Here is a 57,671-nt window from a genome sequence, read left to right as displayed (position 1 = left end):
TACAACGATGAGGAGCGTAATAAAAAATGGTAATAGAAAAAGGTGAATCGAAAAAACAAATGGCGTTATATCTGTTGCGATTAGTGGCTTAATCATCTTCATTCCGTATTCGCTCCACCCAGGTGAAACCGATAGAAAAAAGATGGAGAATAAAAAAGTTATTATTGCCATAATTAAATACATTGATATGACAACTGCAATAGCGAAAAATAATTTACTCATCCATATAGATAAACGCTGCTTCGCTCGGACAAACAAAAAGGAAGATTGGTCAAACAAATCGTCCCTTACATAACCACCGATAATAAAAGGACCCATCAATTGAATAATTAACCATAAAAATGGGAATTTGAAATTTAGATCATCTGGTGTAGGATACTCTTTTCCTCTAAAAACATTAAACAACAAGTCTGTATAAGTTAAAGTTGAACTATCAATTCCTTCTATTTCTCCTAACCCTTTTAATTGATAGAAAGAGACAATGAGAATAATAACAAATAAACTCATTGAGGTTATCCAGCGAAAACGGACAGAAGAAAAACCTAGAAATAAATCTCGTTTAAATAAAGATAGCGTTTCTTTCCCCAATTTCATTCAGTCTCCTCTACGCTAGGGATAAAATCTCTTTTCCTTGAAGCCATATGAATACCAATAATTAATACAACGATTAACCCTGAAAAATAGATTAAATTACCGATGAAATACGTGACATTTCCCCAGTTATTCAAGCTTACCTCTGCTTGTGTTATAAATATTGTGAAGTTTAAGACAGACTGAATCGTTATATCAAGAATAAGAAATCCCTCCACAATAAAAAAGACAAGGATATATCGCGGAATAAGTAAATAAAGAAAAGAAGCCAATAAACCAATGACCATAAAAGCAAAAAACTCTGTAATAGTATAACGAAGAAACATATATCCTGTTTTAAACAGCGATAAATCTACTTTTCCTTTAGACAGTATAAAAGGAGTCCCCTCTTCCGTAACCCACGGATTGCTTAATGAACCACTCTTCCACCATCCATAAAGAAAACCAATAATAAAATATACAGCTAAAAAAACAATGGTGACTAAGCATACTGTGAATAGAATTGTAGCCCCCAGCTTTTTCCTTTCCTTAAATCGTGTCAACCTAAGTGGATCCATCATAAAAGGTAAGAAGAAAGATAGAAAAAATAAAAATAATGGAATGGTCAGTGTAAAGAAGCTAGTCTTTATAAATAAATAGTTAAATACATCAGGAATCGAGTCAGTACCATAGAAGGTAGAATAACTCGCAAAAGTAATCACTCCCAATAAAAGGACCACTATACAAATGCCTATCTTCCAAATGGATTTTGTAAAATCTAAGATAAGTAGCTTCGTATAATTAAGTAATAACACGTTTTTTCACTCCTAGAATATAGATGAGTGTACTAAGCATCATCCCACAACAAAAAATAAAAACAGTAACTACTAAGGAGACAGAGGGTTGTGATTGTTCCAATAAAAAGGACGATGGAATCCACCCATAATTCTCTGTAAATTGAAATACCAACGACAGAATCATTTGTAATAAAAATCCAGATACTAAAATAAAAAACCTATTTTTTACAAAAAATGAAATACTTAAACTAATAGTAGCGAACATTCCACTAAACAAAAACGCTAAAACTACGTAAAACAACATATGTATAAGCGGGTGACTATAATATAGCTCTGGGAAAAACGAATTCATAAAATCTAATGACATCCTGCTATTAACGACTGGGTCTGGTTTCACATTTGGCAAAATCATAAAGGCAAGATAAATGTTAACGAGAAGTGGGATCGTAATCATAACACCAGAAGTGATAAAATTAGTAATATACAAGCCTTTAAAATATTCCTTCATTTTCCCTTTTGATAATATTGAACGTAGGTAACCTGATTGTTTATCTTTTGAAAAAGTATCCGCAAAAGGAAGCGATGCAAGAATGGGTAACAATAGAAAAAAGAGCATCGTTAAAGATGTTGCCACTCCAAATTCAAACCATTCAGAATAAGGAGTCGAGTCAACACCATGATCCTGTAGTCCGAGCCTTAGCCACTTTAATTGAGGAATAATCTCTAGCTTTACATGGAGGAGTGAAATGATTATTCCTGCAAATAATACAAAATACATCGGTTTACTACTAATAACTCTCCGCCCAAAAAATTGAATCATGAGTTATGCCTCCTTTACTAAGTTTAAAAATAAATCTAATTTTTCAAAAAATTCTTTTCATACATTTAGTGATAGTTGGTAAATATATAAGGATAATTAAAATTACAACAATTAAAATTGCAAAAAGACTCTTATTTATACCTTATGAATAATCCAAATTTAACTAAATAAAAAATATCATACCTTAACAAACATAAGCTGGACACTATCATGTATTGAACATAATATCATCCAGCTTATGAAATAAAGTACCTAGTTTCTATTAACTACAGTGGATGTTTGATTAAATACTGTCGGGACTCCACTTGCCTGATGCCGCATTGACACCGCCTGTAAGAGAACCTTTAATACGTACATATACACCTTCTCCATATGTTTCAACAGCATAATTTCTCAATTTTGTTCCTTGTCCTAGTTTTATAGTCGTGGACTGACCAACGGGAGTTCCATTTTCTAATGTTACTCTTGCCGAATATGCCCCCCCATTAATACTAGTTGCTTTCATATACGCGGATGTTTTATTCAATTTCTGTCTTGCAGAAGTTTGATCATTTTGTCCTAAGATAAAGGTAAATGGAGAATCCTCGTGATTACTTGCTGCATTTGATAGTTCCATAATATAACAAAATCAGACAAACCAGACCGAAATAATTTTGATATTTCACGCAATTTTTTTGCGTATGACAGGACTAAAGTACCCCAAGTTCTTTCGCCTTTTTTACTGCTTCCATACGAGAATGAACGCCTAGCTTACGGTAAATATTCGTTAATACATATTCAACACTTCTTTGGCTTGCAAATAGATTTTTAGATATTTCCTTATTTGTTTTGCCCTTTTCAGCTTCCAATAGAATATTTCTTTCCTTATCAGTTAAAGCGCTCTCATTTGGTTCACTTAAATTGTTTTGATGTTGAATACGCAGCTGTTGAAACAGCTCTAAAGGTATGATGACATCACCTTGAATAACTGATTTTATTGTATTTAATAACGTCCTTTTGGTTGCGGTTTTGCTAATCACTCCCGATACACCGCAATCGACAAGTTTATTAAAAAGTGGCTTTATGTCATAGCCTGTATAGATGATTACTTTTGCCTCTGGATACATATGCAAAATACTCTTCGTTATTTCAATCCCATTTGTGTCAGGCATTTGATAATCGACTAAATAAACATCATGGCTGCATTCAGATAATATCTGTTTCAGTTCATTACTAGAAGATAAGATATCCACACTAATATCTTTCTCCTTCTCAATGATGGATTTTACTCCGTGACCAACAGCGACATGATCATCGATAATTAATACTGAAATCACCCAATTCCTCCTTTTAATAACATCTAATTTTAAACTCAATAATACGAATAAGACTTAATTAACCTGAGAATATTGCTCCAAATCGAAGACTATTTCAGCCCGAAATCCATCTTCTTCAGCCGAATGAATATAGAGCTTACCATTGAGTCCTCTGACTCTCTCTTTTATTCCTGTTATTCCCATTGTGCTGAATGATTGATCCAATTTATTCCAATTAAAACCTATTCCATCATCATGATAATGTAAAAATAAAAAACGATCTTTCCTAAACAATTTCAAATGCACTTCACTTGCTTTTGAATGTTTTATAGCATTATTTAGTAACTCTTGAATAATTCGATATATCGTTAATTCATACTCCCTTTTTGTCACAGCTATATCTTCATCGATATAGTAGTAGAAAAGGAAATTAGCATTTAAATTGATTTTTTCAAAAAGAGTAAACAGGGATTCTCGAAAGCCTAGTTCATATAAAAACGAAGGATGCAACTCAGTTGTTATTTCTCGTAAGATATGGACCTGATCTAGTATAGACTCTCTCATATTACTTAATATATTTATATAAGATGGGCTTTCTATTGTTGTCATTTCATTATCTATTTTTGTGGCAAGACTTAACTGATCTTGTAAAATGGTATCATGTAAATCTCTAGCCAAATTCCTGCGTTCGTTTTCAGATATTGAAAGTAATAATTTTGATAAATAAATAGGAATCGGCTTACCTTCTTCAAGATCATCAAGCTTTTTCATTATTTCTTCTACTTTGTAAAGATTCTCTATCATAATTTGTGTATAGTTTAAAATCGTCTCTAACCAGATCCATTCTGCCGTATTTAATTTCCTTCTTAGTTTTCTCCATTCCGCTACCAATACTAAAGACTGACCATCCCTTTCCACTAACGGTACCGAAAATCCTGTCGGTGTTTTTTGAATGGTTCCTATACAGCTTTTATCTCGAATCATTGTTCCAACCATTATATGGCTAATTTCTTTCTTTTCAAAAAAAGAGAAAATCTTATTATCCTCTCGTACTTGTACAAGTGTAACTTCTGAAATAGGCAAATTAACTACTATTTCTTTTTGCAACCCCTTCATAAGGGTTTCAATTTTTGTCTCATTCTTCATCGTATGCAAATAACGGTTAAGACTGACCTGATAATCCTTTTCCTTTGGATATAACCACTTTCTTAAAAGAAAATCTATCTTATCCTTGAAATAAAGAATACTAGTAAATACAACAAAGATCATTAAACTCAATCTTATAATTTCAATGTGATTATCGAGAATATTTGATTGAGTGAATACTAAAAAGCCAATTAGAGTCAACGCAGTTGCAACAAAACTTGTGAGCAAACTATAATATATTTTTCTAATTACGAAATCCATATCGATAAATTCTTTGGATATAACTAGATAGAATAAACTAAGAGGTAAAGAAATAAAAAATAAAGTTGTAATTTCCGCACGCACTATTGGATGATTGAATAATAGAGTTGGAATGGCAAACAAAACAACAAAAGGAGTAAACGAAGTATATAAGCCTGTCATTAGTATTTGAATTGTTTGTTTATGTTCTGTTGCTCGATTACTAAGGTACTGTTTAATAATAAGAACATTCATACTGATAAAGGTAACCGAAAAGAAAATTAAATCTGGTGGCAATAAAATGACTAGCTTATTATTTTGAAATACTACATATAATATAAATACTAGTAGCCCAATGCTATACACCAAATTAATACTTGATTTCTTTATAAATACTAGATTCCAATTAGAAAAATAACTTTCCAAAAAATGAAGAAGCAAGATAAGAGAAAAAATCAGGCCGAAAGCTATTAATGTCTCCCCGGCAAGATCTTTCCTTGCAGAAGCACCAGAACTTATTAACGATAATCCAAAAACATTTAGAAAAAATATTAAAAGAACAACTGAGCCATTGTTTTCCTTCCTAAACAATAAAAATGAACTCATTATTAAACAAGATAAATAAAGGATAACTGGAAAAACTAAATGGTAAATGTAGTAATGATTTGATCCATTATATTTAATGTTGTAATGTTTGATTTCATTATTCTTTAAAAATTGGATTGTATCAGCTTGCTCAATTGTATTGTATCGATTGATAGAAAAATGTTGATTAGGATCTTTTTCGTTAACAGAGAGCACAATATCTCCATTATGAATGGCATTCTCCTTCCCCCAACCAGCAGATGATACATTTTTTACAATGAATTGATCCCCCTTTTTTTCTACATCAATTCCTATGAAAGGATGCTGAATAGTTACTTTTGTCATATAAAATGCCATGACCACTCCAACTACCATTACAATTAATGGTACGATTCTTGTTTTATTAACATTTAATATCCCCATTACTTTCAAAACTCCAGTGAATTAACAACTTCGTCTCCTATTAAAGTTGCTAATACCGCCTTTCTTTCTTCTTCATTCCTAGTTAATAAACAAAGATTTTCTTCAATCAATTGATCTCTTATTTCTGGATTCTTAATCAAGTTATATTTTATTTCTTTCATTATGGATTCTCCCCTCTTTTATATGTTTGGTAATAGAGTATACTTGAAACCTTCTTCTATCTTCATTAAGTTGATTGCTTTTATTACTTTATTTTGAAACAACTTTATCATTGCATTTAAAGACAAGATAACTCCTGATTCACATTAACTATTTGAGTAGAACTTTTGTAAGGTTTTTTACATTTTATTTACAATTTTATATTATCAGATGATTAAAAATAAATATATACTAAAAAGTCTAGAACACATTTGGATGAATTCTAGTGTAGCAAGATTTTTTATTAAGCTAATTTGAAATCTTTAAAAAAAGAGCTAAGAAAATTGTTAAGTTTATAAAGATAATATCGAATGTAGCGAAAGGGATTTGTAGTATGTAGCATAATACTTTAGCCTTTTCAATTAAGGAAAAGGAGTTTTTCATCTATTCATGGAATTGATATGAAAAGATGAAACTGAGTTTTTCTGAAGGGGATTTGGAAGGGTGATATTCATTAAATATATTTTCATGGTTTTTATTATTTGCTTTTCAATTATTCGAACATTTATTAAAGATCCTGAATTAGAGAAAAAGGATTTAAATCCAGAATCGATTTTAAGTATTAGCAGATATTTTTCTTTAGGTACATTTAATTTTTCTCTAGCTTGGATTATCTTTCATATCGATGCCCTTTTATGGCTATCTTTGTATTCGTCGATTGGTATGATTCTAAGTATAAAGGAAAAAAATCAGAAAAATGAAGGATTTGCAAAAATAATTGGTGCATGCATTCTCATCATAATATTTTCTATCGTTCGTGTTCCCGTACATAATGATTCCTTTATGGAGTATATAAATAGTAAAGGAAAGTACCAATGTCTTTATAAATTTGAATGCGTGAAAATTACTTCTAATATTAATAAAGATGACCAAATTCAGACGAAAGCAGAAATCGTTCCTATCAGTGGTTACTCTTTTGATTGGTATCTATTTTTTGCTACTGGCTCCATTATTATAGGAAAAGATGAAAATAAAGAAGAAATCAATGGAGTAAATATTGCTGGCTGGTGGATAGTATCAGATTGGTAGTTTCGAAAAAAATGGACTCACATTATGAGGGTCCATTGCTATTACTTTTTCACCCAGCCTAAAATCATTTCACGAAGGGGACCGCTCCATATCTTCCCAAAATTTTCGACTATTTTATCCCTTTACCTTCTTAATCAAACGTTTGATTAAATTAGCAATAAAGCTTATAAACGTAGCTTTTACTCTGTTCTTACCAAGAAAAAATTGACGAATGCTTTTTTGAAAGTCATATTAATAATTGGAATTTTTCTATATCTCTAATTAAACGACAAATTCCAACTCAATTACTCTAACTTTCTTGTTAATCAAACGTTTGATTAAATAAGTAAAAAAACTTATAACCGCAGCTTTTACCTCTGTTCTATCAAGAAAAAATTGACGAATATTTTTTGAAAATCATATTAACTTCCGGGATTTTTGCCATATTTCTTATTAAACGACAGTTTTCAACTCAATTTGTTTAACTTTCTTGTTAATCAAACGTTTGATTAAAAATGATTACGCCCGCTTCCCTGCAGACTTTTAGCATCAAATGACTAAAAAAACATGTCGAGATTAAGGGGGATTTTTACCACAGCTGTCCCCCGGCGCTTTAATAAAAAAAAGGGGTCTCTCGCTTCAATTGAGCGGAAGAACCCTTCCTTTTCTTTCATATGACTATTGTTATTTTATCCAGCCTAAAATCATTTCACGAATCAGCTTACTAGCTGTATTCGCCGTTTGATCGGAAGTGTCATAAATTGGTGCTACTTCTACTAAGTCCCCGCCGACAACATTTATGTTCGAACGAGCGATTTCATGAATGGATGCGAGTAGTTCCTTCGAAGTAATTCCTCCACAATCAACCGTTCCTGTCCCAGGTGCATGTGCAGGGTCAAGAACATCGATGTCTATTGTTACGTATACTGGACGTCCTGCAAGCTTCGGCAATACTTCTTTCAGTGGCTCGAGGACTTCAAATTTTGATATGCGCATCCCATTTTCTTTTGCCCATTCAAATTCTTCCTTCATTCCTGAACGAATCCCGAAAGAGTATACATTTTCAGGACCAATTAATTCAGCTGCTTTTCGAATCGGTGTGGCATGTGATAATGGTTCCCCTTCGTAATCAGAACGCAAATCAGTATGGGCGTCCATATGAATAATTGCAAGATCCGGGTATTTTTTATACATTGCCTTAATAACCGGCCAAGAAACTAAATGTTCCCCACCCATCCCTAATGGAAATTTATTATCTTTTAGGAGACCGTCAATATATTCCTCAATTAATTCAATACTGCGCTGAGGGTTTCCAAATGGCAATGGAATGTCTCCAGCATCGAAGTATTTCACTTCTTCAAGCTCACGATCAAGATATGGACTATACTCTTCCAAACCAATCGAAACTTCTCTAATTCTACCTGGACCAAAACGTGATCCTGGTCGATAACTCACCGTCCAGTCCATAGGCATACCATAAATGACCGCTTGACTTTCTTCATAATTAGGATAACTTTTGATAAATACCTTACCAGAGTATGCTTCGTCAAATCGCATGTAATGATCCTCCTTTTTTCAGAAAGGCTCTTTTCTTAAACATTGTTGTTATTTGTAAATAGAGTAAAAATCGGTAGTAGGATTTTTACGGTTATTTTCCGCTATCAAAATGAAATATAGGATGTAGAAAAGAGCACGACACTATATTTATTCAGGCCTTCACCCCATATGCGAAAAGCAACAATCTATACGAAAACAGCCTTCAGAAATAAGGATAGGCTTTTACACCTATCCATCTACTCTCTACTTATTCCGTTAAATCCTTAACAAACTTCGGCAAGACAAATGCAGCTTTGTGAAGTTCTTTTGTGTAATATTTTGTTTCGATATCATGGAAACGATCTTCACTTACTTCAAGTGGATCATATTTTTTTGATCCGACTGTAAATGTCCACATTCCACTTGGATAGGTTGGTACGTTCGCAATATATAAACGAGTGATTGGGAATATTTCCTTCACGTCTTTTTGTACTTCACGAATTAAGTCTGCTTTGAACCATGGGTTGTCCGTTTGGGCAACGAAAAGACCGTCTTCTTTTAAAGCTTTAGAGATACCTGCGTAAAAGCCTTTTGTAAAAAGATTTACAGCAGGACCAACTGGTTCAGTTGAATCGACCATAATGACATCGTATTCATTTTCACTTTTGGCAATATGCATGAAGCCATCATCCACTTGCACATCTACACGTGGATTCTCTAATTCACCAGCGATTTCTGGTAAGAATTTCTTAGAGTATTCGATAACTTTTCCATCAATATCAACAAGAGTTGCTTTTTTCACACTCGGGTGTTTTAAAATTTCACGAATCACACCGCCATCTCCGCCGCCTACTACAAGGACATTTTCTGGGTTGGGATGTGTAAATAACGGTACATGTGCAACCATTTCGTGGTAAACAAACTCATCCTTTTGCGTTGTCATGACCATGTCATCTAAAAGAAGCATATTGCCCCATTCTTCAGTTTCAACCATATCCAGCTTTTGAAACTCGGTTTGTTCTGTATGTAAAGTTCGATTAATCTTCATTGTAATTCCAAAATTTTCTGTTTGCTTTTCAGTAAACCATAGTCCACCCATTTGCGATCTTCCCTTCTGTTTTGGATAATCATGCCTTTTAAAATGACGCTATTTTCTACATCATTTTCCCCTAAGACAATAAATACAAACATGAGAAAAAGTATAGAGAATTTTGGCGAAATTGCAAGATAAATTTTCTGCTATTTTCTCAAAAATTGCTATTTCCAATGTTTAAAACAGAAGTTTTTTTTTCATACTGAATAAGTATAGGAAATGAAGCTAAGCTTTCCCAAAAAATGAGGTGAGCAACATCATGGAAACCATTGCAAATCCTAAAATCCAAAAAACAAAACGATTTTTAAGGCTTTCATTATTAGCCTTTTTACTATTTCTCACGATATTTACCATTTTTATTGCTGGTATTTTAATATACGCAAAAATATTAGGTCCCCCGCCTCTCGCTGTTCCGCAATCTACACTATACTACTCAAGTGATGGTATGGTCATTGGGGAAAGCAATAACGGGGAAAAAAGATATTGGGTCGATATCGAGGACATATCAAAAGACGTAATTAATGCGACTATTTCAATAGAAGATCAAAATTTCTATGCCCATCACGGTTTCGATTTCAAGCGAATTGCTGGTGCAGTATTTGCTGATATAAAAGCTATGGATAAGGTACAAGGTGCAAGTACCATTTCCCAGCAGTATGCCCGAAACCTTTTTTTAACTCTTGATAAAACATGGAAGCGAAAAATATCAGAAGCATTCTACACGATTCGTCTTGAAATGAATTATGATAAGAATCAAATTTTAGAGGGCTATTTAAATACAATTAATTATGGACATCAAGCATATGGGATCGAAGCAGCCAGTCAATTTTATTTTGGAAAAAGCGCACACGATCTTAGTCTTGCCGAGGCATCAATGCTAGCAGGGATTCCAAAAGGTCCTAGTATTTACTCACCTATCGCTTCTTTTGATAAAGCTAAGGCAAGACAAAAAATGATTCTACAAACTATGGTGAAAAATAAATATATCTCTGCTAAAGAAGCAAAAAGTGCGGCCAAAGAAAAGTTATCTATTGTTGGTGAACATACCTATCATCGTGCTGCCATTGCCCCCTACTTTCAAGATACGGTTAAATATCTTTTAAAATCGAAGCTTGGTTTTGATGATCGAACCATTGATTTAGGTGGACTCCATGTATATACAACATTAAATACAAGCCAACAAAAAATTGCTGAACAAGTAATTGACGAATCCATTTCAAAGAATTCCACTATCCAAGTAGGATTTGCTGCAATGGATCCAAATACAGGATTTGTCTCTGCATTAGTTGGTGGAAGAAATTATGATAAAAGTCAATTTAACAGAGCCGTTCAAGCGAGCAGACAGCCTGGATCGACAATAAAGCCATTATTGTACTATGCCGCTCTAGAAAAAGGATTCACTCCAACAACTATGATGAAGAGTGAGCCTACTACTTTTCGCTTTGATGATGGCAGGTCCGAGTATACACCACATAATTTTAATAGCAAATATGCCAACAATGATATTACAATGGCACAGGCCCTAGCACTTTCAGATAATGTTTATGCTGTTAAGACCCATTTATTTTTAGGACAAGATGTTTTAATAAAAACAGCCAAACAATTTGGAATCCAAACGAAAATGGCTAAGGTCCCCTCACTCGCTTTAGGAACATCGGGTGTACGAGTGATTGATATGGTAAATGCATACAGCTTATTAGCTAATGGCGGAAAAAAAGTTGAACCAATATTTATTACAAGAGTCGAGGATTATCAAGGAAATGTACTTTATCAATATAAACCGCATCAAGAGCAAACATTAGATCCGAAGTTTGCCTTTGTGATGGACGAAATGATGACAGGAATGTTTGATAAAAAGTTGAATGGATATTCCTCTGTCACTGGAGCATCGATTATTAGTCAAATGACCAGACAATATGCAGGAAAGTCTGGTTCAACCAATTCCGATAGTTGGATGATCGGGTTTACCCCGCAGCTTACGGCTGGAATTTGGACAGGATACGATGAGGGAGATCAATTAACATTAAATGCAGATAAATTATATGCAAAAAATATTTGGATTCGATTTATGGAGAGATCTCTCGAAAACAAGCCAATAAAAACGTTTAAAGAGCCTAAGGGTGTGATCGCCTTACCGATTGATCCCGAAAGTGGAAAAATAGCAACCGATGACTGTCCCGTATCCCGGTTAACTTATTTTGTGGAAGGAACTGAGCCGACTGACTATTGTGATAAACATTTAAATGAAAATTTGAATAAACAAAAGGACGATGAAAAGGGAAAGAAAAATTGGTTAAAGAGGTTTTTCAATTGGTTTTAACCTCCTAGAAGGTCTTTTTAATTCAGAATGCGAAAAAACTCGGGGTGTGCGTCCCCGAGTTTTTTCGTGTCCTAGTTTGTATATGCAAACCATCAATTCTAGTTTACTTATTTTCCTTTAAATCAGCAAGTCACCATTTTTAAATTCAAAAAACTGTCACTATTTGTTCACAAACGAGAAAAGCGCAAGCGCCTTGATCATCGGCGTACGGATTTCGTAGTCTTCGACTGAGATAAAGGAAACACAGCGAGGTAGTTCACGAGCTGATGTTGACTTATCGTAGGGAGGAGACGGAGAAATCCGCTAGCCGATAGGCGCTGGAGCTAGACACTAAGAAAAGCGCAAGCGCCTTGCCGCTAACATCACAGTTAAATGGCTTATAATTCGAGCAGCAACAAATTAAAATCTATATTCTCCTACCTTACTCAGCACCCAAATCTTTTTTCAGCTTGTCACTTGATAAATCCCACAATTTTTCATCATGGTTTTTCAAAAAATTCGCTAACACCTTTTTAGACTTTTCATCCATATGATCAACGATGATTTGGCGTTTTAATGATTTATCTAAACGATTCACGTGTTCTGGCAATGACTTATATCCGCGGCGCGCCTCTTTATTAACGGTCATTTCGCATGCAGTGACACCTGCATAATATGGCCCTTCCTCATTTCGGTCAATAGTAACCCATACTAACCAGTAAGGCTTCGCTCCCTCTGGAACTTCTTCTTTATTCGGCAAAAATTTAACACGTTTTTCTACTGCACTTCTTGCATGCATGGCACCTATATCTACAAATGCCTCCCCTTCTTCAACATCAACAAACACTGGGGAAACATTTTCTAAACTTAAAGACCCAATACCAAAACCTCTATGACCATCGGTTGGGTCATTTTTTATAATATTAAACTCAAGCTTTTTTTTCCCTTGTTCCATTTAGAAACCTCCTCACCTGATAAACATAGAAAATATCGTTTGAAAGCTATTAATACAAAAGTCCCTTACCCATTCCATGATCGGAGAGATCGTATATCTATCCAAAGGTGTTACTAAAATAATTAAAAAGACTAAAATACTATATTGTTCAAATTGTGTCATTTTCGCTCTTACAGACGGACTAACTAAATCCTCAAGAATACGATACCCATCAAGCGGAGGCAGAGGAAATAGGTTAAATACAAAAAGCGTAAGATTCAACTGAATAAAAACCTTTAAAAAATCAATGACGAAACTCGAATTTGTCCAAGCACCTGACGAAATTAAAAAGTAGAATATTCCATATCCGATAAAAGCCATTAAAAGATTACTTAGCGGCCCCATTATCGAAACTAATATCCCCGCAGCCCTTGGGTTTTTAAAATGATACCGATTTACCGGTACTGGGCGTGCCCAACCGAAACCTGCAATTAAAATAAGGATCGTTCCAAACGGATCAAGATGTTGAATAGGATTTAACGTTAAACGACCTTGATCTTTTGCCGTATTATCTCCAAATTTATATGCTGTATAAGCATGTGCAAATTCATGAACTGTAAATGCTATTAATAAAGTGATGACTACGAATGGTAGATATTCAATTGGATACCTTAAAAAGCTAGATAAAGTATTAATTAATTGATCCACAATCAATCCCCTTTTTCATTTATTTATACTTATTAACAGTATACAACAACATAACTATAATTTCTCTGAAGCAGATTCACGAAATATGTCATTAGATTCTTTTTCAACGATACAGGATATTCGATTCAAGTAAAAATCAGCATAAGGATTTTAACAATCTATACGAATAGAGTCACTCTTTTAGATAATATCCCCTTGCTTCCCACATCATAAAACAATACACTTTGGATAGTTAGAAAAATTTTTATAAAGGAGATACATAATATGCCATACATTACTGTAAAAATGCTAGAAGGCCGTACAGAGGAACAAAAGAAAGCACTCGTAGAGAAAGTCACTGAAGCTGTAAGCGAAACTGCAGGTGCACCTAAGGAAAATATTGTCGTTTTTATTGAAGAAATGTCTAAAAATCATTATGCTGTTGGCGGAACGCGTTTAAGTGATAAGTAATTAGAAAAGCGCTAGCCGATAGGCGCTGGAGCTAGACATAGCAGACACTTTTCATGTCTATTACCCATAGTAAATTATCTTACCTTTTAAATTGAAAATAGCTAAGCCCCTTTACACAGGCTTAGCTATCTTTTTCAGTGAATCGATATACTGATATGCTTGATCAATTTCTTCCTCACTATATTTTTGCTTCGCTTTTACAGTATTGATTTTCTCAATAACCTCTTCGCGTGGAAGATTATCAAAATATAAAACAGTGGAAACCAATTCTAGAAAACGTGCATTTTGTTCATTCATATTGGTTAAGATCTCATCCAAATGAGGCATTTTTGTTTCATACAGGCTTAGAAATTCTTTTCCGTTATCGGTAATCGAATAGCGATATTGAAAATATCCCCCTTTTTTCTCCTTCACTTCTCCGATAAATCCTAAATTAAATAGTTCTTCCACTCTAAGTGTCAGTTCTTCAGAATAAGGGCCATAGAAGTGGAATTGAAATCTTTCTTGAAAAGGAAAATCTAATTTTTTTGCAATGTATATCATCTTTTGTAGCTTTTTACGTCCAACAATTTCCCCCGAAGCTGCAAGCGCACCCATTAATCTAACATGATCGTTTAACAAAGAAACTCATCTCCTGCTTTATACAAACTATTTCAATTATAAACTCTCTAATATCGCACGAATCTTCTGCTTCACTTCGCTGCTTGTTGTTTCATCCTTAATAAAATCTGCTGGAAAATATAATTTATGATCCGTTCTGCGTTTTCCTGATATTGCATCTACGATGTCAGATGAACGGGATAATTCCCTTAGTTCTCCATTTGACTTAAGCAAATGGATAGGCAGTCTTTCTTCCTCCTCACCAGGACGATAAAAATCATAAGGTAAATCAGACGAAGAATCGACTACTAAATAATAGTTAGGATCTATTCCTGCTTTTTCAAATAGGCTTTCTAACTGACTATGTACTTTGAATTGTTTTGCTGGGTCAAAATCAACATACTTAAATAAATTCCTATTCATAAATCTCGTACATAAATCGCTTAATATAGGATCTTCTTCTTCCTGCCACATCTGAAAATAATATAATATGACAGATTCATCTAATTTTAAATAGTCTTCTAATGTCATTTCATCCTCAAAAAGGGAATAAAAATGGATTGGATGTTGTTTAAACGAATAATATTCATCATGCAATGCCTTTGCCCGATGCAAAATTTTTGTTAGAATCACTTCAGCACTTCTCGTGACCGGGTGAAAATATACCTGCCAATACATTTGATAACGGCTCAATATATAATCCTCTACTGCATGCATTCCACTATATTTGAAAACTACTTGTTCCTCTCTAGGCCTCATAACCCTCAAAAGTCGCTCTATATCAAAATGGCCGTAGCTTACCCCAGTAAAATAAGCATCTCTAAGTAAGTAATCCATACGATCCGCATCTAGCTGACTAGATATTAAACTAACAACTAATTTATTTTCATATGTTTTGGCAATGACTTCTGCTACTTTTTTAGGAAAGTCCGGACTCACCTTGCTTAATACTTTATTAACCTCTGTTTTTCCAACAATGATTTCTTGTGTAAATTCCTCATGATCAAGTTGAAAAACCTTTTCAAAAGAGTGGGAGAATGGGCCGTGTCCCAAGTCATGCAAAAGGGCGGCACATAAAGATAAAAGTCGCTCTTCAGGGTTCCACTCCGGTCTTCCGTCAAAAACATCATCAATAATTCTTCTAATAATTTCATATACACCTAGGGAATGATTAAACCGACTATGCTCTGCACCATGGAAGGTGAAATAAGTTGTACCAAGCTGCCGAATCCGGCGCAGGCGTTGAAATTCCTTCGTAGCAACTAAGTCCCAAATCACCCTATCTCTTACATGGACGTAGCGGTGAACGGGGTCTTTAAAAACCTTTTCCTCGGTCAATTTTTGTTTAGAATACTCCATGCTTAACCCTCTTCCTAGACAATCATGTTTTTATTATAACGACTTTTTTTTCATTTTCAAAGACCGCAAAATGCTCATTTAGAAACGGGAACTAAGGGAATAACCTATACCTTACGCTTTTCTTAATTGGTAAGAAAGCATAAATTTTATTGAATTATAGATCATGAATAGTGTCTGCTCTGTCTAGCTCCAGCGCCTATCGACTAGCGTACTTCAGGACTCCTCCCTACGATAAGTCAACATCGATTCGCCCTTTAGGGGCTCCCAAAAAGTTTCCTTTATCTCAGTCGAAGTCCCTCCAAGGAAAATTTTACTGCCAATTTTCCCAGTACGTACGTCGATGAGCAAGGCGCTTACGCTTTTCTTATAATAATTTGAGAAACTACTATATTTTTTACAATATTGGTATAAAAGTGATTTCTTTTGTCCATCCTTTGATTAATGGGGAAAGTTAATTATGAAATGGGAGTTGAGAAGTATGAAAGAACGCCAAGATGCTTGGACAGAAGAAAATGATTTACAATTAGCTGAGACAGTGCTGCGTCATGTCCGTGAAGGCAGTACACAATTAAATGCATTTGAAGAGGTAGGAGACAAGTTAAATCGAACATCTGCAGCCTGTGGTTTCCGTTGGAATGCTGTTGTTCGCCATGACTATGAGCAAGCTTTACAGTTAGCGAAAAAGCAGCGTAAGCAAAGACAGCGTTTACTAGGTAAGGATCAGGGTGGAAAGAAAAAGCTACTCTATCAACCACCTACTCCATCATATGAAGAAATAGAAGAAATTCCTTTGGAAACTATTAATCAAGAATTTGGAGAAGAGATGGAAGTATTACAACCAGCTGCTACAACTACAGTCAGTCAAAACCAAAATGAAGAACTTAATCTTCAAAAGGTCATTAGTTATTTACAATACTTAAATAGTACCCAGTTCCAATCTACAATTTTAAAAAGTGAGAATGCAAGATTAAAACGTGAAAACCAAGATATGAAGCGACAAAATGAAGAGCTGCAGAAACGTATTCATGATCTAGAAAAGAACTCAGTTACGATGCAAGAAGATTATGAAACGATGATGAAAATTATGAACAGAGCAAGAAAACTTGTCTTATTCGAAGAGGATGAACCTTCGACCTCTACCTTCAAGATGGATCGAAATGGGAATTTGGAGAAACTGGCGGAGTAAAATAAAATACGAGGCGACTGTTACGCCTAGAAAAGCAAAAGCACAACCTTTCTGTGATGAAGATTCCACAAAGAAAGGTTGTGCTTTAATTTATATCGGTCATTTTAATCAATATATCGGTCAAAAGTTGAAAAATATCGGCTATTTTCTCAACTTATCGGTCAAGAGTCGAAAGATATCGGTCATACCCAATACCTTACCCAACCTTCTTCATCTGCTGCAGCTGATACATTTGAAAATATTTCCCTTTCAGCTCCATCAGTTCATCATGGCTGCCTTTTTCCACTATTTCACCTTTGTCCAGGACAAGGATTTGGTCAGCATTACGAATCGTAGATAAACGATGGGCGATGATAAAGGTGGTTCTTCCTTTCTTAAGTACATTCATAGCCTCCTGAATGATGGCCTCTGTTTCTGTATCGATATTAGAAGTTGCTTCATCCAAAATAAGGATGGCAGGATTAAAGGCTAGTGCTCTCGCAAATGATATTAATTGTCTTTGTCCGGAAGAGAGAGTGCTTCCTTTTTCAACAACCGGTTCATCGATTCCTTTTTCTAAATTCTTAAGCACTTTATCTGCACCGACATCCTTCAGTGCTTTTTCTACCATTTCACGAGAAATGCGAGGGTCACTTAAGCTTACATTCGAAGCAATCGTTCCTGTAAATAAGTAGGGGTCTTGAAGAACGATAGCCATATGCTCTCGCAAACTCTGTGTCGAAAGGTCTTTAATGTTTATTCCATCTATTTTGATTTCACCTTTCGTACAATCATAGAATCGAAATAATAGGTTCATAATTGAGCTTTTTCCAGACCCTGTGTGACCAACTAATGCAACGGTTTCTCCACATTTTGCATCAAAAGTAATATTTTTTAACACATCATTATTTTCCTTGTAACCAAAGTACACATGATCAAATGTCACATCTCCCTTATAACGAGGGATACGCTCATCACTAACATCTGTGCCTTTTTCTCCAAGCAATTCAAATACTCGTTCTCCTGCCACTAACGCCTGCTCCAAATTCGCTAATTGGTTTACGACACCAGTGACCGGCTGGAATAACCGGTTAATATAATCGACAAATGCGTATAGAACACCAAGAGTGACAAATGAACCAACTCCAATTGAACCTCCGCCAAAATACCATATAAAAGCGACAAAAGTGATATTTCGGAGTACTCCTACAAGATTGTGTGAAGTAAGCGCATTTAGGCTCAATAATTTATTTTGATATTGAAAGTGAGTTTTATTCAGCTCCTCAAATTCCTCTTGCATTTTTTCCTCGCGGCGAAAAGCTTGAATAATACTCATCCCTTGGATCGATTCATTGATAGAAGCATTGATTTCGCTTATCTTCGAGCGGATCACCTGATTATATTTAGAGGCATATTTACGGTAAATAATGATCCAAAGATAAAGCAATGGCAACAATAATAAGCAGATCGCTGCTAGTTTTGCATTCAATATAAACAGTGCAATATAGATTCCTGTTATATAAATTGTACTTGTAAAGAATGTGGCCAAAACCGTTACATATAAATCCCGAATGGCTTCTGTATCGTTTGTGATACGGGATACTACTTTACCTGCGGGTAGATTATCAAAATAGCGAATAGGTAATCTTTGAATATGCTGAAAAATATCTGTCCGCATTTTTTGAATAATTCTATTGGCCGCTTTTTGTAGGTAAAAATGTTGACCGTATTGAAATAACGATGCACTCAATAATAATCCAAAATAAAATAGAATAAGATGAATAATCCTTGGTATCTCTGGCTGATAAAACTTCAATAGTTCGTTCGTTGATATTTTTTGAGCCTCTACCTCTTGAATGAGATCACCTTTTTTTATTGTTATGATGCCATTATGATAGGTTCGTTCTCCATCAACTTGGATTTTTCCATCAATAAAATAAAAGCTTTTTCCAACTTGAATAATTCGAACTTCTTTCCCCTTCACTTCACCAGATTCAAAATATTGTTCCCGCTTATAATACTTCCCATCATATAAAACAGCATCCTTGCTTTTGTCCGCTTCAAACCATGGAGATTCAATCCCCAAAACATGGGAGTCGATCATCTTTTTTGCAATAAACGGGCCTGTTAATTCGGCACCTACGGAAAAAGTAAGCATGAGAAGAGCGATGATAATGAACTTTTTATAGCTCATGGCATATTGAATTAGTTTTTTTCCGACTTTCATGAAAGCACCTCCTCGCTTTCTGAAGCTTCAAGCTGCTGGCGTTGATATTGCTCCAAATACCATCCTTCTTGTTGAATCAATTCCTTGTGGGTCCCTTCTTGGGCTATTTGCCCATCATCTAGCACAATAATCCATTCAGCGTGTTCTACTGCTGATAGGCGATGTGTGGTAATGATTGTTGTTTTTCCTTTTCGCTCCTTTTGAATATTTTCAATAATTCTTGTCTCTGTTTTTGCATCTACAGCAGACAAAGAATCATCCAATATTAATATTTCAGGATTTTTGATTAACGCACGGGCAATTGATATCCTTTGTTTTTGCCCACCAGAAAGGGCAACCCCTTTTTCCCCTACTAATGTTTCCAATCCTTCTGGCAAAAGTTCTAAATCTTTGCGGAAAGAAGCTAAATCGATAGCATTTTGAATATCACTATCACTTGCTTCTGGATATCCAAATTTGATATTTTCCTTGATCGACCGTGAGAAAAGAACATGATCTTGCGGCACATAGCCAATCCAATCCCGAACCTGCTCCTTCGTTTGTTCGCGAATTTCAACTCCAGAAAACGAAAAGCTGCCATCCCCTTCTTTATATTCTCGCAGTAACTGTTTAACAAAGGTGGTTTTACCGCTGCCGGTTTTCCCAACGATCCCAAGTGTTTCACCACGATTTAGGTCTAAGCGAATATTCTTTAAATTTTTCACAGAAGATGATGGATATTGAAACTCATACTCATTCAATTGCATACGATCAGGTTGATTAACTGTTACAGGGTGTTCTGGATTTTTTACATCCTCTGATGCACTTAAGGTTTCATCTACCCGATCCAGAGACGCACTGCCTCTTTGCATAAGATTCATAAGCTCCCCAATCGCAAACATTGGCCAAATCAACATTCCTAAATACACATTAAAGGATACTAAGTCCCCTAAAGTAATCGTTTGGTGAAAGACTAAGTACGCCCCATAGCCTAATCCGATTAAATAGCTCATTCCTGTTAAAACTTTAATAGTCGGATCAAATAAGGAATCTATCTTTGCTACTTTCATATTTTTTGAAAAAACATCTTCTGTCATTTGATGAAACCGATCTTCATCCGCACGTTCTTGAACATATGCGCGAATCACTCGAACACCTGCTACAGATTCCAGCACCTTATCATTAAGATCCCCAAATGAATCCTGTGCTTCGATAAAGCGCTCATGAATTTTCTTTCCATAGATCCCCATTAACACTGCCATAATTGGAAGTGGCAGGATAGCCGCCAAAGTTAACTTCCAGCTAATGAGAACACTCATCGTAAACAAGATCGTCAGCATGAATATCGTTGAATCTGTCAAAGTTAATATTCCAAAGCCAGCTGTTATTGAAACAGCCTTCAAATCATTCGTCGCACGAGCCATTAAATCTCCCGTCCGATTTCTTTCATAAAAGGCAGGAGTCATTCTAAAAAAATGTCCCATTAATCGTGAACGAAGCTTTCTTTCAACGAGGAATGCCCCGCCGAATAATTGATACATCCAAACATATGTGATTCCATATGATACAACCGTGATAAGAAATAAATAAAATAAATAACGAAGGATCCCTCCCCAGGTCAGGTTTCCTAAATGAATATTATCAATGGCCATTCCCACTACCTTCGGAGGGATAACATCTAAAATCCCTACGATGATTAATAATAAAATGGCAATTACATACCGCTTCCACTGTTCTTTAAAAAACCAGCGAAGCTTCCACAATACTCGAAACATCTTCTGACACCACCCAAATTGTTGAAATTAATTTTAAATAAAAAAATGGGCAGCTGCACTAGGCAGCTGCCCACAAGAAGCTAACGTACCTAAAAAGGTACAGTAGCAAAGGCAACAAAAAAGCACAGGAAACGATACGCCCCTGTGCTTAAGTATATCGATAATAAGAGGAGCTTAATAAACCCCAAGCTTAGGACAGGTTGCGTGATTTATAAAGTTATTTAATAAGTCTTTGTTGAAATCAATGTAAATCATCACAATACCTCCCTTGCCTTAGAATTTTTATGGTAGGCTCTTTTCCTTACTTCGTTGCATCATAAGAAAAGATGCCCAAAAAACATATAATATAAGGATTTTATCCCATATATGAATTGACAACAGTCTTTTCAAAAACAGCCTTATGGTAATACTTTGTTAGATTACCATTAATTAAATTGTGTGTCAATTCCTAATCTTTATAAAGGTTAAAGAAATTTTATTATACAAACTTTTCGTTTCTCTCTATAATTCGTTTGTAATACTCCTCATACCATCCTAGCTCATCACCTGAAAGGGGCTCAGAAAAAATTTGCTGGCTCATTTCTTTGAGTGCTGTTAGAAAGCGAAGCATGACATCCTGTACCGATATATGTGTATGCAATAAATCAGCTAATGATGCCATTACTTCCGGGCGGATATCAGGATATACCCATTTTGTTTCTGCATCTTTTTTTGCTTTTTTGTAGAATTGTTGAATATGCTTCGCTCTTTCTTCTCCTTTCCCTGAAACACAAAGATAAATTTGTACGGCAACCCCTTTTCGAATACGGCGCTGTGAGATTCCCGCAAACTTTTTCCCATTAATACTTAAATCATAGCTGCCAGGACAATACGATCCTACAATCTCTCTCGCTTCTATCGTTACCTCAAAATCTGAAAACATTTGCTTAATTAATGCCCACATTGCCTCATAGCCTTTGTTAATATCAATTCCTTTTTCTGTATCTGGGAAGATAAGCGATAGGTTTAACACCCCTTCATCCAGGACAACGGCTAATCCACCCGAATTGCGGACGATATATCGATAACCTTGTTCTTCTAAATAGTTTAAACCATCTTCTAAAAACGGAAGCTTCGTATCTTGAATTCCTAATACGATAGTTTGATGGTGAACCCATGATCTTGCTGTAGGAACCGAATATCCTGATCCAACAGAAGTACAGAGTGTATCATCCATCGCAAAAGATTGTAATGCATCAAAATGTGGCCCTAAGCTGGATTGATCAATAATCCGCCACTTTTCTTGTTTTAATAATGATAATGCCTGTTCCATCTAGTATCTCCTTAGTACGAACAAATTTTTCATCTGTAATGGGACAAGGGACCTGTCCCTCTGTCCCATTATCAGGTGTTCTTGTCTGATTTTCAACAATTCAGATTGAAAATGAGTGATTTGGAAAAACTATGCTATAGTAATGGTAGATTTACATTAGAATAGGAGTGATCTAGATGAGTGAAGCAGCTCAAACTTTAGATGGTTGGTATTCCTTACATGATTTAAGAGCAATGAATTGGACAGCTTGGAAAGAACTTTCAAGTGATGAAAGACAAGCAGCTATACACGAATTTCACCAATTTTTGAATAAATTGAATGAAACACAAGATAAGAAAGAAGGAAGTCATGCTTTATACACCATTATTGGTCAAAAAGCAGATTTCATTCTCTGGATGTTACGTCCAACAATGGAAGAGTTGAATGAGCTAGAAAACGAATTTAATAAGCTAACAATCGCTGAGTATACCATCCCTACATATTCATATGTTTCAGTAGTTGAACTAAGTAATTATGTCGGTGGAGGAGATTCAAATGAAGATCCTTATGAAAATCCGTATGTAAAATCAAGATTATACCCAATCCTTCCAAAATCAAAATACATTTGCTTCTATCCGATGGATAAACGCAGAGAAGGAAATGATAATTGGTACATGCTATCAATGGATGCACGCCGTGAATTAATGAGAAGCCACGGTATGATTGGACGTAAATACGCTGGAAAAGTGAAACAAGTCATTACAGGTTCTGTTGGCCTAGATGATTATGAATGGGGCGTAACCCTATTCTCTGACGAAATGCTTCAATTTAAAAAGCTTGTATACGAAATGCGATTTGATGAAGTAAGTGCCCGCTACGGTGAATTCGGTTCTTTCTTTGTCGGAAACCTATTAGAAGAAGATAAAATTGCAAAGTTTTTACATGTGAATTAATATCTCTACTTTACTAAAAGAGCAAATCTACATTTTTGTAGGTTTGCTTTTTTTATTCCTCCCTCATACATCACTTTCCTACATTCATCAGCTAAAAAGATTTCTCTAAATATTTATCTTACAAAAACGTAAGAAACTTTGTAAGTTAAATAGATAGGTACTTTTAAACCTCTTTTGTAAGATATAAAAGACGTATTTACATGGAGGTGCCGTATGGAAAAAGTGATCACCAACAAACGAATTGATGCTCTTGATTACATTCGGGGGGTTGCATTACTAGGGATTATTTTAGTTAATATTCTTGACTTGCTTAACATTCAAATTCCAGACCCCAAAACGATAGATGCTAGTTATCAAAGATTTTTATATCTATTTGTAGAAGGGCGCTTTTACTCGATATTTTCATTTTTATTTGGAGTCGGGTTTTATATTTTTCTTTCACGCGCAAAGTCAAAAGGAAAGAATGGGTATGTCCTGTTTATCCGTAGACTGATTATTTTGCTAGCCTTCGGACTCATTCATACTATTTTCCAACCAGGAGAAGCTTTGAAGTACTATGCTATTTGCGGTTTCATTGTCTTGCCATTTTATAAAGTGAATAAGCACATTAATTTAGCCTTAAGTCTTATTTTATTAGTCCTATTTTGTGTAATGGGCGAAAAATTACTTCTAACCTTGCCGCTCATTTTATTAGGACTTGCTGCAGGACAATATCGAGTGTTTGAAAATCTGTCTCAGAAAACCAAACCATTTGCTCTCTTTACTGCAATAATGTTCCTACTTAGCGGGATTGGATTCATCATTCAGTATCAAATGATCCCTGGTTCACCGTTTCAAAATATGATTGTTATGGATGAAGACGGATCAATGGACCAAGCAAGTAAGTTTTTAAAAATGGGAGTTTCTGTTGGACCGATCCTTTCTGCTTTCTTTGTTGGAGTACTTGTACTTTTATTACAAACAAAAGTAGTACAAACACTATTATCACCACTTAAGTATTACGGACGAATGGCATTAACCAATTATCTTGGGCAAACTGCCTTAATCTTAATTGCGGGTAAGCTATTCCATTTCACAGCAAACCTTACATATATTCAAACACTATATGTATGTATAGCTATCTATATTATTCAAATGATTTTCAGTTTCTTTTGGTTACGTCTATTCAAGATGGGACCTTTTGAATGGATATGGAGATTGATTACGTATTGGCAAGTCCCGCCATTCATCAACAAAAAAACTCAGTCTTAAATAAATATAGGAGGTTTATAGAATGAAAACACCAGTTGTAGATGTGAAAAATGTTAAGAAAGTATATGGAAAAAATGGTGAAAGCATGTCACATGCGTTAAAAGGAGTATCTTTTTCAATACAAGAAGGTGAGTTTGTTGGCATCATGGGACCATCTGGCTCAGGAAAAACAACACTTTTAAATGTTATTTCAACTTTAGATAAAGCAACAGATGGCGTTATTCAAATAGCAGGTACAGATATTACAAAAATGAAGCAAGGTGAGCTATCCGATTTCCGTTCACAAAGACTAGGATTCATTTTTCAAGACTTTAATTTGCTAGAGAATTTATCCATCTATGAAAATATTGCTTTACCACTTTCTTTACAAGGAGTCCCTTCTCGAAAGATTGGTCCAAAAGTAGAAAAGGTTGCAGAAATTTTAGGAATTTCAGCCATCCTTCAAAAGTATCCGTCAGAGGTTTCTGGTGGACAAAAACAACGATCTGCAGCAGCGCGTGCCCTTGTTCATGAGCCTGCTATTATCTTAGGGGATGAGCCTACTGGAGCCCTTGACTCGAAAAATGCAACAAGCTTATTAGAAGCTATGACGAATTTAAACGAAGAACAAGGCGTGTCCATTTTGATGGTAACACATGATCCCTATAGTGCTAGTTATTGTCAACGAATTTTATTTATCCAAGACGGAGAGCTATATAAACAAATTCACCGTAATGGAGCACGTGAAGCATTTTATAAGGAAATTCTAGATGTGTTGGCAGACTTAGGCACACAAAAAGCATAACAAAGGAGGGAAAAACATGTTATTCAAGCTATCTATGTCTGGAATAAAAAATAAATTAAAAGATTATTTCGTCTTACTCATTGGTCTAGTGATGTCCATTTCGATTTTCTATATGTTTCAAACATTAGCATTAAATAAATCCTTTATTGAATCGAATTCGATGATTCAGTCCATCGGATTCGTCTTTCAAGCCGGTTCAGTCTTACTAGCCATCATTACATTCTTTTATATTTTATATGCCAATTCCTTCCTATTATCACTACGTCAAAAAGAGTTTGGAATGTACATGATGCTAGGGGCAAAAAAATATAAGATCTCATTACTGATCGTGATCGAAACAATTTTCTTAGGAGTTGTCTCACTAGTTATTGGGATTGTCTTAGGAGTAGGACTTTCCGAAGGAATTGGTCAACTGCTTATGAAACAGCTTGAATTTACTTCAGACGACTATCAAGCATTTTATGTTCCATCAATGACAATCACATGTGTCTTCTTTTTTATTCTATTTGTATTGTCTGCCATCATGAATAGTGTGAAATTATCACGTACTACCGTCTTACAGCTAATACATTCCGACACAAAAACAGAGAGAATTACGATTAAAGGAAAAGGAACTGTTTTCGTTGCAATATTTGCCGTCTTTTTATTAGGAATTGGCTATACTTCTATGGTTTTCATGGAAAAATTAAGAGAAATCGGAATCATTATCGCTTTGATCACAACAACATTAGGAACCTATCTACTCTTCATGTCGCTTCTTCCACTGATTATTAAAAAGCTTAAAGGCAATAAAAAGCGACGTGAAAAGGGGCTAAACGCTTTTACCTTTGCCCAATTGAACTTCCGAATTAATAGTTTAACAAAAGTGCTTGCAACAGTTGCCATGTTAGTGGCTTTAGGTGCAGGTGCCATGTCAGCCGGTATGGCGTTTAAAAATAATGTATTAATGATGACAAATGGCTTTCAACCATATGATGTTGTAATTCATAATCCAATCGTACAAGAAAAAAATATCTTAAACAAGATTACATTTAAATTTAAAAATGAATATCATTATAAAGTAGATAAAAAGTTTGTATATTATGTAAAAGAAGAATTAGAGAAAAAACGTCCACTAGTTCCTGTTACTGAAGGAAGAGAGGGTTTTGGAAAATATAGGCCTGTAACGGGAAATCTTCCAGTAGATGCAACAGTGGGAGCAAATACGGATCAAAAAAACACAACACAATTACCAGAGCAATGGACTCGTGCTTTATATGATATTCAACCATATTATGTTTATCCCGATCAGCAAATAAAAATCGTTGATCAAAAGATGTATGATGAACTACAAGGTAAAGAAGCGATTGCCATTATAGGGATATCAAATGATTTTGAAACTTATAAAACAGAATGGAAAAAAATTGATGAATTAGAGCTAGAAAAATATAAAAATATTAATGCTGACCAATTAAATAGTAAATTTAGTTCCTATCAAGCTTTTTACGGTGTTTCCAGCGGAACAGTATTCATGGGCTTCTTCTTAGGGATTGCATTTCTTGCAATGATGGCCAGCTGCTTAATGTTTAAGATTCTTACCGGAGCATCAAAAGACATTACGCGTTATCAAATGCTGAGAAAAATCGGTGTTCGTCAAGAACTATTAACGAAATCCATATATAAAGAACTGAGCTTAGTATTTATTTTCCCTGCAATTATTGGTATTGCCCACGTTTTAGTCGGAATGAATATCTTCTCGTTTATTTTAATCAACCCATATTTCCGTGTGTGGCTCCCAATTTGTATTTTTGCCGTCATTTACGCAATATACTACTTCATTACTGTTCAATTATATAGAGGAATCGTTTTGCCGAAAGAAGAATAATAATAAAATCCCGGATATCATACCCGGGATTTTATTATTCAGCTTTTCACATCATTTCCATCCTTCGAAAACACAAATGTAAATGTTGTCCCTACACCGATTTGACTATCTACTTGTATAATTCCGTTATGCCCTTCAACGATGGACTTGCTTAAAGAGAGACCAATACCTACAGATCCGGATTTTTTATTTTTCTTTCCTTTATAAAACCGTTTAAATATATTCTTAATCTCTTCACGTTCAATTCCTTCTCCGTGATCCTGTATTTGTATTTTATACAAGGTATCAGTCTCGTTCACCTTGATAGAAACATTTCCGCCACTCGTAGTATGCTCGATTGCATTTTTAATAACATTCAACAAGGATTCTGTCATCCAGTCTGCATCATGCTTCATAAAACATTCTTGTTCAGATGTAACCTGTACATGAATTCCTTTTTGTGAAGCGAGTTCCTTTAATATTTCAACACTTCCCCGTACTGTCTGAGTTAATGATGCGTTCCTTTTCTGAAACTGAATAGCCCCTACATCTAGCTTGGCAAGCTTTAAAAGACTTTGTATCAGCCAGTTCATTCGCTCCAGCTGCTGTCTTCCCTGATCGAGGAACATCATCTTCTGCTCTTTTGATAGTTCTTTTTCTATCATAATTTCGTTATACATCGATAATGCAGCTAAAGGTGTTTTCAATTGGTGTGAGATATCTGACATCAAATCAACTAGAAACCGCTTTTCTTTTTTTAATTCAGCAATATTTTGTTGGATGACGAAACGCATTCGGTTAAAGCTATGTATAAGCTTAGAAAAATCTCCTTCGCGAATTTCCGGTAAAGATGTAAGTGTTTTTCCTTCCAGCACTTCATCGGCGAAACGAGTTAATTCACGGATTCTCGTAAACATGCTCCTAGAAAATTGATAGTGGAAACCTAATAAACAAACAAAAAGAAGCAGTAAGCTTACCGTTGAAAAAAGAATGATTGATCGAAATAAATCAGTTAATTTAGGGAAAAACTTCATCGATAAGTTCGAGGAAATTCCATACTTCGCTAAAACTTCCATTCCTGCTTGCTTCTCATCAGCGCTCACATTCTTTGTAAGAAGTGAAACCAGTTCATCTTGAAGCTCTGGATGCTGCTTAAGAATAGCCCCTGTTATTGCTGCGTTTGATTCTATATAATCCGTTTTAAATTGCTGACTTATATAATATGTTCCATAACCAATTAAAACGCCAAAAAATAGTAATGATAAAAAGAAAAAACGTAGCGTTTTTTTCATCTCAGGATTTTGCCATAAATCGAAGAAACCTATTCTCTTACTACTCGTTTGTTCCATTTATACCCTAACCCCCGATGTGTCAAAATATATTCCGGGTTTGTAAAGTCAGTCTCTATCTTCTCCCGCAATCTTTTAATATACACGGATAACGTATTATCCTCAAAAAATCCACCGCCCCCTTCTAAAAGTAAATCAAAGATTTCTTCACGGCTTAATATTTTTTCTGGATGATTCATAAAAATTAACATCAATTTATACTCTTGGGCAGAGAGGGGGATCTCTTCTCTTTCTTTTTTTAAAACAGCACAATCAATATCAAGAATAATGGAGCCGCTTTTTAATTGATGTCCCGAGCTTTCTTTCCCCTTTCTTCTTAATACAGCACGAATGCGTGAAAGTAGCTCTCTCACTCGAAATGGTTTTGTAATATAATCATCAGCTCCTATATCCAGACCTAGAACGATATTCACTTCATCATCCATTGCAGTAAGAAAAATTATCGGCATATCTGATTGTTCCCGAATATATTTACACATATCGTAACCATTTCCATCTGGGAGGGTAACATCAAGTAATGCTAAATCAAATGATTCTTTTTCAAAGATTTCTTTGCATTCTTCAACTAAGCTTACATGTGTAACCTCATACCCTTCTTCCCTCAATGAAAATTCTAATCCCAAGGCTAATGAAGTGTCATCTTCTAATAATAGTATTCTCACTACATACCATTCTCCTTTTTCTATTAGCTGTAATTGCAAAAACTGTAAAGTATGATAAATCCTTCGTTTGAGTCGTCTTTCTTTAATACAGTAAAAAAACAGAGAAGATCCTATCGTTATTCATTTCTAAATTTGTCAGTCCATTGAGTATTTTTAAGCATATGCGAAGAAACTAATGCTGATATATTGCAAATAAAAATAAGAACAAGGAAAGCTAAAAAGTATATCTTTAAACTTTCCATCCATTCTAAAGGGGCTCCATTTAAAGCTAGTAATAGCTCTATAAACCCAGCAGCTGCCATTCCAATCCCACCGCTAATTAAGCCAAAAAGCAATCCTTCTTTTATTACCATATTTCTTACACTTTTTATCGACATTCCTATAGCTTGAAGGGTTGCGTATTCCCTTCTTCGTAAAATAATATTCATAATCGTCGTATTAATAATATTTAATATCCCGATAAAGGCTATTACGATAACAAATCCATATAACAATATTTGTATTTGTGTTTCTAAAGACGTTGCATTGCGCTGGTTTTCAACTACGTTTACAATCTCTAAGTTAGGATTATTGGCCGTTATTTCTTCTAATTTTTTCGATACCTTCTTCATATCTTTTTCGTTTTTTAGATAAAGTGACATCCCATTTACAGTTGGTGTAGATGGAATGATTTCTGGATAGGAAAGGAGTTCATTTTCTGACTGGCCAAGCTCAATAATCCCTGAAACTTTTACCATTCGCATTGGACCGTAATCATTGTTTTCCTCACTTTTTGTCTGAATAAATACCTGATCTCCAACCTTCATTAAGGATTTACTGCCCTTTCCTTTCGCATAAATAATCCCGTGATCGAGTAACATTCTCTTTTTATTTATTGAACCAGCAATCAGTCTATTCGTCAAAAATCTCTCGTTTTCGACTGTTATGGGGGAAACATTAGAAAATGCTGAATAGAATTCCTTTCCATCTATATTTGATGCATATATATTATCTGCTTCGGTTTGACTTAAGTTTGAAATTGGAAGATTTAATTTAACAGGTACACTGGCATAATGGATATACTTTTCCTTTATTTCCGGAATCCTTTCTAAATCAGCCCATAAAGCCTTTGGCAATGTCTCCGATTGATGAAGAACAATCCTAAAATCTCCATTTATTTGATCTCGTATATCCGATTTGATCATCATCATGACAAAACTAGAAAAAGCGATAAATAAAAACATACTAAATCCAAGAGAAAAGATAATAATGAAAGATCTTAATCTATTCCTGAAAATATTTCTAATCGCCATAACGGTTTCAATACCAACAACATTTTTCAAAAAGCGATTCATCCTTCTCGCACTTAGCACTCTATGACTGCCTGTTCTTCTTAAAAAATCTAATGGAGATGCTCGATTCGCTATCTTTAATGGGAGCAATCCCGAAATAATCAGTGCAAACAACCCAATAAAACTGCTTAATAAGAGGACACCGGGTGATAAAACCATCGGAAAGTAAAATAACGAAATTTCTGTTTCCTGAAAAAATAATTGATATAAACTTAAAATAATCCAAAAGCCGAAAATACCAAGAATAAGACCTACCGGGATACTAATTAATCCGTATATTCCCATTTCATAAACAGTCATTTTTTTAATTTGCCGTTTAGTAGCACCCACTGTTCTTAATAAAGCAATATCACGAATCCGCTCGGTAATGCTTATCTGAAACATATTAAATATGAAGGCAAAAGTCGCGATAACAACAATACCAATCGGTAAGATGTAAATAGGTGATTTATATATGCTGGTGGCATCGGGAGTTTCTTCAGAAAACATAACTCCTATTAAAGGATGATTTAATTCAATATTTTCTTTAGGGACATCATTAAGTAATTGTCTATATACTTCTTGAAAGTTTGCATGTTCATCTACTTCAAGAAAAATCTCTATATTTTTTTGCTCTGTTACTGTTTTTTTGACAATAAACCCTTCTAATCCCTGTTCATCACGGAAATTTTGATGATTGTCGACAATCTTATGTACTTGAAGAATATGACTTTTTCCTTCTTTATCCTTGAGTGTTATAGACTTTTCCGTATTATATCTTTTCTTAAGATCTGCAAAAACCCACTTTTCGATAATAATTCCTTGATGATTTTGTTCTTTAATTGCGTGGAATGGAAGTAATGAAAAGACTTCTTGATCGATTGTTTTAAGTACTAGCTTTTCTCCATCTTTTAAGAAGTAAGTCTCTTTGGAAAGCACTCCTGCCTTTTTAATCTGAGGATTCACTTGAAGGCGCTTTAATAATTGATGATTTGCATGATTTATTTTTACATGGTAGGAGCCATTATCACTTTTTGTTTTATGAATACTATACTGTTGGAAGCTAATTAAGAAAGTGCCTATTGAAGTAATAAGTGATATAGATAAGATCATTCCTAATAAAGTTAAAATCGTTCTTTTTTTATTTTGCAATAAATGTTTTTTTGTCAATTTTCCATAGATCGACATCTTTATGACCCCTTCTAAGCGTAAGACACATCTTTTTTAATTAAACCATCCTCTATTTCAATGACCCGATTAGCTCTATCAGCTATTTTCATATCATGTGTGACAACAATTACGGTTTGCTTATACCTTTGTGCGGTTAATTGCAAAAGACTGATCACATCCTCGCTTGTTTTGCTCTCTAAATTACCTGTTGGTTCATCTGCTAATATATAAGCAGGTTTATGTATTAATGAACGTGCAATGGCGACCCTTTGCTGCTGTCCTCCTGACAATTCTGATGGAGAGGCATACATTTTATCTTTTATGCCTAGATAATCAACAATATCTTGATAATAATCATGATCCACTTTCTGATGATCAAGCAATATAGGAAGCTGAATATTTTCCTCTACATTTAAAATAGGAACGAGATTAAACGATTGAAAGATAAGTCCAATTTTTCTGCGGCGTAAGATGGAGATTGCCTCATCAGATAAAGAATAAATGGGTTGTCCTTCTACTTTAACAATTCCCTTTGTTGGAGCTTCAAGACCACCTATCGTATGAAGCAATGTACTTTTCCCTGACCCTGAAGGACCAATGATGGCAATAAATTCTCCTTTCTGAATCGTCAAATCAATTGAAGTTAAGGCTGGAACAGCACTTTTTCCTTTTCCAAATATTTTACTAACACTCTCTAATCGAATGACTTCCAACATATGATCCTCACTTTCCCTATACATTTTGGCATTAGTATATTTACTATAACATTCTTCTATTCTGGACGTATAAGCAAACTAGGTCTGACCCATTGAATGGTGCAGACCTATCATGTTTTATTATCCTATTTTGACTAACTGTACTGTATCAACTTTGAAATCGATCATTTTTTTCTTTGGATCTTTTTCATATTTTATCATTCCCATTGTTTTTTTTTCTCCATTTATAGAAGACCATTCATTATCATCGACAATCAAGAACATATCAACATAACTTCTTCCATCCCCTATAATTTTGTTTCCTTCATAGGATACTTTTAATTTTTTTTCATCTAAATTTAGTTCATTCACTTCCTCTTTAGCAAAAAGAACGGCATTCCCTTTTTTCACTTCCGGTAATGATGAAATTGCTTCTGTTTCATCATCCTTTTTCACTTCTTTAAAAAGATCTTTATCTACAAGTGCTTTAGCTGTTGTTTCATCTAAAATCATTACTTTTTGATCACCAGCATCAGCAACTTTGATTTTGTACTCAGCTTTTTCTTTAAGATCCTCTTTCTCTTGATCAAAGATATTCTCTACCTGATTTTGATCTCCATATAAAACAACTCCATTAGCTTTTGTAAACTTCTCTTTTGTCTCACTACAGCCTGTTAATAAAGATCCCGCTAACATTGCAGTTACACATACACTTAGTAATTTTTTCATTTTTTGCTTCCTCCTTTAAGAAAAGCGCAAGCGCCGCAGCTCTAGCGTACGGATTTTGTAGTCTTCGACTGAGATAAAGGAAACACGGCGAGGGACGAGCCGATGTTGACTTATCGTAGGGAGAAGACGGAGAAATCCGCTAGCCGATAGGCGCTGGAGCTAGACACAGCAGACACTTTTCATGCCTAATATCCTTAGTAAATTTCTTCTTTCTTACCTTTTTAAAAGTACTTCATCTCTTGCTGTTGATTTCATTATAGGAGAACCATTAATTCTCACCTATCTATTTAGATGACAGCTATCTTACAGTATTGTAAGAAAGAGCTTTATGGGTCCTTTACGAAAAAAGTGAAAGTTTTTTGAGTGAGAGAAAGATCCTCTTAATTTTTTTTAAAACTATAAGCTTTTAAAAAATACGATTATATTCTCGGCATATCTTTCACCACTCTTACATACATATGAAATGTAAAAGCTAATCTTAAACCATTCACCATACATCTTAAGGAGAAGCAATAAAGTGAGGTGAAGTTTTGGTAGTACTTACTTTTCATAAAGGAATAGCAATTTAAAGTGAACAAGTCTTGAATAAAAATCTGAAAGTAGTGGTATAGGTTGCTATTTGAACCTATTTTAAGGAGGGAGAAGATTGTCAAAATCAAGTTATAATCCACCACCTTATGGGTACCAAATGCCACCAGGTGGTGGACAACAGCCAATGTATGGAGGAATGCAAGGAATGCCTCAGTACGGTGCACAACAACAAGTTCCACAAGCAATTCCATTTGCGCAACCAGCAACTCCAACTCCACCTTCAGCAGGCCCAAGTATTCCCGGTATGCTGCCTGTTGAACAATCTTATATCGAAAATATTTTACGTCTAAACAAAGGGAAACTCGTAACACTATATGCTACGTTTGAAAATAACCGAGAGTGGAACGCCAAAATATTTAAAGGAGTCATTGAAGCAGCCGGACGTGATCATGTCATTCTAAGTGATCCTCAATCAGGCGAACGAAATCTTATTCCAATGGTTTATGTAGACTACATTACATTTAGTGAGCCAATTGAATATGAATATCCATATGGAGCTGCTCCGGGACTTACAACTTATTCTCCGAGGTAAATAAGAAATGCGCAAGCGCCTTGTTCATCGACGTACTTCCTTTCGGGACTTTCGACTGAGATAAAGGAAACACGATGAGCCCCTAAGGGCGAATCGATGTTGACTTATCGTAGGGAGGAGTCCTGAAGTACGCTAGTCGATAGGCGCTGGAGCTAGACACAGCAGACACTTTTCATGTCTAATATCCTTAGTAAATTTTATACTTTCTTACCTTTCTAGAAAAGCGCTGGAGTTAGACAATACAACAAAAGGCCCTTCAAAATGAAGGGCCTTTTGTTTTTATATGGCTCTTTTCGTAAACTTTGTTGTTTTTAACATCAAGTAAAAATCGGTATTAGGATTTTTACGGTTTTAATTTATCTTCCTATTAGAATTTAAGACTTATTATATAGGGAAAAGAGCACGTAACAATATTATTCTTGCCCTAAAAATCTATCCGAAAAACAACAATCTATTCGAAAACAGCCTTTTATATTCATCTGTAGGTAAGAGTTTTCCCCATTAAAGATGTTTAATTGCCGCAACGACTAAAAGAACCCATGCTACTAAAAATGCAACTCCACCTATTGGTGTGATTGCTCCTAAAATACTAATTTTCGTTAAGCTTAATACATATAGGCTTCCTGAAAACAGAATAATACCGATAAACATTAACCAGCCAGACCAAGACATTAGCGAAGAGCCCTGAATATTTCCTGCAATAATTCCAATCGCTAAAAGACCTAATGCATGAAACATTTGATATGTAACTCCTGTTTTCCAAATATCCAAATATTTTGGTTCTAATTTATCCTCTAGACCATGTGCCCCAAAAGCTCCAAGTGCAACAGCTAAAAATGCATTAATTGCCCCAATAATAATAAAAGCCTTCATCAGATACACTCCTTTTTCTCAAGCCTAAAATGCTAGACTGAAATCAAATTTCCATTCCTTATATTTTAAGAAAAATAACACTAGAAATCAAAAATTGACTCTCCATTTGAACCATCATCTGTCTTTAACGGTTCAGCTTTCCCTACTGTTGAAATACTTTGAGTGACAGGCAGATTTGTCTGTAAATTATTTAACCCTGTCTGTAAAATCTCTCCACTTTTCTCTTCTTCTAAAATAACCTCGCATAAGGTTTTGATCGAATAAATATGTTTTTTCGCCATACTTTCGTCTTTTGTTTGCTTCGCATATTTCATTTCCTGCTCTATTTTATTTAATAGAGAATTCAAAGATATACTCATTCATCCATCTCCTAACAGGATTCTTTTGCTTTATCTTCTTTATGATTTTAGCATACTTGTTCCTAAACTCTTAATTCTATACGGGTTATTTCGACATGTTTCACGTGAAACATGTAAAATTTTGTCACAGTAACACCTATCCTACAAAGGAATAATAAATCCGTTTCGCTTTAATAGGATCATTCGTCCCATGGATAAGTGCCCGCCCATCCTTAAACATCACCATTTTCACATCTTCCTTATGAACGGATATTAAGTATGGATTTTGATTAACCTGATACCCTGCTTGTTTCCACTGTGAACTGAGCTGGTCTAATGATGGAAGAGAGCCGTTCGCTGGACGGATTTGTACTGTATTCCTTCCGCAAAGGACCGCTGTTTTTGTTTGTGACTCATGTGATAAAAAAGGGTGTGTTCTTTCTTCACCACAGGTCAGACAATCAGTGTTTTTTAAAGCATCACTTGTTTTTATCGATAAATGATGGTTTTCCCAAAGATCAAATGTTATATAGGTTCTTCGAAGTGCATCCCAGTTCTCACTTAAAATTTTCAAAGCTTCAGCAGCTTGATAAGCAGTTACCATTTGAACCGTGGGAGCAATAATTCCAACCGTATCACATGTCTGCCCCTTCATCGGAAGTTTTTTGAGTAAACAATGCAAACAAGGTGTCATACCAGGAATAATGGTAAAGGTTGATCCATAACTCCCGACGCATGATCCAAAAATCCAAGGTATATTATACTTATAGGCGACATCATTTAAGAGAAATCTAATTTCAAAATTATCAGTTCCATCAATAATTAAGTCTACTGTTGGAGCAAGTCTTTCTAATGTAGGAACATCTGCCTCACCGACAATAGCTTCAATTTCAATGTCACTATTAATCTCAGTTAATCTGCTCTTCGCTGCAACCGCTTTAGGAAGTTTATCCAAGGCATCTTTTTCAGAAAATAACTGCTGCCTTTGAAGATTACTTGTTTCTACATAATCACGATCGATCAAGGTTAATTTTCCTACACCTGCTCTTGAAAGCATTTCTGAAATACTCGAGCCTAATGCCCCAATCCCGACAATTAAGACATGCTTACCACCTATCCGTTTCTGACCCTCCACTCCAATCGGTGAAAATAACATTTGTCTTGAATAACGATCATCCATCATTCAATCACCCTCCACTTACTGGTGGAATAAGTGCTACAATATCACCATCACGAAGGGTTGTATTATCATTACAAAACTCTTCATTCACCGCAATCATGATACTATCAAGGTTTAAAAGTGAATAGTTTTCTTGTAAATATCCTTTTAACTCTTTCACAGTTCCCGAGAAAGAGTCCATTTGAAGTTCACTTTTTCCTATTTGTTCTTTTAGATGTGCAAACAACAGCACCTTAATCATTCAAATCATCCCCCCCTCGGTTTCCCTGTGAGATACTCTTTCGTACCTAGCTGATTTCCAATCCATTCCTCTCCATTTTCCCAATGCTCTTTTTTCCAGATCGGAACAATTTCTTTAATTCGCTCAATCGCATATCGATTAGCTTTATAACTTTCTGCACGATGTGGAGTAGAAACCGCGATAACAACAGCGATATCGGTAATATCTAATCGCCCAATCCTATGGGTAATTGCCGTCTTTGCTTCTGGCCATCGCTCCTTGATTTCATTCCCGATTTGCTCCAGCTTTTTTACTGCCATTGATTCATAGGCTTCATATTCTAAATATATGGTTTTTTTCCCGTTTGTTAATTCCCTAACAGTTCCAATAAAAGTCGTGATCGCTCCTGCCTCTCTTTGAACAACCTTTTGTACAACCGATTCAATACTAATTGGATCCTTCGTCATCTCATAAAACATTTCTTCTCCCCCCAATCATTCAGCAATTTTTTTCAATGCCTGCTTATAATCTTCCATCGTGTTCATATTCCATAAGCTGTTTTCCCACTGATTTTGTAAAAATACTGGTGCATCATGTTGTTCTACTATTTTAATATTTATATGATTAAATAAATCTGTCATCCTTCTTTTCTTAGACAACAAACAATTCCTGATCGGTTCTTGTATTCGAGTTTGATAAGCTCCAAATAACGGATGAAGTCTACCGTGGTAAGAAGGAATGACTGCATCATAATCTCCTAGCTCCATTTCATGTATAAACCATCTGCTCATATCATTTGCAGCAAATGGCATATCACAAGCTACAACTAAACACTGTGAGGATACTGCCTCATTTAATCCTGTATATATTCCTGCTAACGGCCCTTGTCCCTTAAATTCCATATGATCAGTTAAAATGGACACATGAAGATCCTTGTATTCTTCAGGTTGATTGGTAACAAGCAAGATTTTGTTAGAAACCGGAGAAAATTCATTTATTAATCGATCAATGACCCTTTGCTTTCCAAAAGGTAATAACGCCTTATTCGTTCCCATTCGACTTGATTGCCCACCTGCCAATATAATGGTATCCATCTATTCATCCCTTCTGCCTATGATCTTATAATCTTACTTTAACACGAAAAAGACAGTCACTACAGTGAGGACTGTCTTTTATTAGGCTCTTTTCTTATACTTTGTTGCTATTTGTAACAAAGTAAAAATCGGTAGAGATTTTACGCAGTAAATATCTAGTAGGATTTTTACGGTTGTTTTTGCGTTTATATAATAAGTATGGGATGAAGAAAAGAGCACGAAACCAATTTAATTAAGTATTTGAGCTATTTACGAAAAGCAATCTTTGCGAAAACAGCCTTTTATTAATATTTTTTATACTGCCTTTCTTCGAAAATAAGTAAAACCACAAGCTAAAAACAAAACGAAACTTCCAATTATCACAAATAACAATGTTTCTGTTGAAACATATAAAGATCCAATATCTCCTTCTTTTGAGATTGACATTAAAAACGGTTGTGCCCACGGGTACCAAGGACCATATTTAGCTGAATTAGCAACAAGCATATTTGGAATGGTAAAAATAACATTTATAGCAAGAGGCGCTGCAAAACTTGCCCATGCAGTTGAAACCCAAAGTTGCAAGGCGGCTAATGGTAAACAAGCGATCCAACTGCCAATAATCCCTCTCCATACGATTTCATTAGGAATCTCACCTGAAAATCCTTTTGCCGTACCAATCAAATAAAAGCATATAAAAAACAGAAGTTGAGTAATGGCTAAAAATAGAATGACAAGAAACCCCTTTGCCAAAAAGACTTGAGCCCTTGAGACAGGAAGAGCTAATAACTGCTTCCATCCACCACCCTGATGTTCATACCTACAAACAAAGGCCGAAAACACCCCTGTCAGCAATGGTAAAAATAACAATGAATGAGCAGATATCATAATGGTATATAAATCAGCCCATGGAACGGGTGAGTCATCTGTATTCTGCAATACACCTAACAATGCTGCTAAAGCAGGGCTTATAAATAATAAGATCCAGATATTCGATTTTCTAAACTTCAGCCATTCTGATCGAACAATATTCCAAAACATTTATTTCACATCCCGTTTCGTAAAATCTACCATTCCAAATAAAAAGATAATAAAGCCAATAACAAGTCCCCAGCCAACAAACCAAACAGGATCATGTTGATCACTTGTTAATAGAGGCCATTTCCAGATCACCCAGTCTGGAACAAAAACAGTATACATTGAAAAAATAGCACCTAATATTCCTATCGTTAATGGAAGAGCTTGGTTTTTTAAAGTTGTCGAAAGCCATACCTGAATTCCGAGAATAGGGATCCCTGCAAAAAAAGGAAAAAAACTCATCTTTGCAATGCGAATATAAGGAATATCTAATCCAAACTTCAAAATAATTCCAAGCAGGATGGTTCCCAAAAATAAAAGAAAACAGGAAAGAAATATTAAAAAAAGATTCATTAAAAATTTGGCCGTATAGACTGTTTTTTTAGAAATCGGCATAGCAATTAATTGCTTCCAAGCATTTTGTTGATGCTCAATATTGGCCGTCATGGAAGCGATAATCGTAAAACCTAATCCTAAAGTAATTGGGATAAAAAGATGTATATTATTAAGAAAATCCTTCCAATGGTCTCCACCAGGCTTCACTAGGTAATCATATCGAAGGCCATAATTGGCAGCTTGTAATAGTAAAACTCCTAGCGGGCCTAAAACAATTAAAAACCATATCCATTTTCGCTTTATTTTTAGAAAATCAGCTTTAATCATTGAAAGAATCATAGACTAGAAGCCCCCTTTGTAATTTCAAGGAAGATATCTTCTAACGACATTTTTTGTTCCTCTACACGATAAATAGAAAACTGATGCTGGACAAGCTGTTCAACAGCTTTTGCAATAACTTGATTCTCATTTTCTTCTATTAATACTTGTCCTTCACGAAAATCTGCTTTAATACCGCTTGCCAATAATGTCCGCCAAGCTGATTCATCATGATTTGTAACAATTTTAATTTGGCTTTTTGCACGTTTTCTTAAAGCAGAGATAGAATCTTGAAAAATCATGGACCCTTTTGTAATAATTCCGACTTGAGTAGCCATTTGATCTATTTCACTTAATAAATGACTAGATACGATCACAGTAATTCCATGTTCTTCAGGCATCTTTTTAATCAGCTCTCGCATTTCAAGAATTCCCGATGGATCTAACCCATTTGTCGGCTCATCTAAAATTAAGAGCTCTGGATTTCCCAAAAGTGATGCAGCAATACCAAGACGTTGTTTCATTCCGAGCGAAAAACCTTTCACTGGTCGTTTTGCTTCATCTTGTAAACGAACAATCTCTAAAACTCCATCAATTCTCGATTTCGGAACGTTTAATATTCTACGTAAAGCTTCTAAATTTTCTCTTGCAGTTAAATGACCATAATAGGATGGCGATTCTACTAAAGAACCCACTTTTCGTAAAACCGATATTTTCTCCTTTTTTAATTCTTTATTAAATATTCGAATTGAACCGTAAGTTGGCTTCATTAAGCCTAAAAGCATCCGGATTGTCGTTGTTTTCCCTGCTCCATTAGGTCCTAAAAATCCATAGATTTCGCCTTTTTTTATTTCTAAATTCACTCCATTTACTACCTTTTTTCCTTTAAATCTTTTCGTTAAATTATTTGTCTTTACTATATATTCGTTCATCATCTCTTCACCTCTATTACGATTCTAAACGTGAAAGGTTAAATCAAAAGGTAAAGGTTGTTTAAATTTTGTTTAAAATAAGAAAAGCGGAAGTGCCTTGCCCATCGGCGTATGGATTTCGTAGTCTTCGATTGAGATAAAGGAAACACGGTGAGGTAGTTCACGAGCCGATGTTGACTTATCGTAGGGAGGAGACGGAGAAATCCGCTAGCCGATAGGTGCTGGAGCTAGACAATAAGAAAAGCGTAAGCGCCGCAGATCTAGCGTACGGATTTCGTAATCTTCGACTGAGATAAAGGAGACACGGCGAGGAACGAGTCGATGCCCGCTTATCGTAGGGAGAAGACGGAGAAATCCGCTAGCCGATAGGCGCTGGTGCTGGACATAGCAGACACTTTTTATGTCTAATATCCTTAGTAATAAACTTTATACTTCTTACCATAAAATAAAACGGGTTCATCACCCGTTTTTAGTTCTTATTTGAAATATTAATTTTTGTTCCACTTTCACTTGTATCAATAGACCAGAATAGATTCATTTCATTCAGCATTAACGAGACAATGGAAAGTCCAATCCCTGCTCCTTTGTCTTCTGATACGGTTTTTAATCCTGGACCATGATCTTCAATGATTAATGTAAATCCCTCTTCTGTCTCTTTTCCGATAATCCCAATATATTTTCCTTCTTTTGTATGACGGAGAATATTTTGAAATAAATTATCTAATACCCGTTCAAACCAGCCGGGATCAATTGTCCATTCAATTTTCTTTTCTGGAAGATCAATTTCCACATCGAAGCCTTCCTTTTCAAATACAGGATACCATGTAGCAATAATCATTCTTACTTTTCTTAAAACATCAACTGATTGTGGATGAAAGGGATATTTTCCCGCTGATAATAAAGTATAGGAGAACAAGTTATCAACTAATTGACCGATATAGGTAATTTTTCTATCGATTAACTCGACAGATTCTTTCCCTTTCTCACTCAAATTTTCTTTATTAAGTGAGTAAGCATGTCCACGCAAAGTGGTTAATGGCGTTCGTAAATCATGTGACAGATTAGCTATAAGCTGACGGCGTAATTTTTCTTCTTCCTGTTCACGCGTTCTTCCTTCCTTTAATTGATAAATCATACGATTAAATGCATGCTCTAGCTGACCAATTTCATCCTTCTTCCCTTCAGGTACAGGTTCTGGAATTCCATCATTTCCTTTTTGGTCCATGGCATCGCGCAAGTGAAGAAGACGTTTTCGAAGTTTGTAGACGAACAGCCAGGATAAAAAGATAAAAATAACAAATAAGCATAGTAAGCCTATTCCGTAGATGAAATCATATCGAGCTCTTATATCATCTATTGGTGCTTTCATCTTATTACGTGGCATTTGAAAAACCATAAATCGATTTTCTTTTTTTGAGCCAATAAAAGCAACCGTTGTAAATGGATCATTATCATAGCTTTTTTTCATAAAATCAACCGTAAAAGAAGCACTCCACTTGTTTGGAATCCATTTTTGCTCAGGCAATTGCAATTGAGTTTGTCCTTGTTGATCTACCCAAAACAACTTGGAATCAGGGTATTTCCCCTTAATTTGAAGTAAGGTATTATTAATTTTTTCAGGAGTAGAATTACTTAATTTCTCTGCTTCCTTATGCCACATTCTTTCTAAATCGTTTCCATTATAATAAACTTCTGATTTACCATGATCGTTGGGTAAGAAGGGAAAGTAAAATATTAATGATGTAACAGGAATAACAATCGGAATAAATAAAATCGCTATCAAAATGATAAGTAAAAATTTCGCTAGTAATGAATGCCTAAACTTCATAATCTCACCCTATAGCCAATCCCTCTAATTGTTTCGATAATCTTTGGATTTGCAGGATCTTGTTCTATTTTCTCACGTAAATAGCGAATATGTACCATTAATGTTTTGTCACCATCGAGGAAAGGTTCTGACCATACCCCCTCATACAGCTGTTCTTTCGTTAATATTTGATTTGGATGCTTTATGAAATATTGAAAGATCTGATATTGCTTTCCGGTAAGTAATATTTCCTCATCAGTTCGCTGATCAATAATGCGGTTTTCAGCTGGGAACACTACTAAATGCTGTAGTTCGATTTTTTCTGGTTCTTGTCTTTGAAATCTCCTTAATAAAACTTCTATTCTAGCGATCAGCTCTTCCGGATGAAATGGTTTAGTTAAATAATCATCCGCGAATTCTAATCCTTGCAGCTTATCATCAACAGATGAACGTGCAGAAAGCATCATAATTGGTACATCTGGTGCTTCCTTTTTTAATCGTTTTCCCACAGAAAATCCGTCTAATCCTGGGAGCATGACATCGAGTATAACAATATCCATTTCCTTTATCTGGTTTATTGCTCCATCCCCCGATTGCTGCCAACTAACACGATAGCCTCTTTCACGTAATTCATCTGAAACCCATTTACCAATTTCTAAATCATCTTCTATATATAATATCTTAATCATTTAGCCTCTCTCCTTATCCACTCTTAGCCATAGTATATTATCAGATACAAGAATTTTAAAGGGGCTTAACTCTTCAGCTAAGCCCCTCTAATAATGGATTATTATTTATTCTTTTTTTGAGAACTAGACATCTGTTTCGATTTTGCTTTTTCAGCAAGCCTTGCCTGGCGATTTTCCTTTCGCTCTAAAAATGCAAGCTCTCTTTGAAGCTTTACATAGCTTGCGTATCTACTTTTATCTAATGTACCTTCTGAAATCGCGGTTTGGACAGCACATCCAGGTTCTGATTTATGCGAACAATCCCTAAAACGACAGTTGTCAGCTAAAATTTCTATATCAGAGAAACTTTGACTGAACCCTTCATCTGCATCCCATAGCTGGAGCTCACGCATTCCTGGTGTATCAATTAAAATACCACCATCCTCTAATACAACTAATTCACGATGGGTTGTCGTATGTCTCCCACGGTCATCCCCTTCACGAACCGTTTGTACCTCCTGCTTAAAATCGCCAAGTAAAGTATTGGTCAATGTTGACTTCCCAACACCAGATGAACCGAGCAATGCAATGGTTTGACCTTCATAAATATATGGGTCAAGCTGATCCATTCCTATATTTTGTTCGGCACTGACGGCATGGATGGGAACACCAAATGCAACAGAATCAACCTCTTGGATCTTTTCTTCGACATTCTCACATAAATCCACTTTATTTAGAATGATGACTGGGTTTGCACCACTTTCCCAAGCTGTTAATACATATCTCTCAATCCTGCGTATATTGAAGTCTGCATTTAATGCATTCACTAGAAATATCGTATCGACATTTGTTGCAACAATTTGTTCGTCCATTGTTGCTCCCGCCGCTTTTCTTGAAAATTTACTTTTGCGAGGCAGTATGGCATGGATTGTTGCCTTTTGTTCCTCCGGCCTTGGGGTGATAACGACCCAATCTCCTACCGCAGGATAATCTTGACGCTCTATTGCGTTAAAACGAAGTTTCCCAGAAACTTCTGCTAGCATCTCACCATGTTCAGATGCAACCCGATATATTTTTTTATGCTCTAAAGTGACTCTTCCCACAGCGAATCCTTGTTGTTTATATTCTTCAAATGCTTCTTCAAAAAATTGATTCCAACCTAATTTTTGTATGTTCAAATGTATTTCCTCCAATTTTCATGTAAAAAAATAAACCGTATCGAATACGGTTTTAATCAAAATAAAAAACCATAAACTGATCAATCGCAGCCCATGGTTGTTTGATTTACATAAATAATTAGAGAAATAATAAAATCCTATTATTATAGAACATTAGAAACTACATTTAACATTTCCCATGGACTGCATTATGAAATTAATGTGAGATTGAAATTGAAATTTTTCCATAATACATTACCTCCTTTGGAAATGCTTGATATTTATAACTGTATTCTATACGGTTTGCTTTCTAAAGTAAAGAGTTTTTGAAAAATTATCTCTCTTTTAAACTTTTATGTATAGTTTGAAAGAATTTGTCCATACTAAATAAAGACGATGATCCCCCCTTTTAATAGCTCATCTACATATGTAGATGAGCTTTTTGTATGACGCGTTTTAATACAAGATGACCTATTTTAAAAAAACTTCAAGTTTAATTCCTTCTTTTTTATGGTGTAGGTTTATAGATGGATGAAATCCATTTGTCATCCATCGATTCTTGGTATATCCTAAAAAAGAGATTATTTAGTATATTCATCTTTGCGTTGATTGAGGAGGAAGTGTTCATGACATTGAAAAAAACCTTAACTCTTGCAGGATCAGATTCTAGTGGCGGAGCTGGAATTCAAGCTGATTTAAAAACATTCCAAGAACTTGGTGTTTACGGAATGACTGCCTTAACATCCATTGTCACAATGGATCCTAATAATGACTGGCATCATAATGTGTTTCCAATTGATGTAAAAACCGTTGACCCACAATTGGAAACGATCCTTTCAGTTGGAATCGATGCAATGAAAACTGGAATGCTTGGTTCTGTAGAAATCATTGAGTTAGCTGCTCGCAAAATTGATGAGCACAAGCTTGATAAAGTTGTCATTGACCCTGTTATGGTTTGTAAAGGGGAAGATGAAGTTCTACAACCTGAAAACACTGATGCCATGCGTGAACTATTAGTACCACGTGCAACCATCGTTACTCCGAATCTATTTGAAGCTGGGCAGTTAGCGAAGACAGGACCGATTAAAACGATTGAGGATATGAAAGAAGCTGCCGTGAAAATTCATGACTTAGGTGCGAAAAATGTTGTAATTAAAGGTGGTAAGCAGCTCGTTCATGAGAAAGCTGTTGATTTATTCTATGACGGAAAAGATTTCACACTTCTTGAAGGTGAAAAATTCGAAACTACCTATAATCATGGTGCAGGATGTACTTTTGCAGCTGCCATTACTGCAGAGCTTGCTAAAGGGAGCTCAGTAAAAGAAGCTGTATCTACTGCTAAAAAATTTGTATCAGCTGCTATTGAACATGGATTTAAATTAAACCAATATGTTGGACCAGTTATGCATGGGGCTTATACACGCTTTGTTGCGAATAAATAAGAAAAATAATACAGAGTTCAGATTAAAAGAAATTGGCGACAGTGCCAATTTCTTTTATTATTTATGCTTTTTGATGATAAACAGATCTTTCAAAAGCAATCTCTTCGCATTCTTTTACTATTTTTAGTAAAATAATCACATACTTATTTTGATACTATTTATGTCCAACATCCATAAAATGAGGAGGTTTTTTTAGTGGAGCCTATTAACATCTCTGCTGTTCAAGAAAAGATAAATGAGTTATCCGGCAAGACGGTTTATATACATTTAGAAACAACAAATGGGGCTTATGCCTCTCATTTTAATGAATCTTTCTTTTCGGCTGGAGCTTACATTCGAAATGCCCAGGTAAACTATGATCATGGCAAAATTATTGGTGATGGTCCATTTAGAGTCGGCTTAAAATTAGCTATTGGATGGATTTATGCAGAAGGATTAACACATTTTGAAATAGATGATTTAGGTCGATTGCTTCTCGCCGGTCATGGCTATGATGGAAAATTAGCAGTGGCACTTGAAATTAGTGAAACACCGTTTGAATAATTCACCAGAATCTAGAAAGGAGTTTTTATAAAATGGAAAAAGAACGCCAAGTATTAGTCGTGTTTCCCCATCCTGATGATGAAGCATTTGGAGTTTCCGGTACGATCTCAACACATGTAAAGAACGGAACTCCTGTCACCTACGCATGCCTCACACTTGGGGAAATGGGAAGAAATTTAGGAAATCCACCTTTTGCAACAAGAGAAACACTCCCTAATGTTCGTAAGAAGGAACTCCAAAAAGCTGCTGAAGTAATGGGAATCCAGGACCTGCGAATGATGGGGCTTCGTGATAAAACGGTTGAATTTGAAGATGATGAAAAGCTAATAAAAATGATGGCCAATCTCATTGAAGAATTGAATCCATCTCTTATCATTACTTTCTATCCAGGTTACTCCGTCCATCCCGATCATGAAGCAACAGGCAGGGCTGTCGTCCGAGCTGTCAGACGCATACCAAAGGAAAATCGTCCAAAGCTTCATTGTGTAGCCTTTTCAAATAATCATGAGGATGAAATTGGACCGCCAGACGTAATCAATGATGTAAGTTCGGTGATTGACCAAAAAATTGGCGCCATGAAAGCTCATATTTCGCAAACTGCTTGGATGATAGCAGACCGTGAAGAAAAATTAAAACAAAAAGATCCCGAAACAGTCGCCTGGCTGCAAAACGAAAGATTTTGGAATTACCAATGGGAAAATGATAAAGTACTTTAAAATTTTAAAAGGGTAGCAAATAAAAATTAATTCGTTCCGAACTCTAAAAAAATATCAAAAAACACTGTATTTAAACAGTAAAATACGTATATAAATTTACAAAAAATAACGCTCAATTATCGCTTTGAGCGTTATTAATTTATATCATATGCGGACATTGAATCCGTTATTTTTATTAAATTCCCCTAATTTAAGGGCTAAGTGGACACTGAGTACGCTATTTACGAAAAAACACAGGGAAATCACTGCTTTTTTATAAAATAGCGGAATCTTTGTCCGCAAACATAAGGAATTAGCTCATTTTGTCACAATAACGGATCTAGTGTCCCCAAAGTACAGATTTATACTGTTTGCTCTTTCTTCCTCTGTAAAAAAGCACGAATCATAAAAAAGCTTACTTCTTCTGGTAAAAGTGCTTTAATCGGTGTTAATCTTTCAGAATCTGCCTGATTCACCGCTTCTTCAATCAAATGCTCATACTGATCAGGAATAAACTGATCCCAATCAATCGTAAAGCCTTCCTCACCACATTTAATTAGATGACTTTCAATCGTCCTTTCTATCATTTCCCTTTTAACTGCTATTTCTTCAATCGATAAACCTTGCTGTAATAAAGAAAGTGTTGTATGATGGCTTTTTTCTTTATCTTCTTTTTTCATTCCCTGCTTTATAATAACCGGACTTTCATTTTTCTCTACTACAATACTATTTTGCTCACAGTAACTAAGGATAACTGATAGCACATCATTACCATATTGCTCCAGCTTTCTCTCCCCAACACCTTTAATTTGTAATAGCTCATTTTTGGAAGATGGAAGCTTTGCACTCATTTCCTTTAATGTTTGATCTGAGAAAATAATATACGGAGGTACTTTTTCTTTTTCGGCAATTTCTCTTCGTAACTGCCTTAATTGTTCAAATAGCTGGTTATCTTCAATCAACTGTTTCACTTTTACGCTTTCTTTCCTTAACACAGCCTCCTCACCGCGGAGCACACGGGCAGCTTGGTTCGTTAGCATAAGAACGGGGTATTGACCATCTGTTGGACGTAAATAACCTTCTGCAGTTAGAAAATCAATAAGCTCATTAACTTCCTTTTGTGTCTTTTCTCTCATAATCCCATAGGTTGATAGCTTATTAAACCCAAAGCTTATGATTTTTTTATCAGAAGAACCAGTTAATACCTTCGTAACAAACGTTTTTCCAAACCTTTCATTCATTCGCTTAATACAAGATAAAACCATTTGGGCTTCCCTAGTTACATCGACTTGGATACGTTCATCGGTACAATTTCCACATTTGCGGCATTCTTCCGCATTCTCTTCACCAAAATACTCCAATATATATTTTTGAAAACAGGATTCCGTATGGCAATAGCTAATCATTTTTTGCAGTTTAGCATATTCGTATTCTTTTCGCTCTCCATCCATTTCAGACTGATCGATCAAGAACTTTTGGATATGAACATCCTGTGCAGCAAACATTAATATACATTCACTGTCTACCCCATCACGCCCAGCCCTGCCTGCTTCTTGATAATATGCTTCCATATTTCTTGGAATATGATAGTGAACAACATAACGCACATTTGATTTATTTATGCCCATTCCAAATGCGCTGGTCGCTACCATAACATTGAGATTATCATATAAAAATTGCTCTTGATTTTCATTTCTATCCTGCTCTGACATACCAGCATGGTATTTACCGACTTGGATCCCTTTTTTCTTTAGCTGAAGATATAATCGTTCTACCTCTTTTCGAGTAGCAGCATAGATAATTCCCGCTTGAAGATTGTTTTTCTTTATATACTCTTCCAAAAACAAATCGCGATCCTGCCCTTTTACTACCTTGAAAATCAAGTTATCCCTTCCAAATCCAGTGAGTACAACATTTTGCAAAGGGATATCGAGTAATTCACAAATATCCTCTTTAACATTAGGTGTAGCTGTCGCTGTTAATGCTAAGATAATAGGTTTAGGCTGTATGAAATGGATAAACTTTTTAATCAATAAATAGCTTGGGCGAAAGTCATGTCCCCATTGTGAAATACAATGAGCCTCATCGATGGCCACCATTGAGACCGTAATCTGGTTTAAAAGTTCAATAAAGGAAGGGGCTTCTAACCGTTCAGGAGCAATATATAGCAGCTTAAATTCACCAGAGGCAATCCCTTTTAATCGTTCCTGCATTTCATTACCGCTAATGGAACTATTAATAAAGGTTGCGGATATTCCCGCATTTTTCAATGCATCAACTTGATCCTTCATCAAGGATATTAAGGGAGAAATCACGATCGTTACACCAGGCAGCATCAATGCAGGGACTTGATAACAAATAGACTTTCCCCCACCTGTTGGCATAATAGCAACTGTATCTTTCCCTTCAAGTACCTGTTCAATAATTGCAGTTTGTCCATTACGAAATTCATCATAGCCAAAATATGTACGCAAAATTTCCTTCGCTTGATTAAGCAAGATATAACCTCCTTCAAAATGGGTTGATAGAATAATAAGATGAGGAATAAAGAAATGGGGGCAGAGGAGAAAACGATAATTGCCCCTAATCGATTAACCTAGTGGAAATGTCATTGTTACATTCGTTCCTTCATTTTCGATACTATGAAATTCAATGGTTCCTTTATGTTCCTGAATAATTTTATTGCTTACCGTTAAACCTAGACCCATGCCTTTTTCTTTTAAAGTAAAAAATGGCTCTCCGATTCTCTTTAATCTTTCCGGAGGAATCCCAATTCCCTGATCTGAAATAGAAACTATCGCTTTACAGTTTTCTACTTTACTACTAATTTTTATTACTCCTCCATTTGGCATAGCATCCATAGCATTTTTAAGCAAATTAATAAATACTTGAATTAATCCGTTTCGATCACCATCTATTTGACAGTGTTCAGCTTCCGAAAATTCTAATTCAACTCCTCTTAAAAGCGCTTCAGGTTCCATTATATTCACGACATAACGGAGAATATCTGTTAAAGATACTTGATTGTATTTCCTGCTTTGTGGTTTTGAAAGAGCAAGTAATTCACTTGCGATTTGGTTAATGCGATCAATTTCTGATATCATCACTTTTACATATTCATCTGTTACATTTTTTGATTCATGCATTAATTGAGTAAGTCCCTTTATGCTAGTTAAAGGATTACGAATTTCGTGGGCAATCCCAGCTGCCAGCTCACCAACGACGGAGAGTTTTTCCCGTGTTAAAAGCATAGATTCCGCGGACTTTTGTTGAGTAATATCTCTACCAATCGTTAACAATCCTTTTCGATTTCCATTAGAATAAAAAAGGGGGATTTTTAATACATCAAAACTTTTTATTTCCCCTGATGGGATAGCGAACGATTCTTCAACTCGCAATAGTGTTCCTTTCTTCCAAGCATTTTCATCAGAAATAAAACAATAATTAAAACCATTTTTAAAAAAGGGAGTATACTCAGCAAGCTCCAAGTCAGTTTTCCCGTAATAATCTACATCTTCCAAATTGTATAATTTACGACCAAATTCATTCACCTTTTTCCACCTACCCTGTCCATCTTTAAAACATACAAAGTCTGGCATATAGTGAATGAGAGCTGACCATTGTTCTTCGGCATCTTTCAGTTTACAAAATTCCCTGTAGAAAAGGTTTATTCTATATATAAAAAAGAAAGTCATACAAAAAAGGAGCACAACAATTATAGTAGTTACAGGCAAATACCACACCTTATCCATTTCAAAAAGGGTTAATACAAATAACATCCCTAATAGGACAAATAAAGCAAGTATAAAAAAAGTCCAAAAAAACGGTTTTTTAATTTTTTTTATATTTGTCATGTAGGTCCACTTGTTCCTTCATAATCTTTTAATTCTATTTTACCATGAAGATTTCAGTAGATATATCATAAATAATTTTTCTATTTTAAAGAAATGTAAAAAAGGCAACGATTCTCATCGTTACCTAAAACCATTTATTTAAGTTTTAATTTTAATTTTTCTAGCATATCTACTGTCATGTTTTCTAGATTATAATCAGCTTTAAAGCCCCATTCCTCTTTAGCCGCGCTCGGGTCTATTGAATTAGGCCAGCTGTTGGCAATAGCTTGTCTTGCAGGATCAACATTATAGCTCATTTCAAATTCAGGAATATGCTTTTTAATTTCTGCTGCTATATCCTCTGGCGCAAAGCTCATCGCAGTAATATTGAATGCATTACGATGCTTTAATTTAGAAGGGTCTGCTTCCATTAAATCGATAATGGCATTTAAGGCATCTGGCATATACATCATATCCATATATGTTCCCTTATCAATATAGGATGTAAAGCGCTTATTTTTAATTGCCTCGTAATAGATTTCAACAGCATAATCGGTTGTTCCGCCACCCGGCTCTGCTACATAAGAAATGAGACCTGGGAATCGCACTCCTCGTGTATCAACACCAAATTTAATGTTGTAGTAATCACATAGGAGCTCCCCAGACACCTTATTCACTCCATACATAGTTGTTGGACGCTGAATTGTATCTTGGGGTGTTTGATCCTTTGGTGTGGATGGACCAAATGCCCCAATCGAACTTGGAGTGAAGAATTGGCAATTTAATTCTCTTGCTGTTTCTAGTGCGTTTACTAGTCCACCCATATTTAAATTCCAAGCTAGCAATGGGTTTTTCTCTGCAGTTGCCGATAATAAAGCTGCTAGATGGATAACGGTATCTACCTGATAATTCTTTGCTAAATCATACATTTTTTTAGCGTCTGTTACATCTAATAATTCAAACGGGCCATCTGTTACAACATTGCTTCTATTGTCGCGGATATCTGTTGCAATTACATTTTCCGCACCATATATGCTTCTAATTTTCGTTACTAATTCACTACCGATTTGACCTAATGAACCGGTCACAAGAATTTTTTTCATTTGAATTCCCCCTGTGTATGTTGCTATGTCTAGGTGTCGAATGTTTGGAGGGGATATATAATCCCCTTATATTAAATCAAGCCCATTTCCTTCCCAATTTTTTCATAGATTGCGATTGCTTGATCAAGCATTTCTTTCGTATGTGCGGCAGTAGGCATATTTCTTACACGGCCAGTACCTTGTGGAACAGTAGGGAATACAATAGATTTCGCATATACTCCTTCTTCAAAAAGCCGTTTACTAAAGGTTTGAGTTGCTTTTTCTTCTCCAATGATACAAGGAGTAATTGGAGTTTCACTATCACCGATATTGAATCCCAGTTCTTTTAACCCTTTTTTCAAATAGTTTCCGTTTTCCCATAAACGGTCATTTAATTCGGTTGAACTCATTAATATTTCAATTGCCTTCGTTGCAGCAACAGCATCAGCTGGAGTAACAGCCGTTGAAAATAAGAATGGACGTGAACGAACTTTTAACCAATCAATCAGGTTTTTCTTACCGGCAACATAGCCGCCAACAACACCAATTGCCTTTGAGAGAGTACCGATTTGGAAATCAACTTTATCAGCAAGACCAAAGTGTTTTACAGTACCCGCACCTTTTCCTGTGACACCTGATCCATGTGCATCATCCACATAGGTAATAAGGTCAAATTCCTCAGCAATTTCAATAATTTCTGGAAGTTTGGCAATATCACCATCCATAGAAAAGACACCGTCTGTAATAACCATTATTTTATTGTATTGACCAGATTCTTTTGCTTCTTTTGCTTTTTTCCTTAAATCATCCATATCTGAATGGTTAACGCGAATAATTTTTGCTTTAGATAGGCGGCATCCATCGATGATTGACGCATGGTTCAATTCATCTGAAAGAATAGCATCGTTTTTATCCATAACGGCAGAAATAGCAGCCATATTACAATTAAATCCCGATTGGTATGCAATAGCCGCTTCTGTTCCCTTAAACTCAGCTAATTTTTTTTCTAATTGGATGTGAATATCAAGAGTTCCGTTAATTGTCCGAACTGCTCCTGCACCGACACCCCACTCCTTAATCGCATCGATAGCTACTTCTTTTAAACGTTCATCCGTAGCTAATCCTAAATAGTTATTTGATGAAAGATTAATTAGCTCTTTTCCTTTGATTTTTATTACAGGTCCATTTGCACTTTCAACCACATCGATTTCATTGTAAAGGCCTTTACTTTTTAAATCCTCAAGATTTTCTGATAAAAAACGATCTAATGCATGACTAGTCATGTTCAATCCCTCCATTATTTTGTAAACGCTTTATATACATATGTCCTCTCCACACGAACAAACATTGATGTTAAATCCCTTAATATTAATAATTTACCACAAAAATAATTTTTTGTTTATATGTAGTGGACATTTTGTTTTTATTTTTTTATTATGTTAAACAATGTTGTTGTTTCTAATAAAACCCTGTCTGGTATGTACTCAGCTAGTTTTACTTCGTAAAGAACACGCTTCACAATACCAGACAGGTAATTTTATCAACAAAAAGCATTAACAAAGCCTATTTTTTATTTCCCTTTATATATCTTAAGTAATGGCTGCCATTGATGGCTTTTCTTAGTATGACACAATAAAAGGGATTAGAATCATAGTAAACTCTAATCCCTTCTCATAATTTACCTTTAAACAAATGGTTATTTAACCGCTCCTGCTGTGAGTCCTTCCATAAATTGTTTAGAGGCAATAAAGAAAAGGACAATCATCGGAATCGACGATAGTGTCAATCCTGCAAACAAGGAGCCCCAATCTGCGGAATATTCACCAAATAAGGACAACATTCCTACAGGAATCGTTTTCTTAGCTTCATCTGAAATAAAGATAAGCGGAAAAAAGAAATCATTCCAGGATTGAACGAAGTTAATAATAAAAACAGTACCAAGTGCAGGACGCATTAATGGTAATACTACATTCCATAATATTCTTAAATCACCTGCTCCATCAATTCGCGCTGCTTCCTCTAGCTCGACAGGCATTGTCCTAAAAAATCCTGTTAAGATCAGCATAGATAATGGAATACCTGTAGCAGTATAAATTAAAATAAGCGACCATAAAGAATTGGTTAATCCTAAATTTTTCATTAAAATAAACAACGGCACAATCCCCAATTTAATCGGAATCATCATTCCCATTAAAAAAAGGAAAAACAAAGCTTGATTCCACTTATATTTATACCTTGCAATATAATATGCCGCTAAAGATCCTGTCATTAATATCAATAGAACAGAAACTATACTAACAATGACACTATTATAAAAAAACTTCATAAATGGAATTTGTTCTAATAGTGTTTTATACGTATCTAAATTTAACCCTTTCGGAAAAGACAGCGGATTTGTAAATATTTCCGAACTTGATTTAAAAGATGAAGCGATCATTAATACAATAGGATATAAGCTTATGGAGGCAAATAAAAAGGCTAAAATATAGTACATTGGCCTAGTCCATATGGAATGTTTCACCTTTATCCCTCCTACATCTCTACTTCTTTTTTCTGAGTGAATTTTAAAAATAGTACAGTAAAAATAGATATAAATAGAAATAATACAACTGCCAATGCAGAACCTAACCCAATTGCGGATGATTCTCCACTAGATCCTCCAAAAGCTAAGCGATAAAAATATACTGCTAATGTATCCGTCGAAAAATATGGTTCGCCCATTGAGCCTTGCATTGCATAAACTAATTCAAATGCCTCAAATGATTGGATAAATGTTAGGACGGTCATAATCATAATCGAGGGAATCATCAATGGTAAAATAATTTTACGAATCATTGTAAAACCCTTTGCACCATCTAGAGTGGCAGCCTCTGTTAATTCAGTTGGAACCGCTTGGAGACCTGCAAGGAAAATAAGAACCCCAAAGCCTAACCCAAACCAACAGTTAACCAGGATAATTGTAATGAGGGCAGACTTAGGATCTCCAAGCCAAGCTTTTTGTAATGATTCCAATCCTATTTTTCCTAAGATCGCATTTAGTGCACCAAAGTTTGGGTTTAAGATAAGCTTCCATAAAAATCCTACAACTATCACAGATAATAATCTTGGAAGGAAAAAAGCTAGTTTAAAAAACTCTGCTCCGCGGATTTTTTTATAAAGAACAAATGCTAATAAAAAAGCAAGTCCATTTTGAACAACCATTTGTATAACAAAATATATAATGTTATGACGAAAAGCGTTCCAAAACATTCCACTGAAAGGCTCTAATGTAAACAGATTTTTAAAGTTTTTAAGTCCTACAAATGCTCCTCTTACAATTCCATTCCAATCAAAAAAACTATACATAAGTGCCGCAATTAACGGATAAACAATAAATAATCCATAAATAATTAGGGCGGGGAGAGGAAAAAGATGGATCCCCCATCTTTTCCATCTCCTTTGTTTTTTATCTATACGTTTTATGTTCGTTTCATTCATAGTAAAATCACCTACCCTTTATTGAAAAGGCTTAAACCATGATTCAGCACTTTTTTGAACGGCTTTAGCTACTTCTTCTGGTGATTTCTTCCCTAAATACATTCCTTGTAATTCTGTTTCTAACGTTGCTTTTGTCGTTGGATTCCCACCGGTAAAATAAACAAGAATCATATAAGGAGTTGGTTTTTCTTCAATAGCCTTGCTTAGAGAACTGACCAATGCATCATCCGATTCAATTCCAGGAATGGCACTAATCATCTTAAATTCTTTTGTAAAGAGTTTTCCAAATTCATCTGAAGTCATAAATTCTAGGAATTTCTTTGCTTCTTCTTTATGTTTTGAGTTTGCATTAATACCGTAGGAACCGTCCACCCATGTTGTAATCGTCGGTTCTTTACCTACAGCGGACGGCATTGGGAAGTAGCCTAATTCCAAATTTGGATTCATTTTCAGCAACTGTTCAATTACCCAGCTTCCCGTTGGGAACATCGCCGCTTTTTCAGTAAAAAATAACGTTTGAATATCATCCATTCCTAAGCCTTCATAATTGTCAGGGAAGTAATTTTTTAGTTCATCCATTGCTTTTATGGAGTTAATGAATTCTGGACTCGTGAAATTCGTTTTACCTGTGGAGATTTGGTCTACGAAGTCATTTCCTCCATAAAGTGCGGGTCCGATGATTCCGTGTGCAGCAGAAAGCAGCCATCCTTCTTTGGAACCAAGTGCAATCGGAATAATCCCTTCTTGTTTTATTTTTTTATTTAATTGGATAAACTCATCCCATGTCTTTGGCTCTTCAAGACCTAACTTTTGAAATATTTTTTTATTGTAAAACATTTGTGTCGTACTAATGTTTAAAGGTACACCATACTGTTTTCCATCTTCACCTTTTGATGCCTGTAAAGCTGAATCCGGAAATCGTTCTAAGCCTTTCAAGCCATCAATTGCCTCTAAGTAACCTGATTTCGCTAGCTCTGCCGTCGGAGCATAAGGGCGTAGTTGGATAAGATCTGGACCTCCTCCACTTTTTAAAGCTGTATTAAGGATGGTATTGTATTCCGTACTTTTTGATGGTTTAAACTCCACTTTAATATTCGGATATTTTTCATTAAATTTTTTAATAAGCTTTTCATAGCCCGCTTTGTCTTCCGTTCTCCAGCTTCCAATTTCTAATGTAACAGTCTTTCCGCCTTTCTTTGAATCCTCCCCATTCGTGTTCTTCGAGGAACAAGCTGATAACATCATGACAAGTATAAAAAGTATAATAATCCCTGTTCGTTTGATCCTTTTCAATTGAACTTTCCCCCTTTAAAATGTTATATTTCCCCCTGCGATAATGTGGAAGAGATCAACAGCAATTCTTGGATATATCATTTAGTAACTAAGGTTCTAACTAAAGCTAGAATGATACAACCCTTACATTTAAGTTATAAACAACCTTAAAAAAATAGAACATGAATATTGATTGCTAACACAAAAAAAGGATCAGAATCCAAGATTCTAATCCCTATAAACTATTTAATTTTTTCCCTCAAAAAATTAATTGCATCTCTTGTTTCATCAAGATACTTCACGGTTTCATTGTATGCTTGAGAAGCTACACACATAAAGAGAATATCAATAACATGCAGTTGAGCTATTCGTGATGAGGTCGCTCCACTTCGAAATGTAGGCTCTCTAGTTGCAGAAGTATATAATCGGATTTCTGCTTGTTCATTAACAATAGATGCCCCATATTTTGTAAGACTTATCGTTTTTGCCCCTTGCTTATTAGCAAGCTCCAAAATCTTTGCTACTTCAAAGGTTTTTCCAGAAAACGATATACCAAACACAACATCATTTTCATGGGCATTGGCAACTAATGTTGCGGCCATATGAATATCAGAAAATGCAGTTGCATTTTTGTTAATTCGTAAAAATTTTTGCTGTGCATCTTGGGCAATGATACTTGAAGCGCCAACACCAAAGAAATGGATATTATTTGCTTTTTTTAATACTTCAACTGCTTTGGAAAGCTCATCTGTGCTGAGTAATTCTGCAGTTTCCTTAATGGTTTGAATACTGTTATTCGTCATCTTTTCAATAATAGTAAATCTCGATTCATTTGGTTCAATATCACGGAACCCGTATTCACTTGTTTTTTGTAAATCCCCGGCTATCCTTAATTTCAATTCCTGAAATCCCTTTAAATCTAATGATTTACATAATCTTATAACAGCTGCACTGCTTGTAGAGCTATGTTTCCCCAATTCG

53 protein-coding genes (2 of these 53 only partly in view) are annotated in these 57,671 nt (G+C 35.2%); 12 read left to right on the top strand and 41 right to left on the bottom strand.

Features of this window, described 5'->3' with window-relative positions:
* The 7 genes from ACQKP0_RS10445 to ACQKP0_RS10415 form a co-directional block, all read right to left on the bottom strand.
* Nucleotides 1-594 carry the 5' portion of a hypothetical protein gene (locus ACQKP0_RS10445; RefSeq protein WP_427405775.1) on the bottom strand. 264 nt of this gene lie to the left of the window's left edge, so the window shows 594 of its 858 coding nt (coding positions 1-594); its start codon is at nucleotides 592-594; its stop codon lies off the left edge, out of view.
* Nucleotides 591-1,385, bottom strand: a complete 795-nt coding sequence (locus tag ACQKP0_RS10440) for a hypothetical protein (protein ID WP_427405774.1) — start codon at nucleotides 1,383-1,385, stop codon at nucleotides 591-593. Before ACQKP0_RS10440 ends, ACQKP0_RS10445 begins: the two co-directional genes overlap by 4 nt.
* Nucleotides 1,372-2,187: a hypothetical protein gene (locus tag ACQKP0_RS10435; RefSeq protein WP_427405773.1), complete on the bottom strand. Its 816-nt coding sequence runs from the start codon at nucleotides 2,185-2,187 to the stop codon at nucleotides 1,372-1,374. The genes ACQKP0_RS10440 and ACQKP0_RS10435 overlap by 14 nt, the downstream gene beginning before the upstream one ends.
* A gap of 283 nt (nucleotides 2,188-2,470) precedes the next feature.
* A complete protein-coding gene (locus ACQKP0_RS10430; RefSeq protein WP_427405772.1) occupies nucleotides 2,471-2,803 on the bottom strand; it encodes a DUF2712 domain-containing protein in 333 nt (110 codons plus the stop codon).
* Nucleotides 2,804-2,876: 73 nt separating this feature from the next.
* The gene (locus ACQKP0_RS10425) at nucleotides 2,877-3,503 is read right to left on the bottom strand and encodes a response regulator (protein WP_427405771.1); all 627 of its coding nucleotides are present in this window, start codon (nucleotides 3,501-3,503) and stop codon (nucleotides 2,877-2,879) included.
* A 54-nt stretch (nucleotides 3,504-3,557) separates the two neighbouring features.
* Nucleotides 3,558-5,876, bottom strand: coding sequence for a sensor histidine kinase (locus tag ACQKP0_RS10420; RefSeq protein WP_427405770.1), 2,319 nt, complete (start codon nucleotides 5,874-5,876; stop codon nucleotides 3,558-3,560).
* A gap of 5 nt (nucleotides 5,877-5,881) precedes the next feature.
* On the bottom strand, nucleotides 5,882-6,037 hold the full coding sequence (locus ACQKP0_RS10415; RefSeq protein ID WP_427405769.1) for a hypothetical protein: 156 nt from the start codon (nucleotides 6,035-6,037) through the stop codon (nucleotides 5,882-5,884).
* 481 nt (nucleotides 6,038-6,518) lie between these two features.
* Here ACQKP0_RS10415 and ACQKP0_RS10410 point away from each other — a divergent pair, with 481 nt between their 5' ends.
* Complete coding sequence (locus ACQKP0_RS10410; protein ID WP_427405768.1) at nucleotides 6,519-7,103, top strand: hypothetical protein; 585 nt, start codon at nucleotides 6,519-6,521, stop codon at nucleotides 7,101-7,103.
* A 663-nt stretch (nucleotides 7,104-7,766) separates the two neighbouring features.
* Here ACQKP0_RS10410 and speB read toward each other — a convergent pair.
* Both speB and speE read right to left on the bottom strand, forming a co-directional pair.
* Nucleotides 7,767-8,639 carry an agmatinase gene (speB, locus tag ACQKP0_RS10405; RefSeq protein WP_427405767.1) on the bottom strand — a complete coding sequence of 291 codons (873 nt, stop codon included), beginning with the start codon at nucleotides 8,637-8,639 and terminating at the stop codon, nucleotides 7,767-7,769.
* Nucleotides 8,640-8,886: 247 nt separating this feature from the next.
* On the bottom strand, nucleotides 8,887-9,717 hold the full coding sequence (gene speE / locus ACQKP0_RS10400; protein ID WP_427405766.1) for a spermidine synthase: 831 nt from the start codon (nucleotides 9,715-9,717) through the stop codon (nucleotides 8,887-8,889).
* Between the two features lie 253 nt (nucleotides 9,718-9,970).
* Here speE and ACQKP0_RS10395 point away from each other — a divergent pair, with 253 nt between their 5' ends.
* Nucleotides 9,971-12,031 (top strand): transglycosylase domain-containing protein, encoded by a 2,061-nt coding sequence (locus ACQKP0_RS10395; RefSeq protein WP_427405765.1) that lies wholly within the window; start codon nucleotides 9,971-9,973, stop codon nucleotides 12,029-12,031.
* Nucleotides 12,032-12,452: 421 nt separating this feature from the next.
* On the opposite strand, the gene ACQKP0_RS10390 is transcribed toward ACQKP0_RS10395, so the two are convergent.
* Together ACQKP0_RS10390 and ACQKP0_RS10385 are read right to left on the bottom strand one after the other, a co-directional pair.
* A complete protein-coding gene (locus ACQKP0_RS10390) occupies nucleotides 12,453-12,965 on the bottom strand; it encodes a YwhD family protein (RefSeq protein ID WP_427405764.1) in 513 nt (170 codons plus the stop codon).
* A 12-nt stretch (nucleotides 12,966-12,977) separates the two neighbouring features.
* Entirely contained in the window at nucleotides 12,978-13,652 is a 675-nt protein-coding gene (locus ACQKP0_RS10385; protein WP_427405763.1) for a site-2 protease family protein, read from the bottom strand.
* 264 nt (nucleotides 13,653-13,916) lie between these two features.
* On the opposite strand from ACQKP0_RS10385, the gene ACQKP0_RS10380 reads away from it, so the two are divergent.
* The gene (locus ACQKP0_RS10380; protein WP_427405762.1) at nucleotides 13,917-14,102 is read left to right on the top strand and encodes a 2-hydroxymuconate tautomerase; all 186 of its coding nucleotides are present in this window, start codon (nucleotides 13,917-13,919) and stop codon (nucleotides 14,100-14,102) included.
* A 111-nt stretch (nucleotides 14,103-14,213) separates the two neighbouring features.
* Here ACQKP0_RS10380 and ACQKP0_RS10375 read toward each other — a convergent pair whose 3' ends face one another.
* A complete protein-coding gene (locus tag ACQKP0_RS10375; protein ID WP_427405761.1) occupies nucleotides 14,214-14,723 on the bottom strand; it encodes a YwgA family protein in 510 nt (169 codons plus the stop codon).
* A 36-nt stretch (nucleotides 14,724-14,759) separates the two neighbouring features.
* The gene (locus ACQKP0_RS10370) at nucleotides 14,760-16,061 is read right to left on the bottom strand and encodes an HD domain-containing protein (protein ID WP_427405760.1); all 1,302 of its coding nucleotides are present in this window, start codon (nucleotides 16,059-16,061) and stop codon (nucleotides 14,760-14,762) included.
* Nucleotides 16,062-16,539: 478 nt separating this feature from the next.
* Between ACQKP0_RS10370 and ACQKP0_RS10365 the strand changes: the two genes are divergently transcribed.
* On the top strand, nucleotides 16,540-17,247 hold the full coding sequence (locus ACQKP0_RS10365) for an RsfA family transcriptional regulator (RefSeq protein ID WP_427405759.1): 708 nt from the start codon (nucleotides 16,540-16,542) through the stop codon (nucleotides 17,245-17,247).
* A gap of 196 nt (nucleotides 17,248-17,443) precedes the next feature.
* Here ACQKP0_RS10365 and ACQKP0_RS10360 read toward each other — a convergent pair whose 3' ends face one another.
* From ACQKP0_RS10360 to ACQKP0_RS10350, 3 genes are all read right to left on the bottom strand, one after another.
* A complete protein-coding gene (locus tag ACQKP0_RS10360; protein ID WP_427405758.1) occupies nucleotides 17,444-19,453 on the bottom strand; it encodes an ABC transporter ATP-binding protein in 2,010 nt (669 codons plus the stop codon).
* Nucleotides 19,450-21,207, bottom strand: coding sequence for an ABC transporter ATP-binding protein (locus tag ACQKP0_RS10355; RefSeq protein ID WP_427405757.1), 1,758 nt, complete (start codon nucleotides 21,205-21,207; stop codon nucleotides 19,450-19,452). The genes ACQKP0_RS10360 and ACQKP0_RS10355 overlap by 4 nt, the downstream gene beginning before the upstream one ends.
* Nucleotides 21,208-21,685: 478 nt before the next feature.
* A complete protein-coding gene (locus ACQKP0_RS10350; RefSeq protein WP_427405756.1) occupies nucleotides 21,686-22,519 on the bottom strand; it encodes a lipoate--protein ligase family protein in 834 nt (277 codons plus the stop codon).
* Nucleotides 22,520-22,695: 176 nt separating this feature from the next.
* Between ACQKP0_RS10350 and hemQ the strand changes: the two genes are divergently transcribed.
* The 4 genes from hemQ to ACQKP0_RS10330 all read left to right on the top strand — a co-directional run bounded on the left by hemQ (nucleotide 22,696) and on the right by ACQKP0_RS10330 (nucleotide 27,350).
* Complete coding sequence (gene hemQ, locus ACQKP0_RS10345; RefSeq protein WP_427405755.1) at nucleotides 22,696-23,451, top strand: hydrogen peroxide-dependent heme synthase; 756 nt, start codon at nucleotides 22,696-22,698, stop codon at nucleotides 23,449-23,451.
* 213 nt (nucleotides 23,452-23,664) lie between these two features.
* Complete coding sequence (locus ACQKP0_RS10340; RefSeq protein WP_427405754.1) at nucleotides 23,665-24,702, top strand: DUF418 domain-containing protein; 1,038 nt, start codon at nucleotides 23,665-23,667, stop codon at nucleotides 24,700-24,702.
* Nucleotides 24,703-24,724: 22 nt separating this feature from the next.
* Nucleotides 24,725-25,486: an ABC transporter ATP-binding protein gene (locus tag ACQKP0_RS10335; RefSeq protein ID WP_427405753.1), complete on the top strand. Its 762-nt coding sequence runs from the start codon at nucleotides 24,725-24,727 to the stop codon at nucleotides 25,484-25,486.
* 16 nt (nucleotides 25,487-25,502) lie between these two features.
* Nucleotides 25,503-27,350 (top strand): FtsX-like permease family protein, encoded by a 1,848-nt coding sequence (locus ACQKP0_RS10330; protein WP_427405752.1) that lies wholly within the window; start codon nucleotides 25,503-25,505, stop codon nucleotides 27,348-27,350.
* 38 nt (nucleotides 27,351-27,388) lie between these two features.
* Here ACQKP0_RS10330 and ACQKP0_RS10325 read toward each other — a convergent pair whose 3' ends face one another.
* From ACQKP0_RS10325 to ACQKP0_RS10305, 5 genes are all read right to left on the bottom strand, one after another.
* Nucleotides 27,389-28,678 carry a HAMP domain-containing sensor histidine kinase gene (locus ACQKP0_RS10325; protein WP_427405751.1) on the bottom strand — a complete coding sequence of 430 codons (1,290 nt, stop codon included), beginning with the start codon at nucleotides 28,676-28,678 and terminating at the stop codon, nucleotides 27,389-27,391.
* Nucleotides 28,651-29,340 carry a response regulator transcription factor gene (locus tag ACQKP0_RS10320; protein WP_427405750.1) on the bottom strand — a complete coding sequence of 230 codons (690 nt, stop codon included), beginning with the start codon at nucleotides 29,338-29,340 and terminating at the stop codon, nucleotides 28,651-28,653. The genes ACQKP0_RS10325 and ACQKP0_RS10320 overlap by 28 nt, the downstream gene beginning before the upstream one ends.
* 116 nt (nucleotides 29,341-29,456) lie before the next feature.
* Complete coding sequence (locus ACQKP0_RS10315) at nucleotides 29,457-31,838, bottom strand: ABC transporter permease (RefSeq protein WP_427405749.1); 2,382 nt, start codon at nucleotides 31,836-31,838, stop codon at nucleotides 29,457-29,459.
* A 14-nt stretch (nucleotides 31,839-31,852) separates the two neighbouring features.
* Entirely contained in the window at nucleotides 31,853-32,533 is a 681-nt protein-coding gene (locus tag ACQKP0_RS10310; RefSeq protein ID WP_427405748.1) for an ABC transporter ATP-binding protein, read from the bottom strand.
* A 123-nt stretch (nucleotides 32,534-32,656) separates the two neighbouring features.
* Nucleotides 32,657-33,244, bottom strand: a complete 588-nt coding sequence (locus tag ACQKP0_RS10305; RefSeq protein WP_427405747.1) for a lipoprotein BA_5634 family protein — start codon at nucleotides 33,242-33,244, stop codon at nucleotides 32,657-32,659.
* Nucleotides 33,245-33,890: 646 nt separating this feature from the next.
* Between ACQKP0_RS10305 and gerQ the strand changes: the two genes are divergently transcribed.
* Nucleotides 33,891-34,367 (top strand): spore coat protein GerQ, encoded by a 477-nt coding sequence (gerQ, locus tag ACQKP0_RS10300; RefSeq protein WP_427405746.1) that lies wholly within the window; start codon nucleotides 33,891-33,893, stop codon nucleotides 34,365-34,367.
* A 501-nt stretch (nucleotides 34,368-34,868) separates the two neighbouring features.
* On the opposite strand, the gene ACQKP0_RS10295 is transcribed toward gerQ, so the two are convergent.
* From ACQKP0_RS10295 to rsgA, 12 genes are all read right to left on the bottom strand, one after another.
* Complete coding sequence (locus ACQKP0_RS10295) at nucleotides 34,869-35,240, bottom strand: DUF423 domain-containing protein (RefSeq protein ID WP_427405745.1); 372 nt, start codon at nucleotides 35,238-35,240, stop codon at nucleotides 34,869-34,871.
* Nucleotides 35,241-35,320: 80 nt separating this feature from the next.
* Complete coding sequence (locus ACQKP0_RS10290) at nucleotides 35,321-35,599, bottom strand: YwdI family protein (RefSeq protein WP_427405744.1); 279 nt, start codon at nucleotides 35,597-35,599, stop codon at nucleotides 35,321-35,323.
* Nucleotides 35,600-35,735: 136 nt separating this feature from the next.
* A complete protein-coding gene (locus tag ACQKP0_RS10285; RefSeq protein WP_427405823.1) occupies nucleotides 35,736-36,758 on the bottom strand; it encodes a ThiF family adenylyltransferase in 1,023 nt (340 codons plus the stop codon).
* 7 nt (nucleotides 36,759-36,765) lie between these two features.
* Nucleotides 36,766-36,999, bottom strand: coding sequence for a molybdopterin converting factor subunit 1 (moaD, locus tag ACQKP0_RS10280; protein WP_427405743.1), 234 nt, complete (start codon nucleotides 36,997-36,999; stop codon nucleotides 36,766-36,768).
* Nucleotides 37,000-37,004: 5 nt separating this feature from the next.
* Nucleotides 37,005-37,457 carry a molybdenum cofactor biosynthesis protein MoaE gene (locus tag ACQKP0_RS10275; protein WP_427405742.1) on the bottom strand — a complete coding sequence of 151 codons (453 nt, stop codon included), beginning with the start codon at nucleotides 37,455-37,457 and terminating at the stop codon, nucleotides 37,005-37,007.
* A 15-nt stretch (nucleotides 37,458-37,472) separates the two neighbouring features.
* The gene (gene mobA, locus ACQKP0_RS10270; protein WP_427405741.1) at nucleotides 37,473-38,072 is read right to left on the bottom strand and encodes a molybdenum cofactor guanylyltransferase; all 600 of its coding nucleotides are present in this window, start codon (nucleotides 38,070-38,072) and stop codon (nucleotides 37,473-37,475) included.
* A 294-nt stretch (nucleotides 38,073-38,366) separates the two neighbouring features.
* Entirely contained in the window at nucleotides 38,367-39,092 is a 726-nt protein-coding gene (locus tag ACQKP0_RS10265) for an ABC transporter permease (RefSeq protein WP_427405740.1), read from the bottom strand.
* On the bottom strand, nucleotides 39,093-39,803 hold the full coding sequence (locus ACQKP0_RS10260) for an ABC transporter permease (RefSeq protein WP_427405739.1): 711 nt from the start codon (nucleotides 39,801-39,803) through the stop codon (nucleotides 39,093-39,095). It lies immediately after the preceding gene.
* Entirely contained in the window at nucleotides 39,800-40,714 is a 915-nt protein-coding gene (locus ACQKP0_RS10255) for an ATP-binding cassette domain-containing protein (RefSeq protein ID WP_427405738.1), read from the bottom strand. Before ACQKP0_RS10255 ends, ACQKP0_RS10260 begins: the two co-directional genes overlap by 4 nt.
* Before the next feature lie 469 nt (nucleotides 40,715-41,183).
* On the bottom strand, nucleotides 41,184-42,542 hold the full coding sequence (locus ACQKP0_RS10250) for a HAMP domain-containing sensor histidine kinase (protein WP_427405737.1): 1,359 nt from the start codon (nucleotides 42,540-42,542) through the stop codon (nucleotides 41,184-41,186).
* Complete coding sequence (locus tag ACQKP0_RS10245) at nucleotides 42,539-43,210, bottom strand: response regulator transcription factor (RefSeq protein WP_427405736.1); 672 nt, start codon at nucleotides 43,208-43,210, stop codon at nucleotides 42,539-42,541. The genes ACQKP0_RS10250 and ACQKP0_RS10245 overlap by 4 nt, the downstream gene beginning before the upstream one ends.
* A gap of 101 nt (nucleotides 43,211-43,311) precedes the next feature.
* Nucleotides 43,312-44,367 carry a ribosome small subunit-dependent GTPase A gene (gene rsgA, locus ACQKP0_RS10240; protein ID WP_427405735.1) on the bottom strand — a complete coding sequence of 352 codons (1,056 nt, stop codon included), beginning with the start codon at nucleotides 44,365-44,367 and terminating at the stop codon, nucleotides 43,312-43,314.
* A gap of 605 nt (nucleotides 44,368-44,972) precedes the next feature.
* On the opposite strand from rsgA, the gene pdxK reads away from it, so the two are divergent.
* From pdxK to bshB2, 3 genes are all read left to right on the top strand, one after another.
* Entirely contained in the window at nucleotides 44,973-45,788 is an 816-nt protein-coding gene (gene pdxK / locus ACQKP0_RS10235; protein WP_427405734.1) for a pyridoxine/pyridoxal/pyridoxamine kinase, read from the top strand.
* 195 nt (nucleotides 45,789-45,983) lie between these two features.
* Nucleotides 45,984-46,331: a YojF family protein gene (locus ACQKP0_RS10230; RefSeq protein ID WP_427405733.1), complete on the top strand. Its 348-nt coding sequence runs from the start codon at nucleotides 45,984-45,986 to the stop codon at nucleotides 46,329-46,331.
* Nucleotides 46,332-46,363: 32 nt separating this feature from the next.
* A complete protein-coding gene (bshB2, locus tag ACQKP0_RS10225; protein WP_427405732.1) occupies nucleotides 46,364-47,047 on the top strand; it encodes a bacillithiol biosynthesis deacetylase BshB2 in 684 nt (227 codons plus the stop codon).
* Nucleotides 47,048-47,388: 341 nt separating this feature from the next.
* Here bshB2 and recQ read toward each other — a convergent pair whose 3' ends face one another.
* From recQ to ACQKP0_RS10185, 8 genes are all read right to left on the bottom strand, one after another.
* Complete coding sequence (gene recQ / locus ACQKP0_RS10220) at nucleotides 47,389-49,524, bottom strand: DNA helicase RecQ (RefSeq protein ID WP_427405731.1); 2,136 nt, start codon at nucleotides 49,522-49,524, stop codon at nucleotides 47,389-47,391.
* A gap of 93 nt (nucleotides 49,525-49,617) precedes the next feature.
* The gene (locus ACQKP0_RS10215) at nucleotides 49,618-50,721 is read right to left on the bottom strand and encodes an ATP-binding protein (RefSeq protein WP_427405822.1); all 1,104 of its coding nucleotides are present in this window, start codon (nucleotides 50,719-50,721) and stop codon (nucleotides 49,618-49,620) included.
* Nucleotides 50,722-51,014: 293 nt separating this feature from the next.
* A complete protein-coding gene (locus tag ACQKP0_RS10210) occupies nucleotides 51,015-51,962 on the bottom strand; it encodes an L-threonine 3-dehydrogenase (protein ID WP_427405730.1) in 948 nt (315 codons plus the stop codon).
* 71 nt (nucleotides 51,963-52,033) lie between these two features.
* Nucleotides 52,034-53,224 carry a glycine C-acetyltransferase gene (locus ACQKP0_RS10205; RefSeq protein WP_427405729.1) on the bottom strand — a complete coding sequence of 397 codons (1,191 nt, stop codon included), beginning with the start codon at nucleotides 53,222-53,224 and terminating at the stop codon, nucleotides 52,034-52,036.
* Between the two features lie 413 nt (nucleotides 53,225-53,637).
* On the bottom strand, nucleotides 53,638-54,462 hold the full coding sequence (locus ACQKP0_RS10200; protein WP_427405728.1) for a carbohydrate ABC transporter permease: 825 nt from the start codon (nucleotides 54,460-54,462) through the stop codon (nucleotides 53,638-53,640).
* Between the two features lie 11 nt (nucleotides 54,463-54,473).
* Nucleotides 54,474-55,418, bottom strand: coding sequence for a carbohydrate ABC transporter permease (locus tag ACQKP0_RS10195; protein ID WP_427405727.1), 945 nt, complete (start codon nucleotides 55,416-55,418; stop codon nucleotides 54,474-54,476).
* Between the two features lie 18 nt (nucleotides 55,419-55,436).
* Nucleotides 55,437-56,711: an ABC transporter substrate-binding protein gene (locus tag ACQKP0_RS10190; protein ID WP_427405726.1), complete on the bottom strand. Its 1,275-nt coding sequence runs from the start codon at nucleotides 56,709-56,711 to the stop codon at nucleotides 55,437-55,439.
* A 221-nt stretch (nucleotides 56,712-56,932) separates the two neighbouring features.
* Nucleotides 56,933-57,671, bottom strand: partial view of a MurR/RpiR family transcriptional regulator gene (locus tag ACQKP0_RS10185; protein ID WP_427405725.1) — the 3' portion only. 125 nt of this gene lie beyond the right edge of the window; 739 of the gene's 864 nt are visible here — the last part of the coding sequence; the start codon falls outside the window, past its right edge; the stop codon is at nucleotides 56,933-56,935.

The sequence above is a fragment of the Heyndrickxia sp. NPDC080065 genome, from assembly GCF_050281185.1.
In the GTDB taxonomy this organism is placed as follows: domain Bacteria; phylum Bacillota; class Bacilli; order Bacillales; family Bacillaceae_C; genus Heyndrickxia.
This window is presented reverse-complemented; position numbering and strand designations above follow the sequence as displayed.

Bases quoted from the DNA above. Each gene is read 5' to 3' on its own strand.
- ACQKP0_RS10430 (WP_427405772.1), bottom strand. From the start codon at position 2,803: ATGGAACTATCAAATGCAGCAAGTAATCACGAGGATTCTCCATTTACC.
- ACQKP0_RS10330 (WP_427405752.1), top strand. From the start codon at position 25,503: ATGTTATTCAAGCTATCTATGTCTGGAATAAAAAATAAATTAAAAGAT.
- ACQKP0_RS10315 (WP_427405749.1), bottom strand. From the start codon at position 31,838: ATGTCGATCTATGGAAAATTGACAAAAAAACATTTATTGCAAAATAAA.
- ACQKP0_RS10370 (WP_427405760.1), bottom strand. From the start codon at position 16,061: ATGGAGTATTCTAAACAAAAATTGACCGAGGAAAAGGTTTTTAAAGAC.
- ACQKP0_RS10325 (WP_427405751.1), bottom strand. From the start codon at position 28,678: ATGGAACAAACGAGTAGTAAGAGAATAGGTTTCTTCGATTTATGGCAA.
- ACQKP0_RS10415 (WP_427405769.1), bottom strand. From the start codon at position 6,037: ATGAAAGAAATAAAATATAACTTGATTAAGAATCCAGAAATAAGAGAT.
- speE (WP_427405766.1), bottom strand. From the start codon at position 9,717: ATGGGTGGACTATGGTTTACTGAAAAGCAAACAGAAAATTTTGGAATT.
- ACQKP0_RS10395 (WP_427405765.1), top strand. From the start codon at position 9,971: ATGGAAACCATTGCAAATCCTAAAATCCAAAAAACAAAACGATTTTTA.
- bshB2 (WP_427405732.1), top strand. From the start codon at position 46,364: ATGGAAAAAGAACGCCAAGTATTAGTCGTGTTTCCCCATCCTGATGAT.
- ACQKP0_RS10355 (WP_427405757.1), bottom strand. From the start codon at position 21,207: ATGTTTCGAGTATTGTGGAAGCTTCGCTGGTTTTTTAAAGAACAGTGG.
- ACQKP0_RS10350 (WP_427405756.1), bottom strand. From the start codon at position 22,519: ATGGAACAGGCATTATCATTATTAAAACAAGAAAAGTGGCGGATTATT.
- ACQKP0_RS10340 (WP_427405754.1), top strand. From the start codon at position 23,665: ATGGAAAAAGTGATCACCAACAAACGAATTGATGCTCTTGATTACATT.
- ACQKP0_RS10295 (WP_427405745.1), bottom strand. From the start codon at position 35,240: ATGAAGGCTTTTATTATTATTGGGGCAATTAATGCATTTTTAGCTGTT.
- pdxK (WP_427405734.1), top strand. From the start codon at position 44,973: ATGACATTGAAAAAAACCTTAACTCTTGCAGGATCAGATTCTAGTGGC.
- ACQKP0_RS10195 (WP_427405727.1), bottom strand. From the start codon at position 55,418: ATGAATGAAACGAACATAAAACGTATAGATAAAAAACAAAGGAGATGG.
- hemQ (WP_427405755.1), top strand. From the start codon at position 22,696: ATGAGTGAAGCAGCTCAAACTTTAGATGGTTGGTATTCCTTACATGAT.
- ACQKP0_RS10210 (WP_427405730.1), bottom strand. From the start codon at position 51,962: ATGAAAAAAATTCTTGTGACCGGTTCATTAGGTCAAATCGGTAGTGAA.
- ACQKP0_RS10260 (WP_427405739.1), bottom strand. From the start codon at position 39,803: ATGATTCTTTCAATGATTAAAGCTGATTTTCTAAAAATAAAGCGAAAA.
- ACQKP0_RS10380 (WP_427405762.1), top strand. From the start codon at position 13,917: ATGCCATACATTACTGTAAAAATGCTAGAAGGCCGTACAGAGGAACAA.
- ACQKP0_RS10265 (WP_427405740.1), bottom strand. From the start codon at position 39,092: ATGTTTTGGAATATTGTTCGATCAGAATGGCTGAAGTTTAGAAAATCG.
- ACQKP0_RS10245 (WP_427405736.1), bottom strand. From the start codon at position 43,210: ATGATTAAGATATTATATATAGAAGATGATTTAGAAATTGGTAAATGG.
- ACQKP0_RS10365 (WP_427405759.1), top strand. From the start codon at position 16,540: ATGAAAGAACGCCAAGATGCTTGGACAGAAGAAAATGATTTACAATTA.
- ACQKP0_RS10250 (WP_427405737.1), bottom strand. From the start codon at position 42,542: ATGAAGTTTAGGCATTCATTACTAGCGAAATTTTTACTTATCATTTTG.
- ACQKP0_RS10275 (WP_427405742.1), bottom strand. From the start codon at position 37,457: ATGTTTTATGAGATGACGAAGGATCCAATTAGTATTGAATCGGTTGTA.
- ACQKP0_RS10255 (WP_427405738.1), bottom strand. From the start codon at position 40,714: ATGAACGAATATATAGTAAAGACAAATAATTTAACGAAAAGATTTAAA.
- ACQKP0_RS10420 (WP_427405770.1), bottom strand. From the start codon at position 5,876: ATGGGGATATTAAATGTTAATAAAACAAGAATCGTACCATTAATTGTA.
- ACQKP0_RS10390 (WP_427405764.1), bottom strand. From the start codon at position 12,965: ATGGAACAAGGGAAAAAAAAGCTTGAGTTTAATATTATAAAAAATGAC.
- ACQKP0_RS10435 (WP_427405773.1), bottom strand. From the start codon at position 2,187: ATGATTCAATTTTTTGGGCGGAGAGTTATTAGTAGTAAACCGATGTAT.
- ACQKP0_RS10290 (WP_427405744.1), bottom strand. From the start codon at position 35,599: ATGAGTATATCTTTGAATTCTCTATTAAATAAAATAGAGCAGGAAATG.
- ACQKP0_RS10335 (WP_427405753.1), top strand. From the start codon at position 24,725: ATGAAAACACCAGTTGTAGATGTGAAAAATGTTAAGAAAGTATATGGA.
- ACQKP0_RS10215 (WP_427405822.1), bottom strand. From the start codon at position 50,721: ATGACTTTCTTTTTTATATATAGAATAAACCTTTTCTACAGGGAATTT.
- ACQKP0_RS10305 (WP_427405747.1), bottom strand. From the start codon at position 33,244: ATGAAAAAATTACTAAGTGTATGTGTAACTGCAATGTTAGCGGGATCT.
- ACQKP0_RS10285 (WP_427405823.1), bottom strand. From the start codon at position 36,758: ATGGATGATCGTTATTCAAGACAAATGTTATTTTCACCGATTGGAGTG.
- speB (WP_427405767.1), bottom strand. From the start codon at position 8,639: ATGCGATTTGACGAAGCATACTCTGGTAAGGTATTTATCAAAAGTTAT.
- moaD (WP_427405743.1), bottom strand. From the start codon at position 36,999: ATGATTAAGGTGCTGTTGTTTGCACATCTAAAAGAACAAATAGGAAAA.
- ACQKP0_RS10360 (WP_427405758.1), bottom strand. From the start codon at position 19,453: ATGAAAGTCGGAAAAAAACTAATTCAATATGCCATGAGCTATAAAAAG.
- mobA (WP_427405741.1), bottom strand. From the start codon at position 38,072: ATGGATACCATTATATTGGCAGGTGGGCAATCAAGTCGAATGGGAACG.
- ACQKP0_RS10205 (WP_427405729.1), bottom strand. From the start codon at position 53,224: ATGACTAGTCATGCATTAGATCGTTTTTTATCAGAAAATCTTGAGGAT.